The sequence below is a fragment of the Bacillus sp. FJAT-26390 genome (assembly GCF_001682865.1).
In the GTDB taxonomy this organism is placed as follows: Bacteria; Bacillota; Bacilli; order Paenibacillales; family Paenibacillaceae; genus Pristimantibacillus.
Map to the genome: position 1 here is coordinate 461,372 of NZ_MAQX01000033.1, position 57,671 is coordinate 519,042.

A 57,671-nucleotide genomic window follows, 5' to 3' on the forward strand; every position below is an offset into this window, starting at 1 on the left:
GGGGTAATCCCCTCATATTTTTTAAACACACGGATGAAGGTGGCGACCTCATTGTAGCCTACCTGCCTTGCGATGTCGGAGACGGAGTCCTGCTTCGATTTCATCATTTGCTTGGCCTGCTCAATGCGGTACTTATTGATGCAATCCAGCAGCCCTTCTCCCGTTTGGTTCTTGAACAGCTTCGATAAATAACTGCCCTTCAGGTCAAAATGCTCCCCGATCGTATTCACGTTCAGATTCGAATCCCGGTACTGCTCCTCGATATGTCTAGTGACCTTCAATACGAGGTCGCGAAGCGACTCGGCGCGCTCTTGCGAGACGTTGTTCTCCAGCTTCGCCGCGGCGAAGGCGCAAACCTCCTTCAGCAGCATTTGCAGCTCCTGCTTCATCTCCAGTATCGTATCGCATGCGATAATTTTGTCCATCCATAGAGGGTTGTCCCCCAAAATGCTGCTTTCGCCGTCGCCAAGCTCATTAATCGCCTTGACCATCGTTCCAACCAAATTAAAGATCAGGCATCTAGCAAGCGTCAGCGACATAATCGGCTTATTAAAGTTGCGGTCGGTTACATCGTCCATAAACTTGGACGCCTGCCCATAGTCGCCTATCTTGATGAAATTGATAATCTGCTGCTCGACCTGCAGCGGATAATAGTAGCCAAACGCAAGATTGTCCGCCGAATCTCTGCGAATCTCGTCATACGTAATAATTTCCTGCTTGCCGAGCACCATCTTGTACGCCATCGCGTCAACCGCCTCGCGATAAGCCTCCGCAATGCCCGGCAGCGAAGCGTGAATGCCTCCGATGGAGACGGTTAGGTCCATCTGGTAGCGGAGCAGAAACCGCTGCGCTTCCGTCGCTATCGCATGCAGCTCCTCCTTCAAATGAGCGGAGCCTGCCCCGCCAAAATTGACCAAACATACCATCATATCATCGACCTCGGCGACATAGCCGGCATGGTGGTAATGGCTCACCAGCTCCTCAACCACATTCGTAATAATAAATTGCAGAAGCTTGCGCCTCTCGTTATTGTCGATGCCCGGCAGCTTGGAGGAAAGGCTCTCATCGTTTTCCACCACAAATAAAATAACGGCAAAATCATCCGACAGCAGCTGCATATTGAATGATTTAAACGCCTCTTCATAAGGGATGACGGTTTCCAGCTTCCCTTTTAACAATCGATTGAGCATATTTGAGCGCAGCACATTCTGATGAATCTGGAATTGCAGCACGATTTTTTCCTTTTCGCTTCTCGTATTTAGTATCGCTCTTTGGATAAAGCTCAGCTCATTCCAATCGGTCTGCTCCTCGTAGCTGTTCTTGTCGGTGAGCGACTGCACTAGCTGCTGAATGGGCGAATAGTTGCGGCGCATGAAAAACCAAGTCAGCACGCCCGCTCCCACCAGGCTGATTAAGATGCTGATATAGGTGAATCTCCGCACATACTCCGCCTTCTCCCAATAAATGCTGCTTGGAATAACGAGCACGTACTTTAACTCGGATACGGAGGATTGGACGTAGAACAGCTCCGAATCGCCATCCCGCGTCGGCGTGTACATGACCTGATTGCCCTCTCTCAGCCGTTTCAATAAGAGATCCTGATTGATCGACACCGGCAAATTGGACAGCAGCACCTGATTGTCCTCATTGAGGATAAGCACCTGCCCGCCGCTAAATCCGGATATGCTCTCAATCGCCTTTTGGAACCTAACCATGTCAGCCATGACCACGACCGTGCCTGTTTCCTTGCCGTTTAAATCCTTGGGCAAATGCGTCAGATAAGCGATTCCCGTCTGCGGCTTGGCCGAATCCACATGCGGAAGCAGCAAAAACCGGTTATGCGGCGTATGGTGAATCGTGTCCGTCCACTGCTCATAATTCATCGTTCCCGTATCATGCATCGTCTTGAAAGCGGTTTCCACATCTCGCACGTTGCCTGAACGAAGCACCGCCTCCTCTTGATCCCATGTTACGTAAAACTCATCAATGGAAGCATAGGAGGTCTGATACATGCGGAATTCCTTTACTAATTGATAGGCGGTGAACTGGGCATCGCCTGGCGTTTTGCTTGAATACATCAAATCCTGCAGCTTCGCATTCCACGTAATTTCCATCGTTAGACGCTTCATTAAATCGATTTGCGTATCAATCGTATATCGAACCTGCCGGAGCATGGAGTCGTTGGCACGATGAATTTCGCTCTTCAGCGCTTCGCCGGATTGCGAGTAGACAATCAAACTGATGATCATAGGAACAAATAAGACGGCGCTGTAGGAGAGAAGCCATGTGAAAATAATGCTTTTTCGTTTTTGCCACAAAGAGTTGAACTTCAAACGGATCCCCTCATATCTGATTATGTTTTGAACGAATAGGGAATTGTCTTCACCGTATCCTTATTATAACCATCATGGCAAGGGGAGGAATGTTCAAAAAGTTCAAAACGATTGACAAAAAAGCGATTTTGCACCGTATTTGCGTGTTGGGGCAACGAAAATAGCCCGAATGGACGGTGCCCATTCGGGTGGGGATAGTGTGGTTAGAAAATGCGATGCTTCCAGCCTGCCAGCTTCGCAATCGCTTCAACGAAGAAATAATCGCCATAAATCAGAGACACATCTACATTTTGCCCAGCGGGTTTATGGCCTGTGCCATGAAGAAGAATCGCCTCATGCTCCTCGTTCTCCCACGTTCCGTAATTCTCGTATAGGGATAACAGAATGCGTTCAGCCGCTTCCCGGTAAATTCGACCCTCGGCATCCGGCAGGCTGTCGGCAAGCTCAAGAAGACCCGATGCCGCGCATGCGCCTGCGGAAGTATCCCTCGGCTCGTCAACGAGGCTCGCTCCGGCCCGGAAATCCCAATGCGGCACATGGTCCTCCGGCAAATGAGCGATGAAGAAATGCGCGACGCGCCGAGCGGCATGCAGGTATGCAAGGTCGCCCGTATGCCGGTACGTATTCGCCATGCCGTACAAAGCCCAAGCAGCCCCTCTGCTCCAGCCGGAATTCGGCGCGTAGCCTTGACCGCCCAACACCTCGATATTCTCGCCCGTGCTTGGATCGAAGCTCACGATATGATTGACGGACCCATCCTCGCGGATAAAATGCTTGAGCACCGTATCCGCATGCGCCCTCGCTACCTGTTCAAAGCGCGGATCGCCTGACTGCTCGGTCGCCCAGAACAATAACGATAAATTCATCGACGTATCGATGATCGACCACCCGTGTTTATCGCTGTTCCACGCCCGGATGAACCTGCCTGCCAAGTTAAATCGACCCGCTAGAAAGTTAGCCGCGAACAACCCACGGCGAGCCGCGTCCTCATCCTGCGTCAGCATATGCTTCATAACGGCAGTCGGCAGAAACTGAAAGCCTACGTCATGGTCGAAATAGTTCGGCTCCAGCATTCGCTGCTCCATCCGCTCATCCCAGCTCCATGCGGCGTCCTTGTAATGCGCCTTGCCCGTCATATCATTCAGCAGCCACAGCATGCCCGGCCAAAAGCCGGAGGTCCACCAGTCGATGCGCTGATCGTCGTAAATGCCGTCTTCTTTAGCCACATGCGGCGATTTGTCGCCTATGAGAACAATCATCCGGTCTACCTTGCGCTGGATTTGCTCCCAGATCAAAGGAACATCCAGCTTTTTTTGCAATACGTTCATCATCGTACTCCTCTCCGTTATCGAATTACCCTTTCAAAGAACCTACCATTACGCCCTTCACGAAGAAGCGCTGTACGAATGGATAGACGCATAGGATCGGCACGGTCGCGACCATAATCGTCGCATACTTGATCGTCTCGCCGATTTGATGGCGATCTCCGGCGCTCGCTCCCGCAGACATGCTTTCGGTCGAATTGGCGATTAGAATCTCTCTGAGCACCAACTGCAGCGGGTAAAGATCCCTGCTCTTAATAAACACCGACGCATAGAACCAGCCATTCCATTTATCAACCGCGTAATAAAGGATCATAACGGCGATAACCGGCATGGAGAGCGGAATGATAATGCGGAACAAGATCGTAAAATGATTCGCGCCGTCGATCTTCGCCGACTCCTCCAAGCTCTCCGGTATGCCCATAAAGGCGGTACGCATTATGATTAGGTTGAATGTGCTGATCGAGAAAGGAATGATCGTCGACCATAACGAATCGAGCAGCCCTACTCCTTTTACAACGAGGTACAAAGGAATAAGTCCCCCGTGGAAAAACATCGTGAAAATGATAAACACCATAAAACCGTTGTTAAGCAGCACGTTTCTGCGGGACAGCACATAGGCGCCCAGCGCAGTCATGACCAAGTTGACGGACAAGCCGGCAATTACGATAAACAGCGTGTTGCGGTAGCCGATCATAATGCCCGGGTTCGCGATAACGCTCTTGTACGCCTCGAGGCTAAAGCCCAGCGGCTTCCATAGAACTCCTTTATGGACAATGAGCTGGCCCGCGTCGCTAAAGGATGCGAAGAGCACGTAGAGCAACGGATACAACGTGACGACAACGAGAAAGATGAGAACCGCATAAATGCCGCCGTCAAAGATTTTATCGAATACACTCGATTTCTGTTTCATATGCTTCACCTCACCATAAGCTGCTTTTGTTAACCTTGCGGCTGATATAATTCGCGGTAATCAGCAGTACCAGATTGATCACGGAATTAAACAAGCCTACTGCCGAGCTGTAGCTCCAGCCAAATTCGAGGAGCCCCTTGCGGTATACGAAGGACGAAATGACGTCAGCCGTCTCGTATGTGATCGGATTGTACAGCAATATGATTTTCTCAAAGCCGACATTGAGCAGATTGCCCATACGAAGAATAAGCATGATGGCAATCGTGGGCATAATGCCCGGCAGCGTAATATAGAACATCTGCTTGATTCGACTGGCCCCATCCATTCGCGCAGCCTCATACTGCTCCACATCGATGCTCATTAACGCCGCGATATAGATGATGGATTCCCAGCCGATACGCTGCCAAATCTCAGATAAAATGTAGATCGGACGGAATAGCTCCGGCTTCTGAAGCATCGCTTGGCCATCGTAGCCAAAGAGCATAAGCAATCTATTGATAACGCCGTCAGCATTCGTAAAGTCGGTAATAATTCCGCAAATGACAACGAGCGAAATAAAATACGGCATATACGTAATCGTCTGCGCTACGCGCTTGAACGATTTGCTGCGAACCTCATTTATTAGCAGAGCCAATATAATCGGTGCGGGAAATTCAAAGATCAAGGAATAGAGGCTGATGACGATCGTGTTTTTTAGAATCCGCCAAAAATAATAGCTTTGAAAAAAATCGGAGAAATGTTTGAGCCCTACCCAATCGCTCCCCAAAATGCCTTTCATCGGGGAGTATTCCTTAAAGGCAATCAATGCCCCGTACATAGGCGCATAGTGGAAAATAAGATAATACGCGATAACGGGAAGCATCATAAGATAGAGATACTTATTCAACATGAAATCGCGCACGTATCGGTTTGCTGTTTTTTGCGTATTTGCCATATGGTTCTCACCTCAATCCAAATTGAGAGAGAGGGCTTGATAGGCAGGCCCTCTCTCCAGAGCTCTTATCCCTTACCGTTTGTTGTAGCGATCCAAAGCGGCTTGTTGGATTTCAATCGCGCGGTCCAGCTTGAGCGATTTCATTTTTTCAACGTAACTTGCGTACTGGCCAACCGGCTCCGAGCCTAAAATGATTTTCAACGTCATTTCATCAACGAGCGTGTTGATATCATTCATGATCGTTGCGTATTCCGAGCTCTCTTCCGGCGTTGGCGTAATCGGCGGCAAGCTGTATTTGTCCGCATCCGTCTTCTGCCAAATGCCCACCGCGTCACGCTGCGTTTGCAGGGCAAAGAATTGCTCGGCGTACCGCTTGTCCTGAATGAACGGCCCGTTGTAGCTGCCGCGGGCGTATAGCGAAATCGCTTGTGCCGGTGCCAGCTTGTCCGGGTTCTTCATAAGCAGGTCCGTATACTTCGGATATCCGTCCTCTAGGTTGTAGCTGACGCCCTCCGTACCGAAGTTGAAGAACATTCTGCCTTCCTCGCTGTAGCCGTAATCCAGCATTTTCACGGCGAGAACCGGATCTTTTGCCGTTGCAGAAATAGCAACCGTACCCTCTGATGCATAAGCCTTATGCTTTTGCCCGAACTTTGGCGTTTCCCCTTTGTTCAAGACCGGGTATGGCGCTGCGACCAATACGGCTTTCGGATCGCTGCCCTCTACGAGCGGCTGCCACTTGCCGATACCGCCGCCGGCATTGCCGACCGATGCGCCTGTTGCTCCTGAAGCCATATTGCCATCCAATGATTTGGTGTCCGCCGTAGCGATGTTCTTGTCCAGCAAGCCGTCACCGTACCACTGGCGGAACAAGCTCAAATACTCTTTAAAGCCGTTTTCGGCAGGGCCGAATTTGACCGTTCCGTCCTCCAAATAGAAGCCGCGCGTTACGCCGAATGCGCCAATAAAGGCACCGTTGCCGGATTCGTTAAAGAAACGCGGCTTGCTCACGACTGCGAAAGGCGCCGCTGCCCCCTTCTTCTCCTTAAACGCCGTCAGCGTTTTCGTCCAGTCCTCAATCGTTTCCGGCACTGGCAGGCCTAGCTCATCAAGCCAATCCTTACGAATGATCGGACCTTGGAATACGCGCAAATACTCGTCGCCTCTAATGAACGGGAACGCGTAGTAGCTGCCGCTGTCGGTTTTGACCATCTTATCGATGTCGGGATTGTCCTGTAAAAACTTCTTGAGGTTAGGCGCATGCTTGTCTATCAGATCATTCAGCTTCAAAATATAGCCGTCTTTGATGGCTTTCTCAGGCCCCCCTGGAAAGTCGCCCAAATAGTTGTACTCAATCATGTCCGGCAAATCGCCGGAGGCCAGCATAACGTTAAGCGCTTCTTTCGTTTGACCGGTAGGCGGCGCCGTAAACTCGAGCGATACGCCGGTTTTCTTTTGCCAATCCTGGAAAAAAGGGATTTCATCATGCGTCGGCTTTACCCCAATCAGGTTCCCGTTAATTTCTCCCCAGTAGGAAAGCTTCTTATCGGTCTTAATCGGATATACGGTTGCTTCCGTGCTTGTCTCTGTATTATTAGTAGTGCCCTCATTCGTGCTGCCGCCTGCCTTATCCCCTTGCGAAGAACAAGCGATGAGCGACGTGCCAATCATCGTAAAGATTAAAGCAGAAGTTAACAGTCTCTTCATTTCGTAACCTCCGTAAATAATATGGTGAGATGCATCTCTTCCACAGATTAACGAAAACGGCATGCCGCCGATATGAGCAAAACAAGAGATTTCGTTGCGATTTCATGCCTGAGACGTAACGATTTATCCAAAGCAATAGACAAAATCGGAAATTCCAGTCATTTTCACGTCAAAAAAAGGCCCCCAGATCACGGAATGATCAAGGAGCCTTAGCTGCAATATACCAATTATGCTATTTCGAAATATCGATAAAGCCTTCGCCAAATACGTCCCGCACGTCGTGAATCGTAATAAAAGCATTTTTATCGACGGCTTTGACGATTTTTTTCAGCTGGCTCAGCTCTTGCTTGCCAATGACAATGTAGAGAATTTCCTTCGGTTTTTGCGTATAATGCCCGCGCCCATAAATGACCGTAACCCCTCGATCCATCACCACCGTTACTTGCTCGGCAATTTTGGCCTGCTCCTCGGAAATGATCGTGACCGCTTTTTTCGGATTAACGCCTTCAATGATGAAATCCATCGTCTTCGTTCCGATATAAAGCATGACGATCGTGAGCATAAGCGCCTCCGCCCCTATAATGAAATAGGAAGAGAATGCGACGATCAAATCAAAAAACAGCAGCGCATAGCTAATGTTCCAGTCCAAAAACTTGTTCGCGATTCTTGCCAAAATCGTTGTGCCTGCGGTCGTCCCGCCAACTCTTATAATAAGGCCGATCCCAATTCCGCCAAATAATCCGCCAAAAATAGCGTTAACCATTCTTTCATCCGATGCGACGTTCCAATCCGCCGTTAAATGAAGAAACAGGGAATGGAACGCGACTGCCGCAATCGTATAGATGACGGCTCTCTTATCCAAGAAGCGATAGCCCACGATGAGCAGGAACGAGTTGAAGATCAAGCTCATTAGCCACGGCGCCCACCCGAACACATAATATAAAATAATCGTTATCCCGGTAACGCCGCCTTCGCCAAGCTCGTTCGGAATAACAAATAAATTGATTGATAATGCAAAAACAAATGCCCCTAACATAATCATAAGCATATCCAGCGAAATCTTCTTCATCTTCAAACACCCTTCTTAACAATAAATGTAACTTTCAGCAAATCCATCTTATCAGATAATGTATGGAAGCAGAAGGCTATCACGTTAACGCAAAAAAGGGGCTGTTCAAAAGGACTAAACTCGCTAGGGCATGAGGTCGGTGGAGTAAAGGAGATTTTCAGCGGACAGAGGATCCTTTATTTTTCTAATTCAGCGATATTTGTGGCATTAGCGGACTCAGGTTCCGCTAATCACTCAGAAAACCCAATATTGACCTCGTTTAAATGGAAATAACGGATCTACTGTCCGCCTATTACGACAAAATGGTCAAAACGCAAATATAACGGAACTACAGTCCTCTCATTATCTGACACAAAACAGTAATTCTGAATAAGAAGGTCTCAATCAATTAAAAAAGCCTCCAACCACACCTTGAAAGTGGAGTTGGAGGCTTAGCTTTCTTATGATCCGCACTTCAAAGGCGGACAAAAGAAACCATGATATGGCTTTGGAACAGACTCTTTGTAGACTAAAGCTTACCGAGTTTAGCCGATTTGAAGCTCCTTGGATTTTTTGATCTGCTTGCTTCTCAGCTGTCCGCAAGCCGCATCAATATCCGTACCGTGCTCTAGACGCACGCTGCAGCTGACGCCTTGCTTCTTCAGCGTATCATAGAAAGCCCGTACCGTTTCGCGGTCGGTTCTTTGATATTGGCTATGCTCATCCACCGGATTGTACGGAATAAGGTTCACGTTAGCCAGACTGCGCCGATCGCCAATCAGCTCTGCAAGCTCCAAAGCATGCTCCCGCTGATCGTTAACATCCTTGAGCAAAATATATTCGAGCGTAATTCTCCGATTGGTCTTCTCCAAATAATAATCGATCGATTCCATTAATTTCTCGATGGGGATCGCCCGGTTGATTTTCATAATTCGCGTTCTCAGCTCATTGTTCGGCGCATGAAGGGAAACCGCAAGGTTAACCTGCAAGTCGGAGTCCGCGAACTCTTCGATTTTTTTGGCAAGGCCGCTGGTCGATACCGTAATGTGTCTAGCTGCGATAGCAAGACCCTTCTGGCTCTTGATAATGCTGATAAAGTCGGACAGGTTCTCGAAATTATCGAACGGCTCGCCGATGCCCATGACGACAACGTGGCTGACCTGCTCACCCTGCTGCGCTTGGTCCAGGTGAATCTGCACCTTCATAATCTGCTCGACAATTTCGCCGCCGCTTAAGTCGCGGCTCTTGGCAAGCAAGCCGCTCGCGCAGAAGCTGCAGCCAATGTTGCAGCCAACCTGGGTGGTAACGCAAACCGACAAACCAAATTTATGTCTCATCAATACCGTCTCAATCAAATTGCCATCACTCAGCTTGAACAAAAACTTATTGGTTCCGTCCGCTGATTGCTGCCTAGTATGCTCGCTAAGCGTCTGAATGACAAAATGCTCGGACAGCAATTGAATGCACTCTTCCTTCACATCGATCATATCCGCAAAGGCCGTTACCCGCTTCCGGTACAGCCAATCCCATACCTGAGATGCCCTGAATTTCGTATATCCATGCATGATCAACCATTCCGTCAGTTGATCAAACGTTAATCCATAAATGGATGCTTTATTCATGTCTTACCCTCTTTTCAAAACTTCAATATGCAATGCTGCTCTGCCTAACCAGCCGAAACAAACAATCTGCTTATTATTGTCCCAAAATTGCATCATTAAAACAAGGGGAGATAGGCAGTTATTTAGCCAATACGCCAAAAAGACGGCTGATAACGGTAGATCAGCCGCCTTCTATCGGATATCGTTTATTGCTTCGTCAAATTCAGCTCTAGCCGCACCGTCAGATCGTTCTCGGTTTCCAGTACGACGGTATGCGGATTTTCCATGCCAAAACCAGAAAATTGCATGGTGGATGTCCCAGATCGGCTAAGACTGAACGACGGAGAAAGAAAGCGTGAACGAAGCGGTGCTGCTGCCCTTTAGCCCTCCCGCTTAATTAGAAGCGTCAAGGACCGGATGCGCGTCCTTTGCGCTATTTGTATTTGCCGATGTGTATATTTTCAACATGATAAAGTTGATTTTCTGACGTTTACGAAAGCGCTTTCGATTGCTATACTTTGGATGAAATTAACAAATATAAGGCGGACGGCGAAGAGGCGCAACGATTTAACGTATACTTGAATGCGCTTACAAAAGAGGGACAAACCCTTCTGTTGTAATACATACTTCAAGCGAAGAGGAGGGGATTTATATTTAAAGCGGCATGATCGAGCGAGGATAATGATAGGCTCCGTATCCGGCTATCTTCTTCACGATTCACAACCATTCATTTAAGGAGTGACTATAAACATGTTAACTTCATTCAAAAAAAGCTATGCGCTCGTTTTATTAGCTTTCATTATGGTTGTACAGATTACTTTGCTTCCGGCCGGCCGTGCGGAGGCTGCAGCGGATTACGCGCTTGCTTCCGACCGGGCATACGCTTGGCTGAAGGCGCAGCAGGATTTAACCGCAGGTTTTAGCGTTGACGGAATGGTAGACAGCTTCGATGATTGGTGGAATGCGAACGACCGCGTTCAAATCGTTTATACTTACGACCAAGCCGTTGCGGCCATTGCATTCATGCTGAAAAATGACCGCGTGCGCGCAGAGAAAGTTTTGAACAAGATGGCTCAGTTCCAAGATCCGGACGGCTCCTGGATTAATTCGTATTGGTGGAACGGCGCAGGCGAGGAAATCCGGAAGCATGTAGGGCCGGTCGCTTGGATGGCAATGGCCTATATGGCGTATGAGAAAAAGTACGGCTCCACCACCTACCAGCCTAATGTGAAGAAGTCGCTCGATTGGATCGTCTCTTTCCAGAAGGCAAACGGCGGCATCTCCGGAGGCACGACGACATGGGATGTGCCAGGTGCGGTGACAAACGAAGTATGGACTTCAACGGAGCATAACCAGGACGTATACAATTTGCTGAAGTATTACGCGAACATTTTCCCGGACCGTACGACTACTTACAATAATGCAGCGACAGGCGTGAAAACGTTCCTAGATAACGTGGTATGGAATGACACGCTCAAGCGCTGGAACGGCGGCTGGAAAAACGATACGAACCTGCTCGATCCGTCTGTTCCAATGGACGTCAACCCTTGGGGCGTGCTCGCACTGGGCTTGTCGGGCACTCGGGATTATAAGCAATCCCTTGCCTACGTAGACAACGCAAACGGAACAGGCACGACTTCAAGTCCAAAATACGTGCAGACGCTGACTTATGACGATGCAGGCAACCTGATGACGGCTTACGATTTCGACTGGCAATATGACTGCGCGGCGGCAACAACCCAGACGGGAGCGCCAAACGGACAGAAATGCGCAGATATTTGGCTCGAAGGGTCCGCCTTCATGTCAACGGCACATTTTATGAACGGCAATACGGCCAAAGCGGATTCCATTCTAGACGAGATGATCAAGAAGCAAGGAACAAGCGGCACGCTTCTTGGCGGCTTGCCATACTCGCTTAAAGGCTCCAACAACAGCTACTGGAAAATGAGCCAGCAAAACTGCGTTTCCAGCACCGGCTGGCTTATCATTGCGATTGCCCGCTTCAATCCGTTTACGGGCAATGCATTAACAGGCGGCGGTGGCGGAGTCGTATCGCCTAGCATTGGCAGCCTTAGCCCAGCGGCAGGAGCGGCTGGCTCGAGCGTGACGATCACAGGCACTAACTTTGGCGCAACAAAAGGAGCTTCTACTGTAAAATTCGGCTCAGCAACAGCGGCGACAACGGCTTGGTCCGCGACTTCCATTACCGCGACTGTTCCTGCTGGACTTGCCTCAGGCGCAGCTAACGTCACGGTTACCGTTAACGGCACGGCCAGCAATGCTGCTGCTTTCACCGTCACGACCGGCTCTGGAGGCATTTCATCCAACGTGCTATATGTCCGCTCGGGCGCTGCTCTAAGCTTTACCGCTGGCACAGGTACGTCAAGTGACGCCATTACGGGCGCAGGCGGCACGAATCATGATGGCACGCCGGCTAATGAGCGGACTTACACGATCAGCGGCATCAACGGAACCTACGACTCTTCCAAGTCGACCGCATTCGATTTGTTTGTAGATGCTGGCACTGCAGTAGGCAGCGGCGTGCAAGTGCAGGTCATTTATGACTTCAACGGCAACGGAACCTCGCTGCGCACCGAGACTTATAACTATTTTGCGACCAATCCCGTGACCGACTGGGAGATTTATACGCAAACGAATGGAATCAAGACGGCATCCGGCTCATTCGCCAACATGGCAAACGGCAAAATTACGATTAAAGTATGGAACGCCATTGGCAATGGCGGCTCGACCCTTCGAGTAGATGCATCAACAGCGAATGGACAGCAGTCCAAGATCAGCATTCCGTTTCATTAATCCAAATCAAAAGCAGCCTTCGTCCCTGCGGATGTTGGCTGCTTTTGATTTGCCTGCTCTTCGGCTCTCCGCCTCGGGCTATCAAGGCTGCTGCGTTCTCTGATACACCCGCTCCGGCCTTCCTACCGTTCCATAGGAAATATCGGCGACCATTTCCCCCTTGCCGACAAAATACTCCAAGTAACGCCTCGCGGTCGTACGGCTAAAACCGGCTCTCTTGCCAAGCTCCTCCGCCGTCAGCACCTCCGGGCAATTTTGAATAATAGCAAGAATCTTCTCGCTCGTTATTTTATCAATCCCTTTAGGAAGATACGTCTCCTTGTCGCCTCTGTCATTCGAGCCCCACAGCAGCTGATCAATCCCTTCTTGATCCACCTGTTTGTTTGCCCCTCCGAGCAGTTGCATCTGCTGATGGTATCTCTGGTAGGTCTTCAGCTTCTCTTGGAACCTCTCAAAGACGACCGGCTTAATCATGAAATCGTACACGCCCCCGCGAATGGCTTCACGCACCGTATCAAATTCCTTCGCTGCCGTAATGATAATGACGTCGGTTAACGGATTTTTCCGTTGGATATGCTGCAGCAGCTCAAGCCCGTTCATATCAGGAAAATAGAGATCCAGCAGCACGAGATCCGGCTCCAAAATGTCTAGATGGTCATTCGCCTGCTGTTTGTCCGTAGCAATGCCAACCACCTCGAAACCCTCGATCTTTTCTACGAAACGGCAGTTAATTTGCGCAATGCGAAGATCATCCTCAATGATGAGCACTCGTATCATAGCTATCTCCCCTTATCTTTGGAATCACAACAGCAAACGTGACGCCTCCCTCTGGGCGGTTGCGGAAGCTGATCGAGCCTCCTAGCTGCTGCACCGATTGCTGCACGTTCGATAAGCCAAATCCACGATTCGCCTGCTTCTTTGTAGAGAATCCCATCTCGAAGAGGCGGCCTGCGTTCTCTTCCGATATGCCGAGTCCGTTGTCCGAAATCTCGATGGCTAGATCAAGGCCGGTATCACTTAGTAACACCGTAATCTGTTTAACTGGAGCGCTGGACTCAAGCACGGAATCAAACGCGTTATCAATGAGATTGCCGATAACTGTAACCAGCTGATTGCGGCTAATGGCACTAGGAATCGCTTTGAACGTACTTCTCCGATCAATTTCAAGATTGACCTTCAGCTCGTTCGCGCGATTGAATTTGCCGATAAGAATTCCGCCTATGATCGGATCTGGAATTTCGTGAAGCAGGAAGTGAATCAAGTTCTGATGCACATCCGTTTCATGCGTAATAAGGTCCATAGCCTCCTGATACGATTCCAGCTGGATGAGCCCATAGATCGTATAGAGCTTATTGGAGTACTCATGCGACTGTGCACGAAGCGCCTCGGTATATCGCTTCACTTGCGTCAGCTCCTCCGTTAAGCGAAGCAGCTCGGATTTATTGCGGAAGCTGGACACCGCCCCAACGACCTGCTGTTGATGATTGTAAATCGGCAGACGATTCACTACGACAAGGCTTTCATTGATGACCATTTCCTGGTCTCGCTCCGCCTCGCCGGATTTGATGACCTCCAGCAGCCGAGATCCCGGAATGACTTCCTGGACATGGCGCCCGGTCATTTCCATCGTTTCATTTGGATCGATGAGCATTAGTGCCGTGTGATTGACAAGCGTAACGGTGCCTTCCGTATTTACGGCAATAATGCCCTCGTGAATGGTCTCCAGAATAGCACGCTTCTCCTGATACAGCATGCCGATCTCCTTTGGCTCCAGCCCATGAATGGACCGTTTCACGCTATTGGCTATCGCAATCGCCCCGCCGCAGCCTACCATTAGCGCAATGGCGGCAAATAAGATCATTTCATTCCGGTACGCTTGTGCCGAAGCTTCTATATCCTTGACTAGAATTCCCACCGATACGATTCCTATGATCTGGTTGTGATCGTCATAGATCGGCGTCTTCCCCCGCAATGAGGGTCCCATTGATCCGACCGCCTTGGAAATAATCGATTCGCCTTGCAGCACTGGGCCGTTGTCCCCTCCGACCATTTCCTTTCCGATTCGATCCGGTATAGGATGCGCATAACGGATGCCTTCCCGGTTCCCAATGACGATGTATTCAGCATCCGTCTCCATCCGTATTTTCTCCACGATCGGTTGAATGGTCGCTGACGGGTTCGCATCATCAAACGCATCCCCTATGACATCCATTAACGCTACCGTCTTTGCTATTTTCAAGGCCGAGGAGCCTACGCTCTTCTCCAAGTTATTGACGAGCATCCTCTCGAAGCTGAAGGTCAATGCGATAATAATGATGAATAATAAGCTGCCAATCAGCAAAATCAGCCTCGTTTGTAATCGCATACATTTTCCTCCTTGCAAAGACATTTCTCTAAGCGATGCGGCACTGTCTTTATTGTAAGCTACAAGCCTGATGGAATATAGACCTTAGTGTCCCATCTGCCCGTAATTTATATGAACAAAATTAACAAAATAATTGTTTTAGAGCTTATATCGTTATTCTGTTCAAGCGAAATACGCGATGCTAATATGAATGCATAGCTCAGGTAAGCGCTTTCATGATCCATCGGGCGTACCTGTTTGACTCCAAAGGAGGAATAGGAATGAACTTGAAATCTACGCATTTGAAAACGATACTCGCTGCCGCGCTCGTTGCGGTCAGCCTTACAGCCTGCTCATCAACTGGCGGGGGCGCAAGCTCCGCTGATTACCCGAAAAAACCTTTTATAATAACCGCCCCTTCCGGAGCCGGCGGCGGTTGGGACAAGACAGCAAGGTCTTTAGCCAAGGTGCTTGGCGAGACCAAGCTGATCGAACAGACGATGACCGTAGAGAACAAGCCCGGCGGAGGCGGCACCGTATTTCTCGGAGAATACGTAGCTAAGGACAGCGATGACCCTTACAAGCTGTTCGTTAGCTCGCCTCCCCTTCTCATCAACAATCTCAAAAAAGAAGGAAACAGCCCTTATGGATACAAGGATGTTACCCCTTTAGCGCAAATCACCAAAGATTTTGGCGCCATCGCGGTTAACGCCAGCTCCAAATACAAGGATCTCGGGGCGCTAATTGCCGATATCAAGGCAGATCCAACAAAGGTTACGCTTGCGGGCGGCTCTGCCCCGGGCTCCATGGACCATTTGATCAGCGTGCTGCCAGCCTTTAAATCAGGCGTTGATCCTAAAACGGTAAAATACCTGTCCTATGACGGCGGCGGCGAGGCCATTGCCGCATTGCTCGGCAACAACGCCGATGCGATCGGCACCGATATTTCCTCGCTCGGCAGCTATTTGAAAGCCGGTAAAATCAAAATCCTTGCGGTTACTTCCAGTGAGCGGTTGGGCGGCGACTTTAAAGATATTCCTACACTAAAGGAGCTGGGGCTCGACGCGGAATTCACAATCTGGCGCGGCGTATTTGGGCCAAAAGATATGACGAAGGAGCAGGCTGCATTTTGGGATGAAAAGCTAAAAGCGCTTTCCGAGAATGAAACATGGCAGAAGGAACTGACGGCGAATGATTGGGCGAGCGAATACAAAAATGCCGCCGATTTCAAAACGTTCCTGGATGAGCAAGAAGGGGATGTTCAAGAGCTGCTGACTGCTCTCGGCATGCAAAAGTAATCGACTAAATAAGGGAGGAAGGAAATTCTTCCTCTCTTTCCTTTACTTCATCCTAGGAGGTGCACGACATTGAACAAAGTTTTCGATCGTTATGTAAGCATAATCTTTCTGCTCCTTGGAATCGGTTTTATGTGGAAAAGCACAGAAATTAGCGCAGCCGCCTACGGAAGCACGGTAGGCCCCAATATATTTCCCTTTGCGCTTGGGGGGCTGCTGGTCATTCTAAGCCTGCGGTTATTCTACGAAGTATTGAAGGCCAAAGGCCCTGGCAAAAGAGAAGCGAAGCTCGACTACAAACGATTTTTAATTATTTTTGCTGCTGCATTCCTATATGCCTTTTTCTTAGAATCCATCGGCTATATTATTGGGACGTTCCTCTTCCTGTTAATTAGCTTTCAAGTGCTTGAACGAGGGAAATGGCTCAAATCGATCTTGATCTCCGGATTATTTTCCGTAGGCATCTATGTCATCTTTGTCGTCGTCTTGGAGGGCTCCATGCCGGGCTTTCCATCATGGCTATCGTGAATTCGGAGGTGGATGAATGGAAACATTACAATTACTAGGGAATGGCTTTGCTACCGCCTTTCAGTGGCATAACCTGTTGTTCGCGCTCGTAGGCGTCTTAATTGGAACGGCCGTCGGCGTCCTTCCCGGAATTGGTCCGATGAGCGGCGTTGCCCTGCTTATTCCGGTTACCGCGTCACTCACCGGCGGACTGGCGCCCGAAGCGGCGGCGACCAGCTCGATTATCCTTCTCGCAGGCGTTTACTACGGTGCGATGTATGGCGGGTCTACGACCTCAATCCTGCTCAATACGCCAGGCGAATCATCGTCCGTCGTCACCACTTTGGACGGCTATCAGATGGCGAAGCAGGGCAGAGCCGGCTCTGCCTTATCGATTGCCGCTATCGGTTCCTTTGTGGCGGGTGTATTTGCCGTCATCGCACTGATCGTGCTGGCTGAGCCGCTATCTAACGTTGCAATTAAGTTCGGCCCTGCCGACTATTTCTCCTTAATGCTGCTTGGCCTATGCGCGGTCAGCGGCCTCGCCGGCAAATCGATTACGAAAGCGTTGATTATGACAGTGCTTGGCTTGCTGCTCGCAACGATTGGCATGGACACCGTATCTGGAGTCGCACGGTTTACGTTTGGCATGCCGCTGCTTTACTCGGGGCTTGAATTTCTCACGATTGCGGTAGGCTTGTTTGCTCTCGGCGAGGTGTTCAAGACCATTCTGGAAAATGATTACGCCTCAGGCACGATCGCTAAGATTGGGCGGGTGCTTCCAACCAAACAAGATTTAAAGGAAAGCGCCGGACCAATCGCCCGCGGCTCAGCATTAGGCTTCTTCATTGGCATTCTGCCTGGTGCAGGCGCCACCTTGGCTTCATTCTTCAGCTACATTATGGAGAAGAAGCTAAGCAAAAACCCAGAGTCCTTCGGCAAAGGCAATATCGCTGGCGTCGCTGCTCCAGAATCGGCGAACAACGCAGCTTCGGGCGGAGCCATGATCCCTTTGCTTACGCTAGGTATCCCGGGCTCAGGCACAACTGCGATCCTTATGGGTGCTTTAATTATGTACAACATTCAGCCGGGCCCTTTGTTATTCGAAGAGCATCCTCAAGTCGTATGGGGACTGATTGCCAGCATGCTGGTCGGAAACCTGCTTCTGCTGATTCTGAACATGCCGCTTGTGAAGGTGTTTGCCAAAATCATTCAAACGCCCGCAAAATATTTGATTCCGATCATTATCGCGATTTCAATCTTTGGCGTATATGCCGTTCAGGCTCAGATCTTCGATCTGATGCTGCTCCTTGGCTGCGGCGTCGCAGGCTTCCTACTTGCTCGGAATGATTACCCGCTTGCTCCGCTTGTCCTTGGCCTCGTGCTAGGACCGATGATTGAGAACAATATGCGCAGAGCGCTGACGACTTCAAATGGCGATTTTATGATTTTTGTGCAGAAGCCGCTTTCGCTCGTCTTTCTAATCATTGCGGCGCTTTGGATTCTGATTCCTATCTTCCTCAAGAAAAAAGGGAAAGAAGTTGTGCTCAACGAAGAGGGCTAGCAGCCCTCTTCAATAAATAATCGCTCAGATGGAGGCTGCCATGGATCACAACAGGCACGGAGGGAAAAGCATTATCGTAAGACTCGAAATGAACACGAGTGAGGTGCATTTCGGTCAAGTCGCATCGTCCATATTCGAAGCCGGCGGAGATATCGTGGCCATCGACGTCATTCAGACCAGCCAAACGGTCTCCGTCCGTGATATTACGATAGCCGTAACCGACACGGTCGACATCGATATTATTACAGACCGTATTAAAGATATGAGCGGAGTGCGGCTGGTCAATCTCTCCGATCGAACATTTCTGCTCCATCTTGGCGGCAAGATCGAAACCAAGCTGAAGACGCCGATTCAGAACCGTGACGATTTATCTCGGGTGTACACGCCAGATGTAGCGCGCGTGTGCATGGCCATTCATGACGAGCCTAGAAAAGCGTTTACGCTGACGATCAAAAGAAACACCGTTGCCGTCATATCGGATGGCAGCGCCGTCTTGGGGCTTGGCAATATAGGTCCCTATGCCGCTATGCCGGTAATGGAGGGCAAATCGATGCTGTTCAAGCAGCTGGCAGACGTCGATTCCTTCCCTATCTGCTTAGATACACAGAATACCGAGCAAATTATCGCGATTATTAAAGCTATCGCTCCAGGCTTCGGCGGCATTAACCTCGAAGACATCTCATCGCCTAGATGCTTTGAGATCGAGCATAGGCTGCGCGAAGAATTGGACATCCCTGTCTTCCACGATGATCAGCATGGCACGGCAGTCGTGCTCTACGCCGCTCTTATCAACGCCTTAAAAATCGTGAATAAATCCATCCATGAGATTAAGGTCGTCGTATGCGGAATCGGCGCAGCAGGAATTGCCTGCAGCAAAATTTTATTATCGGCAGGTGTCAAAGACATTATTGGGGTTGATCGTCAGGGTGCTATCGTGTCGGGAACCGACTACGACAACAAAATGTGGCAATGGTACGCAGAGCATACAAACCCTAATCGGGTGCAAGGCTCTTTGCAAGATGTGATTTACGGAGCTGACGTCTTCATAGGCCTTTCCTCGGGCGGACTGCTTAGCCGGGAGGACGTAATGTCGATGGCGGACAATCCTATCGTATTTGCAATGGCAAATCCAACGCCGGAGATTAGGCCTGACCAGGTCGAGGATATCGTCGCAGTCATTGCCACCGGCCGCTCCGATTACCCGAACCAGATTAATAATGTGCTTTGTTTCCCCGGCATCTTCCGCGGCGCTTTGGATTGCAGAGCGACTACGATCAACGAGGAGATGAAGCTTGCTGCCGCTGAGGCGATTGCCTCCGCGATAACGGATGAAGAAAGAAGCCGCCACTATATTATACCGAGCGTCTTTAACCAAAATGTCGTAAAGGCGATCCGCGACCTCGTCATTCAAGCTGCCATTAAGACCGGCGTTGCGCGAAGAATACCGCGTGAGTATAGATGATCCGCAGATTATAAAGTATGAACGGAGGTTATCCTATGAGCTCTGGCATTCGTGCAATCGTCTATATTAATCAAATTGCGGCCGGCTATAAATCCAGCATCGTGCTCTGCGTCAGCGAAAAGAAATTCATTGATGTCAAAAGCATTCTAGGCCTAAGCTTCACCTTGTATCTCAATCAAAAATACAAGCTGGAAATTCATGGCCCAGACGAGGAAGAGGCCAAGCTTGCCATGGTTGAAGCCTTCAAGAAACATCATCTTGATGTCGAGGTTAACGAATAAGAGGTTGGTCAAACAAAACAGCGGCGCTTCTACCCATCAGGAGAGAAGCGCCGCTATTTTGTTTGACCCGTTCGGTTAAGACAGCTCTCGAATGCCCGTATTCGCTTTCACTAAAATCTCATCATACTTAGCATCCTCCCGCTTGGCGGACACTAACGTTCCAATGATCGCGCCCAGAAAACCGAGCGGAATCGAGATAATGCCTGGATTCGTCAGATCGATTAGCGGATCGCCGACTAAAATCGCTTTACCAGCTACAGGATTCCATACATTCGGGCTGATCGCCACCAAAATAATGGCGCTAAACAATCCGGTCAACATGCCCGTAATCGCACCAGCCGTATTAAATCTTCTCCAGAAGACGGTGAATATCAGTACCGGCAGGTTCGCGCTCGCAGCTACTGCAAACGCCAATGCCACAAGGAACGCCACATTCATCTTCTGTGCAGTCAAAGCTAAAAGGATAGAAAGGATCGCAACGCCGATGGAAGCTAATCTTGCCATGCGGACTTGATCCTTCTCCTTCACATTTCCTTTTTTAATAATATGGCTGTAGAAGTCATGTGCAAACGCGGATGCCGCCGAGAGAACGAGGCCGGCAACGACAGCCAGAATGGTGGCGAAAGCAACCGCTGAAATAAACGCAAACAGGAACTCGCCGCCTAATGCTTTGGCTAGCAGCGGAGCAGCCATGTTGCCCGCGGCATTCACCTCCACAATAGCAGCCTCGCCTACGAATGCCGCCGCGCCAAACCCGAGAAACAGCGTCATCACGTAGAACAAGCCGATAATCCAAGTCGCAACGACAACGGATTTCCTTGCCGTTGGCGCGTCTTTTACCGTGAAAAAACGAATTAAAATATGGGGCAATCCCGCAGTTCCCAGAACAAGCGCGATATTGAGCGAAATCGTATCCAAGCTATTTTTGAGTTTATTGCCCGGGTTCAAGAAAGCTTCCTTGAGCGGCGTCGAGGTGCGCATCTCATTGAACATATGGCCGATATTAAAATCGAATTTGGCAAAAACGATCATGGAAATAATAAACGTACCGCCTACGAGAAGCACGCATTTAATAATCTGCACCCAGCTGGTTGCCGTCATGCCGCCAAAGACGACATAGATCGTCATGAGCACGCCAACGATAAGCACGGCCGCGGTATAGCTAAGACCCGGAATCAAAAGCTTAATAAGCGCGCCTGCGCCAACCAACTGAGCAATCATATAGAAGATGGAAATGACAATCGAATTTAATGCCGCCACCCCGCGAATCTTCTTGTTATTGAACCGCTCCGCAATCATGTCTGCCATCGTATATTTGCCCAAATTCCGCAGCGGCTCGGCTACGAGATACAGAACGACCAAATAAGCAACGAGAAACCCGATGCTATAGAAAAAACCGTCAAATCCGAACAGCGCGACCATCCCGGCAATGCCTAGAAAGGATGCGGCGGACATGTAGTCTCCGGCAATCGCCAGTCCATTTTGCCAGCCGGTCAAACCGCCTCCAGCCGTATAAAACTCGCTTGCTGTTTTTGTTTTTTTGGATGCGAAATAGGTGATAACGAGCGTACCAAGCACGATGACTAGAAACAACAGGAATGCCGTATTCATAGGTCAGCCGCCTTTCCGTCTTGGTGGACTTCACTCTTGATTTGGTCGCATATTTTGTCAAACTCAACTGACTTCCTGCTATAGAGAGAGCATAAGACCCAAGTCATAATAAACTGGGCAAACGCAAACACCCATGCCCAAGAAATCGAGCCAATTGCAGGCTTATTCAGCACTTCAAAATAAGACGTTAAGATGGGAAGGGTAAAATAAAATGCGAGAAAAAAGACGGTGATTGGCAAAATAAATCTTTTTTTCTTAGCCATCAGCTTGACGAATAGTTCAGATCGGGCGATGTCGCTGTAATTTTGTTTGCCCTTGTCCAATGTATTCCCTCCCTATTTTAGGTAAATCTGTTTTTGTAAGCACTTAAATTATAGCGCGACTCTTTTATTTGCATGAAAAATTGGCGTGAAATGTCGAAATCCACGCCCTAAATACAAAAAAACAGTCCTGAACGGACTGTTTCTCCTTGATGATGTCAATGACCTTGCAATAACTGAAGCATATCTTTAATTTCATTTCGGGATACAGGAATTTTGATCTGCTCATGAAACTTGAGCACCGCGTTGTAGGCACCATTAAACCAAGGCTCGATCTCCATAATGAAATTCAGGTTCACCAAATAGCTGCGATGCGGCCTGAAAAAAGCGGGACCAAGACGATAGGCCAGTTCATGCAGCGTTTGCTTGGAGGTATAGGACTTGCCGCCCGTCGTATAGATGCGGGTAAATTTTTCCTCTTTCACCGCATAGACGATGGTCTCGACATCAAGCACGGTGATTCGGTCATGGGCATCAACGAGGAGCCGGCTATGGATAAAACGCTCTCTCCCTTTCGCTTGAACGGATGCATCTATCACACAATCGTTCTCCGCTTGTACGTTCGTACCCGGCTTTCTCTCGCGGATTCTGGATATTGTCTGCCGCAATCGATCTTCCCCGTAAGGCTTAAGCAGATAATCAACCGCTCCGACCTCGAAAGCCTCTAGCGCATGTTGATCACATGCTGACGTAAACACGAGGAACGGATAGAAATCCAAATCATGAAGCAGGCGTGCCGTTTGAAAGCCGTTTATCCCGGACATTTCGACGTCGAGAAACAGGGCATCCGGCTTAAAATCCCGCACGAGCTTAACCGTCTCCATACCGGTTGATGCAGGTGGAAGCAGCTCGATATCCAGCTCCTTGGACAGCAGGTCTATGAGCTTTTCCCTAGCCAAATGCTCATCTGCCGCTATCAGGACCCGAAGTTTCATGCCGCACCTCCCCTGTTCTCCTTGTGATCTAATGATACATTCGAAAAAACGTGCAGCAGATAACTATTATAGTTTGCGCTCGAACGTAAATTTAGCCCGATCTCCTCTAAAAATTTCATGGGAATATTCGACTGGTATATTGCCCGTTGAATAAGTAACCGTATTTAGCAGAAGGCTTGGCGCTCCAATGGGAGCGCTTAAATGTTTACCGATCGCTTCGTCGATTAAGATGGGCTCAATCGACTCCACGCAATGGGATAATTGAATAGAAAACTTTTCTCTCATCAGGGCGTATAGCGAGCCTGAACACTCTTCTTTAGTGAGCCCCGGTGTGACCTTCCAAGGAATATAGGTAATGGAAAATAATAAGGGCAGCCCGTCTGCATAACGGATTCTCTCTAGCCTGAACACCGGATCATTCTCCGCGATATCCAACTTTTTTATTAACCGCTTGTCCGCAGAAACTACGGTGAGGTCAACTACTTTGGTATCTATCTGTTGGCCGCGTCCCTTTAAATGCTCATTAAAGCTGCGGTAAGGGGCGACGGATTGTTCTATTTTAGGCAAAGAAACAAAGGTTCCCTTCCCTTGAATTTGATAAATATGGCCTTCCAGCTTAAGCTGGCTTAGCGCTTGTCTGATCGTCGTGCGGCTTACGCCAAACTTCTCGCATAAATCCGATTCTGTCGGAAACTGCTCCCCCGGCGTGTACTTTCCCTCATCGATCATATCAAGCAGCTTTTCTTTAACTGTATAATAAAGTGCAATGCCATCCTTTTTCATGTTTTACATTAACCTCCGAATATGAAATTACATCTATCATCATAACACGTAATTTGTTATAACAACAATATAAGCCTTATAGAATGCGCCTTTTCCATGGAAATGAGCACCGTTTTTTTGTGCAACTTTAAAAAATTCAGTTATTCATGTTAAGTAATATGACAATTCACAATAAATTAAAAAAGACACCGTTTTCATTATCTACTAAAATTTATAAATGTTATGATAGTTGACACATTTTTTGAATCATACTATACTCGGTTTATGAAAGCGGCAAACATTCGTAAAGTTGTATCTGAATTTGTTACTATAACAATATGAATTACAGAAATTCATATTGGAACAACCGATCAGAGAGAAACAAATTCCATGGAGAATAAAGGAAATGGAATGGATGCACTTCAAATTTGTTATAACAACAAAATGAATTAATGAAATTCGTATTACATTGAGAGGGGGGATACGCGCAGTTGTAGCCTAATTTTGATCTTTTCTTCATTTTTTATCTATCTAGGGGAATCCTAACTTTCGGAGGTGTACGTATGAAGAAGAAATGGAAAGCGTTGATGGTTGCTACACTATGTTTGGTACTGCTTGCTGGTTGCAGCGGCGCACCCGGAGCGCCCGCTCAAAACAATAACAAAAATAATGGCGGTGAAGCGCAAGCTTCGGACAAGTTGGATTGGAGCAAAACTAGCGACCCTTCTTTGAAGGGCCAAGAAATTAACGTGCTATGGGCTGTATCTAAAGGCGCAGAAAGCCCGCGCGTCGATATGGTGAAGAAATTTACAGAGAAGACGGGCATCAAAGTAAACATTATGGGTGTTGATTACAACTCCTTATATTCCAAAATTACCGTATCCGCATTGTCGAACTCCGCCGATCTCGATGTCGTGGAGATGGACACCATCTGGGCCGGCCAATTTCTTGAAGGCAACTTGGCAGAGGACTTAACAGATATCATTCCTCAAGATGTCAAAAGCCAATTTACGCCATCATCCTTAAGCTCAGTAACCTATAACGGCCGTCTTGCTGCGATTCCTTGGTATTCCGGAACGAAGCATTTCTACTGGAACAAAGAGCTTTTGGCTAAAGCCGGCATTACGCAAGCTCCAAAAACTTGGGATGAATTCCGTGAAGCTTCGAAAAAACTTACCGGTAACGGCATTTATGCATCCGGCTGGTCTTGGAAGCAATCCGAAGCGCTAATTACGGATTACGTCAGCTTGACCTATGCTTTTGGCGGCAAATTTTTCGACGAAAACGGCAAGCCTTCCTTTAACAAGGGCGGTGCTCTAGATGCCCTTAAATACATGGTCGAAATTCTTAATACCGACAAAACCGTTGACCCTGCAAGCTTGCAATGGTCAGAGGAAGATGTAACGCGCGCATTCTCTGCCGGCAAGCTGGCTATGATCAGCTCGTGGGAAGGCCGCTACCCGGATTTGAACGATCCAGCCAAATCCAATGTAGTCGACAAAACGGATGTTGGTCTAATGCCTGGCCAAGGGGATGTCGTTTCCTCCGCGGTTACGGGTTCGGAAGGTCTAGCGTTGATGAAGAGCAGCAAGCACAAACAAGCGGCTCTTGCTTTCTTGAAGTGGATTGGAGAAAGAGAATATCAACTGGACGAGTATGTCATCGAAGGCCAATATCCGGTTCTTCAAAGCCTGTACACCGATCCAGAGCTTCTAGCAGCGGATAAAACAAACACCATCAAGAAGATTTCCGAGCAGTACAACTACGGACATGACCGTCCGAATGCGCCAGGATATGTTCACTGGTCCGATATTTTATCTGCCGATCTGCATCAAGCGCTGCTCGGTCAAAAAACACCGGAAGAAGCTTTAAACGACGCTTCGGAGAAAATTGAGAAAGCCATTGCAGAATCTACAAAATGATAAACGGAATTCGACGGTTAGCTCTCGGAGCGAGAGCTAACCGCAGTGTTCTTTAGAGGGAGGACCTATGAATAAATCCATCGGCAGCAAAAGACGACTATTAAACCATGACCGCAAAAATATGCTATTGGCGCTTTTATTCATTTTGCCCACTGCTTATTTACTAATAAAAACATTCGTTGTACCGGTGTACGACACGATCATTTGGAGCTTCTATCATTACAATCTGATGGATGGCTCTACTTCGTATTATGTTGGATTTAAAAACTATTTGGACGTTCTCAAAAGCGCAGACTTCCAAATTTCGATGAACCGCACGCTAGTTTTCACCGTATTATCCGTTTCATTAGAGCTGTTTTTCGGCTTCGTCAGCGCGCTGCTGCTGAACCAAACTTTTAAGGGAAGATCGTTTTTTAGAGCAATCATCATTATTCCTTGGGCACTGCTTACGCTCGTTAACGGTCTAACTTGGCAGTGGATCTTGAACCCTGGGTATGGCGCTTTAACGGTCCTATTGCACAAATTGCATTTGCTTGCCCCTGATGTAAATCCGGTATGGCTCGCAGATCCAAGTCATTTGGTTTATTTCGTTGTCCTTGCGGATGCTTGGAAGATGACACCTTTCATAACCATTATCCTGCTTGCAGGTTTACAGGCGATCTCTTCCGATCTCTATGAAGCTTCCATGCTCGATGGCGCTAACTTTTGGAAAAAAATATTTCATATCACCCTCCCGCAGCTCGCTCCTTCTATTATGATGGCACTTGTCCTGCGGACGATGGGCGCTTTCAAAGTGTACGATGTGCTGACCGTCTTCACCGGAGACGCGACAACATCCGTCTCTTATTTAACCTTTAACAATGCGTTTCGCTATTTCTTTCTCGGGAAGGCATCTGCCATGGCGTGGATGACAGCAATCGTCATACTGTTACTGGCTATCCTCTATATGCGTCTGCTTAACAAAAAAGAATAACAACTTCGCGGAGGTGAAAACATGCACTCGAAAAAAAATAAATGGAATCAGATGTTCAAAGCGGCCAGCACCGATTTATTTCCGCCCTTTTATTTGTGGGTAGGCGTCATTTTGCTCGCTATATTTACCTTAGTTCCTTTTCTTTACCTGTTCTTATCATCGTTATCTCTGGAAGTCGAACTGATTAACGGTCATCTTATTCCACACTCGCCAACACTCAAAAACTATATCGGCCTGCTTACAGGCAGCAATGCTGTCATGTTCCTCAGCGCGTTAAAGAACAGCATCGTCGTGTCGGTACTGGTCACTTTAATCTCGATATTTGTAGGTGTCTTTGCGGCGTACGCATTTTCCCGTATTAAATTCCCTTTTCGCAAAACGGGATTGTTTGTTGTACTCGCCGTGCAAATCATGCCTTCGATTAGCATTATTACACCTTTATACATCCTGATTAGAGACGGGATCACGCTCGATATTCCGTTTACAGGAATCGTCTTGTTCCAGACGCCGCCACTGCTCGATTCGGTATGGGCTTTGATTTTCTCGTATACATCATTCAGCTTGCCATATGTCGTATGGCTTCTTGCCGGGTATTTCCAAACGATACCGAAGGAGCTGGAAGAAGCTTCGTACGTGGACGGATGCAACCGTTTTAGAACGATGTTCCGCATTATTTTGCCATTATCCATGCCCGGCATAGCAGCTACCGCTATTTTTGCCTTCTTGAATGCATGGGATGAATTTCTGTTTGCGAATGCGTTCACCCAAACGTACACTTCCAAAACGCTGCCTATCATGGTAGCCGAGTTTGTAGGCAAGCACAGCATCGACTGGGGCTCCATGACTGCCGGCGGTTTCCTTGCTTCGCTGCCACCGGTTATTATCTCACTCTTCCTGTATAAATACATTATTGGCGGAGTCATGGCTGGCGGGGTAAAAGAATGACGATCAACAGCTACATTATTGGCATCGATGGCGGAGGCTCTAAAACCTATGCCGTTATCGTTGATGCAAATGGCGATAAAATCAGCAGCGGAGTAGCCGGACCAAGCAACCATCAAACCATAGGCATAGACAAAGCTTTAGCAAATATTAACGATTCGATCGATCAGGCGCTGCAAGCAGCCGGGTTATCGCATGCCGATATTGCTTTTGCGCAGTACGGACTGGCTGGACTCGACCGAGAGCAAGATTACCAGATTGTCCGGCCTGCTTTATCCCATATTCCATTCGCACGCTGGAACATCGTATCCGACACGTTTGAAGGACTTCGGACGGGGAGCCCCAGCAATATCGGCGTTGTGCTCATTTGCGGCACCGGCTCTAATGCCGCCGGAAGAAATGAAGCCGGTGAAACGGTGCAAGTAGGCGGGATCGGTTATTTGTATGGGGATAATCTCGGAGCAAATTATATGGCAACGACGATGTTCCGCGCGGCAGTCAGGTCCTGGGAGGGCCGTGAAATCCCTTCGGTTCTGCCAGAGAAGCTGCTGCAATATTTCGGCTTCCCTACAATGGGAGCGCTCATTAATGACTTTCTCGATCGGGAAATCCAATATATTCGCGAAGGCAAATTGACCATCTCATTGCATGAAGCCGCCCGCGAAGGAGATGCGCTCGCTATCCGCCTGCTGAAGGAAGCAGGAAATGAGCTAGGTATAACGGCAAATACGGTTATTCGCAGGCTCGGCGGGTTTAAAGGAATAACGGTTCCTATCGTGCTCGTCGGAAGCGTCCTACAGAAGGGACGCAGCCCTTATCTTCTAAATGAATTACGTAGAGTGCTAGAGCTTGAGAATCCAAACGTAGAATTAATCATTCCTGAGCTCGCACCGGTATATGGCGCGATATTGCTGGCAATGGATCATTTAGAGATTCCAGCCACAAAAGAAACGATACAGAAATTCAACGCAAACGGAGGATATGAATGATGAGAGAACCACATTTGAAAATAGCGGTAATTGGCGGAGGATCTTCGTATACGCCGGAGCTGATCGAGGGCTTTATCAAACGTTATCATGAATTGCCGGTTAAGGATTTGTATTTGGTCGATATTGAAGCAGGACGGGAGAAGCTCGAAATCGTAGGCAGTCTAGCAAAACGCATGCTGGAGAAAGCGAACGTCCCTATTAACCTTCATCTCACGTTTGATAGACGCGAGGCCATCCGTGATGCCGACTTCGTAACGACTCAAATGCGGGTAGGGCTGCTGGAGGCACGCGGCCGTGATGAGCGGATTCCGCTTAAATACAATTGCATCGGCCAGGAAACGACCGGCGCTGGCGGCTTCGCCAAAGGGCTGCGGACCATTCCTGTTATTCTGGACATCTGCAAAGACATCGAGGAGCTTGCGCCTAACGCGCTACTGGTCAACTTCACCAATCCAGCCGGCATGGTAACAGAGGCGGTGTTGAAGTACTCCAAGGTCCGTACAATGGGACTTTGCAATCTTCCAATTGAAACGAAAATGCAAATCGCTAATCTAATGGGTGTAGATGTATCCAGCATCGATATTGAAATGGTCGGCATTAACCATCTGAACTGGACGACCAAAATTTTAGTAGACGGCGTGGACAGAACGGCTGAAATTTTGTTCCAAGCTTCCGGCGATTCCAAGTTTACGATGCAAAATATTCCCGGCTTCTCGTGGAGCCCTGAGTTTATCCAATCGCTGGGCGCGCTGCCTTGCGGCTATCACCGCTACTTCTATATGAAAGAACAAATGCTGAAGAAGCAGCTTGAGGAAGTCCAAACCAAAGGAACTCGCGCGGAGATTGTGAAGCAGGTAGAAACCGAGCTGTTCGAGCTGTACAAAGATCCGAACCTTGCCGTTAAGCCCAAACAATTGGAGCTGCGCGGCGGCGCATATTATTCGGAAGCCGCTCTTAATTTGATATCTTCTATCTACAACAATAAGAAAGATTGCCAGATTGTAAATGTAAGAAACAACGGTACGATTCCAAGCCTCCCAGATGATGCATCCATTGAGGTAAACTGCGTCATTGGCTCCGAAGGCGCAAAACCGATTCAGCTTACCACACCAATGAACCCAAAAATACGCGGCCTTCTGCAAATTGTAAAAGCGTATGAGGAGCTTGCCATCGAGGCAGCTGTTAAAGGCGACTATAATGCTGCTCTGCAAGCACTGACTATCCATCCGCTCGTTGGGTCAGTCGATCTTGCAAAGCCTATGCTTGATGATATCCTAGAACAAAACCGTGCGTTTTTGCCCCAATTCAACAGATCATAATAAGAAAGGGCGCAGGCTCCTGTCGAATCACATGACAAGAGCGTGCGCCCTTTACTTAAGTGATCTTTTCCTCCAAGCAGAGGACATGATGTTCATTTGCTCTCTATATTTGGTTACCGTTCGACGCGAGATCAGCAGCCCCTCGCCTGCAAGAAGCGCAACGATCCGTTGATCCGATAAGGGCGACTCCCGCTTCTCCGCAGCGATAAGCGCACGGATTCGCTCCTTCATATAAATAGCTGAGACCATCGATCCATCCGCATGATGAATAGAAGAGGCAAAAAAATATTTAAGCTCGTACAATCCCCACGGCGTTCGAATATACTTATGGCTTATGGCACGGCTGACCGTCGATTCATGGATGCGCAGCGCTTCGGCAACTTGCTTCATCGTCATAGGCCGAATATGAAGGATGCCATTCCTGCAGAACTCCGCCTGCATTTCAAACATAACGCCGGCGGTTCTTAGCAGCGTCGCCTTTCTTCGTTCGATGCTGTCGGTAAGCCCTTTCGCTGCCTGCCAGTGCCCGGTCAAATAGCGGTGAACGTCCTTTGAAGGATTTTGCTCCAGCATGCTAAGGTAAGAATGATTTAAAGTGATGGTCGGAAGAGAGGATCGTTCAAGAATCACCTCGTATTTCCCTTCCAGCTGCCTAAGCGCAAGATCAGGCATGATATACTGGGGCTTTTCTCTGCTGTACAAGGCTCCCGGCTTCGGATTAAGCGTGCTTATGACCGTTATGGCTGCTTTAATGTCCGCTAGTTCTGTTTCGTATTTATCCGCTAGCTGCTTCAGCTTTCCTTGCCCGATGCTGACGAGGTCATGCTGGACAAGGCTGTATACCAAAAGGCTGCTCTCCTGCTGCTGCCGCAATTGGAGGACCAGGCACTCTGCTAATGTTGATGCCCCCACGCCATATGGCTCTAGGCTCTGAATTAGGCTCACAGCGTCACATACCTGTGCTAAAGGAATGCCTTTCATTGCCGAAAGCTCTTCTTTGCTGTGCAGAAGATAACCCTTGTCATCCAAATTTCCGATGATCCAGCTGCATAAAGAAAGAGCCGTCCGGTCAAGCTTCATGCAAGCTAGCTGTTCAAGCAATACCGATTCTAAGGTCGCATCGCCAGAAAGGTCGACATTTTGCCACCAGTCTGGTTGAGCGCCTCCTGCATAATGACTTAAGGGTGTTTCCTTCGCCGGCTGCAGCTCGATAAAAGGATTATCAACCGCTTGCTGCTTGATGTACTCGTTTAATTCCAAGGCGGACATATGCAGAATTTCCATAGACTGCCGCATTTGCGGAGTAAGCTGCAGCTTCTGCTGCTGTTGAGCAGCCAATGAGATTTCCATATACGTCCCCCCTCATTTTTGCAAACGCTTACTAAATAGTATATTCGCTAATTCACTTCCGTAGCCACAGCAAAATAAACCCTGCTCTCTTCGATGAGGAAGAAAGCAGGGCTTGCATGAGCGGAATAAGCGCTTATAGACCCAGCGCAGCCCGCTCCTCCTCGGTGAACAGCCTTGAGCGGGTCAGAAAACGCCGCCCCTCCGGCCCCTCCAGCGAGAACATCCCGCCTCTTCCGGGCACCACGTCGATGATGAGCTGCGTGTTTTTCCAATAATCGTATTGCGCTTTGCTCATATAGAAAGGGGCATCGCCTATATCCCCCAGCCGGACATCGCTGTCACCGATCAGAAACTCCCCCTGCGCGTAACACATTGGAGAGCTGCCATCGCAGCAGCCGCCTGATTGATGGAACATGACGGGGCCATGCTTGCCCTTCAACCGTTCAATGAGCTCAAGCGCGACATCGGTAGCGATAACCTTGCTTACTTCCGCCGTCATCGAATGAGCCGCTTAGAAGAAGCCAAGTGCGTCGGGGCTGTAGCTGACAAGCAGGTTTTTGGTTTGCTGATAATGCGAAAGCATCATTTTGTGATTCTCGCGCCCAATACCCGATGTTTTGTAGCCCCCGAACGCCGCATGCGCAGGATAAGCATGGTAGCAGTTCGTCCATACACGGCCGGCTTGAATGCCGCGGCCCATTCGGTAAGCCGTATTCATGTCGCGCGTCCATACGCCGGAGCCAAGCCCATAAAGCGTATCGTTGGCGATCGCCAGCGCTTCCTCCTGATCCTTAAAGGTCGTAACGGAGAGAACAGGGCCAAAGATCTCCTCTTGGAAAATCCTCATATTATTATGGCCTTTCAGCACGGTTGGCTGAATATAGTAGCCATCTGCAATATCGCCCTCCATCGCCGCGCGATTGCCGCCAATGAGGCACTCGGCGCCTTCCTGCGCGCCGATGTCGATATAGCTCATTATTTTCTCCACCTGCTCGGTGGAGGCCTGCGCTCCAATCATCGTATCCGTGTCCAGCGGATTCCCCTGCTTAATTGATGCGACCCGCTTCAAAGCTCTTTCCATAAACGAATCATAAATCGATTCCTGAATAAGTGCGCGCGACGGGCTGGTACATACTTCCCCTTGATTGAGCGCAAACATCGCAAACCCTTCGAGCGCTTTATTAAAGAAGGCGTCATCGCGCGCGGTTACGTCCTCAAAGAAAATATTCGGCGACTTGCCGCCCAGCTCCAAGGTAACGGGGATGAGATTTTGCGAAGCATACTGCATAATTAAGCGGCCCGTCGTCGTCTCCCCGGTAAAGGCGATTTTGGCAATCCGGCTGCTTGAAGCAAGCGGCTTGCCCGCTTCGAGCCCGAAGCCGTTAACGATATTCAGAACGCCCGGCGGCAGCAGGTCTTGGATAAGCTCCATTAGCACCATGATGGATGCCGGCGTCTGCTCCGCGGGCTTCAGAACGATTGCGTTGCCGGCAGCAAGCGCCGGAGCAAGCTTCCATGTCGCCATAAGCAGCGGAAAGTTCCAAGGTATAATCTGACCGACGACGCCCAGCGGCTCATTAAAATGATAAGCGACCATATTGTCATCCAATTGGCTGAGCGAGCCCTCTTGCGCGCGGATGCTTCCTGCAAAATAGCGGAAGTGATCGATCGCGAGCGGCAGATCGGCTGCAAGCGTCTCCCGTACCGGCTTGCCGTTATCCCATGTCTCGGCAACCGCCAGCATCTCTAAATTCGCTTCCATGCGATCGGCAATTTTATTTAAAATAACGGCGCGCTCCGCAACCGACGTGCGGCCCCATGCCTCCTTCGCAGCATGCGCTGCGTCCAATGCCAGCTCGATATCCTCTGAGGTCGAACGCGGCACCTCGCAAAAAACGCGGTTATTTACAGGCGACGGATTGTCGAAGTATTGGCCCTGAACGGGCGCAGTCCACTGTCCGCCGATAAAGTTTTCATACCGTTTTTTAAATGTAACCTTTGATCCGTTTTGTCCAGGTTGTGCATAAATCATCTAGCTCAGCCTCCTTAAAATGGATTACATGAAATAGATAAGCAAGAATCGTGCCAACTTACAAAACAGCGCCATCACAGCTTTTTCTGTAAGCGCTTTATATTCATTGTTTCGAATTGGCACAACGGAAGTGTTCCATTTCGGAACATTCTGTCCGCATGCTCTCCATTAATAAAAGCAACTATGGTATGATCGGGTTAGGATACCGATTGCGCCTGGAGGTGTTTAGTTTGCTATCAGTGGAAAACAACTTTTTATCCGAAGCGGCGGCGTTGTCTTGGAAGCGCTGTCACGAATTTGGTTTAAAGCCAACCGACCCCATTGACGATGACATCTTAACCGGAAGCCACATTCAGCCTATACTCCGGCAAAACGAGCAAACGATTCATTACGCGGAGCAAATTTTCGAGCAGATGCACGCCGGCATCAAGCAATCCGGCCAAATGGCGCTGCTCATCGATCCGCAGGGAACGATTATTCACACGGTCGGAGATGCCGACTTCTCCCGTCGCGCGGTAGCGGTTCAGCTCCAGGTAGGCGCGAATTGGACGGAGAGCAGAAAGGGCACAAATGCAATCGGAGTCGCCCTCGCGGAGAAAAAGCCGGTGCGCGTACACGCCCATGAGCATTATTTTAGCTCCAATCACTTCTTGACCTGTGCCTCCGCCCCCATCTTCAATGCAATCGGTGAGCTGATCGGTGTCATCAATATTAGCGGCAAGCAGGAGCATTACCACGCCTATACGTTTTCGCTTGCCTGCATGGCGGCCTTTTCCCTGCAAAACAAGATTTTGCTGGAGGAGTCGAAGAAAGAACATCTCGTCACGTTAAGAGAACTCGACTATACCGCGCAAAATCATCCTCTGCCGCTGCTCTCGCTTAGCCGGGATAACCAAATCCTTCGGGCTAACCAAGCAGCGCTCCGCCTTGTCGGCAGCGATGCAATCGGCCAGACGTTTACGAAGCTGGACGGCTTCTCCGTTGAAACGATCCATAATGAGCATCAGAAGCTGTGGCAATCCGTCTCCATTCGGAAGCAGGAGGCAAACGGTCCGCGTTTGTATACATTTAAAGATATCGTTGGCGAATGTCCGGCGATCATACAGAAGAAAGAGCTTGCCCAGAAAGCGGCAGCGACCGACTTCCCTGTTCTATTGCTCGGCGAGAGCGGCGTTGGGAAGGAATTGTTCGCGCAATCCATCCATACCGCAAGCTATCGGTCGGCGCAGCCATTCATTGCCCTTAATTGCAGCGCCATTCCTGATAGCCTTATTGAAAGCGAATTATTCGGCTATGCCCGCGGCGCCTTCACGGGCGCGAACAAGGATGGCAATGCCGGAAAATTCGAGGCCGCGCATAAGGGCACCATTTTTCTGGATGAGATCGGAGATATGCCTCTTCGCGCACAGGCTGCTTTATTGAGGGTGCTCCAAGAGGGCATGATTACGCCTGTAGGCAGCGTGAAGAGCAAGCGGATTGACATTAGAGTCATAGCGGCAACAAATAAAAACTTGGCTGCAGAGGTAAAAGACGGCCGTTTTCGAGCTGACCTCTATTACCGGTTGAAGGGGATCCACCTTACACTGCCGGCTTTGCGGGAAAGAAGCGATATTTTGGCATTAGCCGCTCATTTGCTCCAGAAGCACACTTCGCCTTGCCCAAGCTTAACGGAGGCAGCACAGCATAAGCTGTTAGGCTACAGCTGGCCCGGCAACATTAGGGAACTCAGCGGCATCCTTATGCAAGCGGTCTTCCTGGCGGGCGGACAGGCGATTGACGCGGAGCATCTCTCTTTTGAAGAAGAGACTCCGGCTGAGCTTCCTGCATCCGGCATGGCGGAGCCGCTTACGCTGCGGGATGCGGAAGTAACGGCGATCAAGCAGGCGCTGAAAGCTTCAGAATGGAATCTCAGCAAGGCGGCCGTTCGCCTGAAGATCGGAAGAACGACGTTATACCGTAAAATAGAGGAGTACGGCATAACGATGTTTTAGCATGCCGCGCAATAAAATAGGGTTGAGCCGCAGCCTATCGCTGTTTCTCAACCCTTTGTCTCCCTTCTATTCTTTATCAATAGGCTTATCGATCTCATCCTCGTAAAAATCAAAGATCAGCTGCCGCTGCGTTCCTCTTACCGCGTAGAACACGTCGGATATTTGTTTCCCCTTGCGCTTTAGCTCCGCCTCCAGCCACTCCTTGGTCAGCCCATTTTCCTCCAATTGTTTTTCCATAAGGGTGCCATCCATGATCAATTCAACGGGAAATGCTTGCGCTCGAGCGTTCAGATTAAGCTTCAAATCTTTTTTGGTTACATATTGATACTCGTCTTTTTTCAAAACGGCTACGATCCCATTGTCTTCAAGTACGGCGTATTCCACTTCATCCAAATTAAATATGCCTCTTTCCCTCAGCGCCTGATTCAAGGAATCCAGCGTGAATTTTTCTTTTTTCATATTTTCCTCAAGTATTTTGCCGCCCTCAATAAGTACGGTTGGCGAACCCGAGATCCATTTCCTCATCTTGTGGTTCTTCAAGGCAATAATAGATAACAAAGTTGAAATAACCGTAATGACAAGGAGCGACAGCAACACATGCGTCCATTTCAGCGAATCGTTAAACGCCAGGTTCGCGGTTAGTGCCCCAATGGTAATGCCCGTTACAAAGTCGTGAAACGTCATGTTGGAAATCGTCTGTTTGCCCAGCAGCTTAGATACCAGCAGGAGCAGGATTATAGCAGAGCTTGAGCGCAAAAGAATATCGAAATAGGCATTCATGTTATGTTCCACCTCTGCCTCCATTATCTCCATAACCGTATAACTAAAAACACCTCCCTCAATCGTCTTTTACGATTAAAGGAGATGCTTGAGGTTAATCCCATTTCGGTTTTGTCTTAATCCTTGTACGGAATAGCCGCGATACCTTCCCGGACTTTTTTTTATTTCCTAAAATCCGTTGGACGCCATAGATCAACAGCTTATATCTCATCTCATCATTATGGCTTAGTTTTCTAAGCTCTCTAAAAAAAATCCCATCTAGTATGATAACCGTCTCCCTGAGCGAATACGAACGATCCTTCATTTGAAACCTTCATTCGCAAGTATTTAATACATGATTGAAGAGCAGAGAAAGCAATTTCCGAATCGACCGAATGCCCATCTTGCCCATAATATTGGAAATATGATTTTTGACCGTTTTTTCGCTTATGTTGCAATAATCGGATATTTCTTGATTGGAAAATCCATGAATCGCAATTAATAGTATTATTTCCGATTCCCGCTGCGTCAACTGATAGCCCTTTGAAAACCCCTGTATGGCATCTCCCGTTCTCCGAACTACAATGTCATTCAAGCCTTCAATATCCGGACGATAGGGAAATATAAACTCAAAATGAGAAGAATACAGCCTAATACATTCCATAAAATCAGAAACATGTACACGTCTCCTTTTATATTTCATGATCAATAATGGTTCTTTTTACCCAAAAAACTACCTGCCATTTCGATTAACACTTAAACTATCCTTATTATAAATGATTCTAAAGTCCTGCACTAGATGAACTTATTCACTAGAAACAAAGATTTATGGTCATTTTGTGACATTATTTTCAAGTTTATATGACTTAAGTCATGTTTATGATAAAATAGAGAGCAAATATATGTTCCAAAATGAGGGCTTACTATTGGATGCTCAATTTTACAAGAAAATAAATTTGATCTTAAATATGATCGTAGTTGTAGCAACAATCACCTTATTGCTTCATACCACCGCATTCTCACTTGGACTTTGCTTGCTCGCATGCGCCTATATCGCCGTCGTTCTGATTCGTGACTACGTTTTCAGGATCGATCTGCGCTATTGGGCAGGCACGCTGTTTTTGTTTTTCCAGCTAGCGCTGGCTTTTGTCATATCCATTCTATCGGCAGACTTTTTTGCGCAGGTCTATCTATTAATTCTCATTGGAGAATTTACCTTCCATCACTCCAGAAACCATTCTATCTTCTTCACAATGCTGTGCTATGCTTGCTTCGTACTAAGCCTTTGGGTTTCCCGCCAGATTCCGCCTTATGACAATATTTACGATTTCATGCCTCGCGTAATAGAATATTTCGCTATTTTCGGGATCAGCCTTCTTGCCAAGATTGCTTTTCAGCAAAAAGACCAACTCGCTAGAGACAATGAACAGCTGCGAATCGCCTCGCTTGAATTGGAACGGAAGGCGAAGCTGCAAGAGCGAACTAGAATCGCTCGCGAGATTCATGACTCGGTTGGACATACGCTGACCTCCGCATTAGCAGGACTACAAACAGCAGCGCATGCTATCAGAAGAAACCATTATCCCCTTGCGCAGGAGATGATCGACCGGACCAAGGCTAGCATTCTCAGCGGTTTGGATGATGTGCGAAGCTCCGTCCACTTGCTGCGCGAAAACATCCCAGGCCATCTGTTCATTCCTGACCTTACAGCGTTGATCGACGAGACACAGAAGAAAACGGGCGTCGAAATTACGTACGCGATCGATGCCTCTATGCCGGAGCTGCCGCCTATGATCGAGTTAACCATATATCGCGCCTTGCAAGAGGGGCTAACCAACGGGCTTCGGCATGGCGCTAGCAGCAAATTCCACTTCACACTGTCCCTTCGGGGCTCGCGTATCCAATTCAGCTTGTCCGATAACGGCAAGGCGCCTCTTCAAATCGTTTATGGCTTCGGTCTGAACGCCATGGAGGAGAGAGTGACGGATGTAAACGGAGAGCTTTCGATTTCAAAAAATCGTCCGGCAAGCGGCGTAACGCTCGAGATCACTATTCCCCTGCAAACGATAACGACCGGAAGGCGTGAGTGAATTGTCGAAAATCACCATTCTTATCGCAGATGATCAACCTTTAATTCGGGATGGCTTAGCCGCCATTTTGAGCATGGAGGACAAATATACGGTAGCAGCGAAAACAAGCGATGGCCTCGAAACGATCGCACAGGTACGTTTGCATCAACCCCAGCTTGTATTAATGGACATTCATATGCCGAAGCAGGATGGCCTTGAAACAACCAAACAAATTCGGGAGGAATTTCCGGATACGAAGGTGCTTATATTGACAACCTTCGAGCAGGAAGAGTACATATGGGAAGCGATACGCCATGGGGCCAGCGGTTTTTTGGTGAAGGGGATTGAGACCGAGAAGCTGCTTTCTACGATTCAAGACTGCCTAGACGGGAGAATTAATTATCCGCTCAGCATTCAGATGCGGCTTGCCCAGGCGATCCAAACGTCGGAGCAGCATGAAAAATCATCAAAGGAAGACATTGAACCGGCCTCTGCCCCACCCGATCAATCGGAGGATGGAAAGCTGAGCAGTCTGACTATACAAGAACGAAACATTGTAAGGATGCTGAAGCAGGGAAAGTCTAACCAAACGATTGCCACTGAGCTATTTCTGACCAAAGGGACCGTAAAAAACTATCTTAGTGCCATTTACAAAAAACTGAACGTCTCCAGCAGGGCCAAAACCATCGCTTACCTCCATGAGAATGACCGTTAATATTCAAGCAAACAAAGGGGCTGTTCCGTGAATCCAAAGGTGGATTCGGGAACAGCCCCAACGTTTATCCTATTCAACCATCTTTTTGGATGCGAATGTAAAATAAATAAAAAACAAACCGCAAACGACTCCAATAAAACCGTATCCGCCAAAAATATCGAATTGCGATGAGAAATAACCGAAGCCCATTCCGGTAAGGATGAGTACTGCATTTTCACCCAAGGACTGAAAGGAGCCCATCGTTGCCCTCATGGAGGAATCGATGCGATGGTGCAAATAACCGGCTGCGAGCGGCTCGATCATCCCAGCGAACAGACAGATGATGAACATGGCTGCCAAACCGCTAAAGCCTTTCACCGCTGAAAGATAGATAAAGCCCAGAGCCAAAACCGCTGTCACTCCTGCTATCAAAAAACGGTAGTTGAACCGGCTTTTCAGCTTATAAGCCAGCATATTGCCCGGAAGTCTGACCAGGAATAGCGCAGCCGAGAACAAACCGAAATAGATGACCGGGATGCCTATTCTGTCCAAATACGTCTGCCAAAACTCATCAATGAAGTTGACGGCCGCGCCTGTAACCATGCCAGATAACACAACGAGCAGAACCCCTTTATTATCTCTAAAAAGGCGCAGCGAGGCTGTCAAATACAATTTAAGCGGGATCTGCTCATCCCCGTCCTGCTGCTTGCTTCCGGCTGGTTCAACCAGCATGAGGGCGAAGCCCAGTGCAGCAACAGAGCTTACGAAGGAGAGCCAATAATTAAGCGAGAACCCGAAGCGGCCTGCCAATAAACTACCGCATAAAGCTGCAATCATGATGGAGACAATGTCGATCGCGTTCATGCGGCCTACATATTTCTCGAAGGACTGCTCCTTCCCCGCGGACGCTAAAGAATCGTAGAGCAACGCATGGTCCGAGCCGCTGCCTGCCGATCTGCCGATAGCCGCCAGAAAAACAACGAGCGCAAAATGCCAAAACTCCGTCGCAAACAACAAAATTAAAAATTCAAAGCAGCCCAATATGGCGGACAATACAATCATATGCTTCCGGCCCCACTTATCCGATATAATGCCAGTGGGCACCTCCAGCAAAACAACGGTTACCGCAAAAATAATTTCCGTGTAGACGACCATCTGGATGGTCATCCCTCTCTCCTCCCAAAACAATCTCTCGATCACATAAGCAGGGATTAGGCTGGAAAAGAAACGAAACACGTACAGCTTCCAAATATTGGGCATATAACTCATGGCATTGCTGCCCCTCTCATTTAGGTTTGAAGGTTGCTCAACCCATAAACGGAGGTGCACGCGTCCGTGCTCGATTTGATGTTAAGGCTTAGCTGGGAGCTCTTGCATGGGCTTGCGTCATGTCGTATTCTCCTTCCACGATCTCGTTTTCTTTCTCGCCTTCTATTCTAATAAGCTGATTATATATCACAAATTTAAAATGGCCTATCGAACGATCAACAGGTACGCTCCAGCTTTCTCAAGAAAGCTAACACGGCTGTTTTCAACTGCTCCAAACCAGGCTGCTCAATCGGAAAATGGCCCGCTCCTTCTAGGATCACGCATTGTTTGTCGCCGGTTAATTTCTCATAAAAGGGTTCGCTGAACTGAATCGGCGTCATCGGATCGATCTCGGGATGAACAAGCAGCACCGGACAACGGTCAAATTGTTCCGGCTTTATCAGCGGTTCCGTATTCAGGAACGTACGCAGCAGCCGCAGAGGGATTTTTGCGCCACCCGCCCGCGTGTCATTCATAATGAGCTTCGTCAGTTCAGGGTGGTTTGATATCAAGTGCATGCGCGATACATGCTTGATAGAAATGCGGAATGGATCAGCTAAGAAAGGGAAAGCATCCATGGAAAGCTTGCCAACCCGGCTAACGAATCGATTAGGAGCCAATTGATCACGAACCTCTGCGCGGCTTGTATCAATAAAGGTCGTCGCAATCAGACCCTTTACATGCTTGCTCATAGCTGCCGTGTTGTAAGCCAGCATCCCTCCAATACTGCTGCCGAGCAAAACGATAGGCTTGCCATCGCGAGCTGTCTCGTGTTCAACCAGCGCTGTAAGGATATCGATCCATAAACGGTAATCGATATGTTTAACCGTTGCCGCTTCGCTTAACCCATACGGAGGCAGATCGGGCGACACGACCTCGTATCCGTGATTTTGCAGCAATCTTGCATAAGGCGCAAGCAATCTGCCATTGCCGCCGGCACCGTGAATCGAAATGATTTTCAGCTTCGCATCCGCAGCAGGCATCCGGTCCAAATGGATAGAGATGTCTCTCCATCCCCACCATTCCTCGGTTGGCAGATGATCTTCGTCCACCTGTATCTCCGCCGGAAAAAACCTCTGATACTGTTTCCAGTAGCTTTCCGATTTGTTATACGTTAAAGACATCTATTAAAACGCCTCACTATCTTTTATGAAAAATGGCCTGTTGGCATCCATTTGGGATGAAGTCTCTTTTGTATTATACTTTGTTATATGACTAATTGTACTGGAGCTGAAGATAATTATGAAAACGGAGATTATATCCCGATTTATCACTTATGCGCAAGTTGAAACACAGTCTGACGAGAGCGTCGATACCTGCCCCTCCACACCGGGACAGCTGACGCTGGGCCGCATGCTCGTGGAAGAATTGAAAGCCATCGGCATGCAGGATGCTGCGATGGATTCGAACGGCTACGTTATGGCTACTCTTCCTGCGAATACCGATAAGGAAATCCCGACAATCGGTTTCCTTGCCCATATCGATACGGCTACCGATTTTACCGGAGCAGGCGTCAAGCCTCAAGTGATTGAGCAATATGACGGGCAGGACATTATTTTGAACGAAGCACAGCATATCGTGCTGTCGCCGAGCGATTTTCCCGAGCTGACCGGCTATAAAGGCCATACGTTGATCACAACGGACGGCACTACCTTGCTTGGCGCGGACGATAAAGCCGGCATTGCCGAGATCATGACAGCGATGGCTTATCTCATTAGCCATCCAGAGCTGAAGCACGGCAGAATAAGAGTGGCTTTCACCCCGGATGAGGAAATCGGCCGTGGTCCGCATAAGTTTGACGTGGCTGCCTTTGACGCTGTTTACGCCTATACAATGGATGGCGGGCCGCTAGGCGAGCTGCAATATGAGAGCTTTAACGCGGCGGGCGCTGTCATTACATGCAAGGGCAAAAACGTTCACCCCGGCACAGCCAAAGGCAAAATGGTCAACTCCGCCAAAATCGCTATGGAGCTTCACGCGCAGCTGCCTGCGAATGAGACGCCAGAGCTGACTGAAGGTTACGAAGGCTTCTTCCACCTGAACTCCATTCAAGGCGACGTCGAGCAAACACAGCTGCGTTATTTGATTCGTGACCATGACCGCAAGAAGTTTGAAGAGAGAAAGCAAGAGCTGACTCGAATCGTCGAGGAGCAAAAGGCGAAATACGGAGAAGAGCGTATTGTGCTCGAGATCAAAGACCAATACTTCAATATGGGGGAGAAAATCGAGCCCGTAAAAGAAGTCGTAGACATCGCCGAGCAAGCGATGAAAAATCTCGGCATCAGCCCGATCATCCAGCCGATTCGCGGCGGCACTGACGGCTCCCAGCTCTCCTACATGGGACTTCCGACGCCGAATATTTTTACTGGCGGAGAAAATTACCACGGCCGCTTCGAATACGTCTCCGCAGACAATATGGAGCTTGCCGTTAAGACGATTATCGAGATCGTTAAGCTTTATGAGCAAAAGGCTTAGAGGCTTGTAACGAATAAGTACAGGCTGTCGCAATGACTGACTTGCGGCAGCCTGTTTGCCGTTGCGCAAGAAGCACCATCCGATCTTGTAAAAATGCCTATGTCACAAAATAACCGCCATCCTCGTTATATGGGCAAATCGCAACGAGGAGCTGGTTATGATGAAACCATTGACATGTATGATTGTTGGAGGCGGCTATGCGGGCATCAACGCCGTCAAAGCCATTCGAGAATCACTGGGTGAAGGCGCGCATGCGCAAAATCTCCGAATCGTCCTTATCGATAAGCAGCCTTACCATCTTCGCAAGGTACTGCTATTTAAGCCTGCCTCAGGGGAAGCCGACATCACCCTGCCGCTAAAAAGCCTTTTCCAGAAGGCGTTCAATTTGTCCAAGGTACAGTAACGGAGATTAAAGGGAAAGACCAACTGCTGTTGTACCGGGATGAATCAAATAGCGAGGTAGCGGTTCATTATGACATACTCGTCATGGCGGCGGGCAGCGTCGTTAGGCAGACTGCTCCCGAGCAAGGCGGCATCGCGCTGACCGGCCTCGAAGCAGCAGCACGGATTCGTGAGGCTTGGCTCAACAACCTGCATCAGGTAGCAAACGAGACAAATGCAGAAGAGCGGCAGCGCTTGCTCACCCTTGCAGTGGCAGGGGCAGGCATTAGCGGCATCGAAACCTCCGCAGAGCTGGCTCATGCCGTACGCGGGGAGGCGGCAAGGCTCGGCATCCATGCGAATGACGTGAAGATTTATCTGCTGAATGCACAGGATCGGCTCTTTCAAGAGGGCTCGCCCAAGATGGGACGCAAGCTGGAGCGCGCTTTGGCGGAGCGAGGTGTTACCGTTGTTCATGGTCAGAAAGTTCTGCATGAGCATGAGGGGCAACTGGCTCTGTCAGGCGGCGGCGTAATTCCAGTCGGGCTTTGTGTATGGTCACTTGGACTGATGCCCAATCCGATGCTGCGCAGCATGGGCCTGCCGCTCACCCCGAACGGCCAGATCATCGTGGATGCTTCCTACCGCGTTACGGGAGCACCAGGCGTCTACAGCATTGGGGACTGCGCTTGCATCGTAGATCCAACCAGCGGGCAAGCCGATCGCCTAACCTGCAAGGAAGCGACCGGCCAAGCGGCACGGCTTGGCAAAATTATATCAGCGGATCTGCAAGGAGCCCCCGCTCCTACCCATAAAAGCTATATGGATTTTTATTGCATCGGCCTCGGGCCTGAGCAAGGAATGGCATGGACCCAGAAATGGGGACTGGAAATGATGATGACCGGAAAGCTTGGCTGGAAAATCCGAAAATGGACGTGGGACTTGGCGAGTTTGATAAAATAGTAGGATCAGCGAGCTTAGGGGGGAATGGGTTCCGTGATGGAAGACCTGTATGCGAAGTATAAGGGGTTATTATTCAAGCTTGCCTACCAATTGACCGGAACAGCCACCGACGCGGAGGATATCGTGCAGGACGTGTTTATGAAAGCTCACGGCATCGCTCTTGATCAAATGGCAAATCCGAAAGCGTACTTGTGCAAAATGACGACCAACCGCTGCTTAGATGTGCTCAAATCCGCTCGCAAACGGCGAGAGCTTTATATCGGACCTTGGCTTCCAGAGCCAATTCCGACCCCAGACGCGGATGCGCTCGGCGCGGTCATCCAAAAGGATCTGCTGTCTTACGCGATGCTCGTCCTGCTGGAGCGATTGACTCCGGCTGAACGTGCCGTATTTGTCCTGCGCGAGGCGCTCTGCTTTGAATATGCCGATATTGCTGAGCTTATTGGCAAGGGCGAGACGAATTGCCGCAAGCTTATGAGCAGAGCCAGAGGAAAAATGGGAATGGCTGAGGAAGCTTCGGTATCGATTGAAGAAGCTGGCGAGGAATGGATCGGCCGCTTCCTCATCGCGCTTGAGCAAGGCAACGTCAGCACCGTGCTGTCATTGCTCTCCGAGGATGTTGTCCTTCTATCCGACGGAGGCGGCAAAGCACTCGCCGCCATTCAGCCCGTCGCAACGCGCGAGCGCGTAGCTCAGTTCCTATTCGGCTTGATTCGCAAGGCCGCCCAAGATGGAATGAGCCTTCAAGTGGAGATTACAGGCTTGAATGGCCAGACCGGACTTGTGATCCGTACGGGAGGACAACTGGAAACGATCGCGCTCTTGCATGTTGAGCAGGAAACCATTCGCCATATTTATTTCATTAGAAATCCGGATAAGCTGCAGTTTGTTGTGTCTAGTATAGACGGTTCAACTTCATCGGGCTAGGTGAGCGGACCCCGAAACGGAGTAGAGGAATGGAAACTGCGCGTCAGAGCAGCACTCTGTTTTCCAATATATTTTTCATACAAATATGCGACTTTGACGCACCGATCTGGGCAAGGGAATCTTGAAATACGGCGATCTCCTCCACCGTTGACGTTTGTATTTTGATGAGATAATTAAATTCACCGCTTATGCGAAATAGGTCGGTTACTTCTCGGGCTGCCTCGCAAAAATCAACTAACGCTTGGCAATGCTCGGTTTTGATTAAAATAAACGTGGTTGTGCCGCGATTTAAATTTCGCAAATTAAATTGTGCCGCGTACCCGGAGATAATATTTTTGTCCTCCAGCTTTAACATTCTTTCTTTCACAGAGGGCTGGGACATCGAAATTTCTTTGCTGATTTGAGCAATCGATATGCGCGCATGATGCTGAAGCAATAACATGATCTTTTTATCAATATCATCGATTTGATGATCCATGGCGGAAGCCTCCTGAACGAGTAACATAAAGTAAGTTTTTTAGCTCGAATTAACTTATATTCAGCAACTACTCTACCACTAATTCCTCATTTATACTATGTAATCAGCCCATAATTATCTCTATAATAAAGGCAGCTTATATAGGAGGAGTGAATCGAAGATGAGCGTAAAAGGACTTGCGCATGTGGCGATCCAAGCGAAGGATTATGAAGCAACCGTGGCGTTTTATACGGAAGCGTTAGGTTTTAAAAAAGGCCATCATTGGAGCCTTCCAGCCTTTCAAATCAAAGAAGCCTCGATGCTTATTTCGCCTGACCAAAAAACCTGTATCGAAATATTTGACCAAGATGCCGTCATTCCTGCCCAAGGGAGAAGAGCTGCGTCAGAACAAGATATCGCTCACGGGGCGCTTCTGCATTTCGCCTTTTACGTCGATCATGTAGATGAGATGTATCAGAAAGCCATTGCCTATGGGGCGAAGCCCTTTATAGAGCCGGGCGAGCTCTCGCTTGGCGAGCCTCCGCTGCTGGTAAAAAACGCTGTCATTTATAGTCCAAACGGTGAGGTCATCGAATTTTTGCAAGAGGTTGATTTTGATAGATCCTTATAAGGAGAAGCAAGAAGAAGACGAAATCACCTGTCCGTGATTGGGTCTTCTTCTTTTTTGTTCGGTGAAGAAAATCTAACATAGCCCAAGCTCAGCGTAATTGGCCGACAACTTTTCACCTAATCTTTAAAATAAATAGCTTGATTATACGCCCGGAAAACTAAATAATATGAAACAGGTCTTATTGACCGGTGTAGCATCATAACATACGATTGGTGCTTGTTCCTATACAGCAGAAAGGTTGACACTTACATCATGGAGTTATCTCAAAGCGTTACCAGAAAGCAAGCCGTTAAAGAACCGTTCCCCATTTCCATCCTATCTCTAACCGTTGGCGCCTTCGCGATTGGAATGACTGAATTTGTCATTATGGGCCTTCTGCCCAATGTCGCCGAGGATTTGCACGTCAGCATTTCATCCGCAGGACAGCTTATAACGATGTATGCCCTCGGAGTCGCTATTGGCGCTCCAATCCTAACGGTCCTCACCCACCGAATTCCGCAGAAAAAGCTGTTATTGCTGCTTATGGTATTGTTTATTATCGGCAACGGAATCTCCGTTATCGCTCCAAACTACGCCGTTCTAATGGGCGCTCGCATTATTACCGCATTAACTCACGGAACCTTCTTCGGCGTTGGGGCCGTTATCGCCTCTAGCCTCGTGCGGCCGGATAAGAGGGCCGGCGCCGTATCCATCATGATGGCGGGGTTAACCATCGCGAATATTATCGGTGTTCCTCTCGGAACCTTCATCGGCCAAAATATGGGATGGCGCTCCTCGTTTGGCGCGATCGCCATTATGGGCGTTATCGCACTCGTCGGCATCGTAATCTTCATTCCTAAGCTCCGGCAAGAAAAACCTGCGAGCATCGTCCAGCAGATTTCCGCGCTCATCAAGCCAAAGCTTCTGCTATACCTGCTAATCGGAGCATTAGGCAATGCCGGCCTTTTCGCCGTATTCACTTACATCACACCGCTGCTTGTACAAGTTGCAGGCTTTGCCGAGCATAACGTAACTTGGATTCTCGTTCTCTTCGGCATTGGCGTGACCATCGGTAATATTGTCGGAGGAAAGCTTGCGGACTGGAAGCTAATGCCTTCCGTGCTGGGACTTTATTTCACGATTTGTGTTCTCCTGACACTCTTCACCTTCACCATCCATAACCCAATTACGGCTGTCATTACCGTTTTCCTATGGGGAGCTGCTGCTTTTGCTGTATTCCCGGGACTTCAGGTACGAGTGATGAGCCTAGCACAAGCAGCGCCAGCGCTCGCCTCTACCTCCAGCCATTCAGCCGGTAATCTCGGAAATGCCGCAGGTGCTTTTATAGGAGGCTGGGTTATTACGCATTTGTCGATAAACGCTCTTCCATGGGTTGGAGCCTTGCTCGTCGGAGCCGCTCTCCTGCTAGGCCTAGCTTGTTACATGACTGAACGCAAGCAACCGGCAGCGTAATCCTTTTCCCATACAAATAAAAACGGCCCCAGCTTCGTCGAGAAGCTAGGGCTGTTTTTGCATGATGCCTTTACCATGTATACATGCTGCGTATCCCCATTAACGATCTTGGTCCCCATAATAATAATTCATTTGATGATGCTGCGGGAAACGGGGCATAGCATTGGGGTGATAGCCCATATTGGATTGCGGTGCCATATTGGACTGCGGCGCCATGTTGGACTGTGGTGCCAAATTCGATTTTTGCTGCTTTTGAACGCCGCCAACAGCTCCCGCCACGCATTCATCCGTAGGGCCAATGATAATCGTTTGGTTGTTTAAAGGCTTCAACGTCTCTCTCAACAGCTCCGGATTCAAGCAATACGTATGGGCAAGCACTTCTATAGGCGTTTTTGTAAGGATATCCGATCCGAAAATGTACTCTGGATAAGGAGCGTCGAAGATAGCGAGCAAATGAGTGTTATCTATTAACGCAATTTCCCAGTGCCACCAGCCCTGCGGAATATTTGCTACCTGTCCGGGGGTAATCGTAATGTTTGAAAGTTGATTATTAAAAGGATTGATTAAGGAAACCGTAGCTTTGCCCGCAATACAATAAACAAGCTCTGAAGCATTTTGATGATAATGCGGCTCAACGACACGCCCTCTGCTCAAATAAATATCAAGCAAGGAAACGTTGCCCAGCGTGTTTAAGTTATCTCGTCCAAGGCGATTAATAAAATTTTCAGCGTTTCTTGTGTTTAAACGGTTTTTATTAACGTCAAAAAAATATTGAACGCCCGGTTTTGTATACTCCACATAAGGATCTGTCATTGTAACAACTCCAATTCAATTGTAATCAATATCCCTATATGGTATGCCGAGGTCATCCATGCGTGACAATCGCCTATTTTTAGCACTCACTAGTCACAGGCTTCAGCTTTTCCCACACACGCCGTAAAAGAACATATGAACCATTCCTTCAAGAAATTTATCCATATCGCCGCTTTTTTGGGCCATATCCAGCAACGTTTCATACTGGTTCATGTACAGCTGAATGAAGACTAGGACATTTTCAATGGAAATATGATCCGAGATTTCGCCGCTTTCCTTTCCTTCCTGTATCATCTGAATCGTCAAAGGGATCGCTTTCTGATTGTATTGCTCTTCGATATAAGCGGTTAGCTCCTGATCCTCGCTTATTAGCTCTTTGAGAACACCAAGCGGCAGCTCCTTATAGATTTCTTTCTCCAGAAAGATAATATATTCAATCTTCTCCCTCAAGGAAAGGCCCTTTTTCATAACTTCCTCAAAATCAGCGGTGCCCTTGTCCAAATAATCTTTAATCACTTCGCGAAGCAAAGCTTCCTTGCTGCCAAAATAATTATAGATCGTGACCTGCGAAACGTTAGCCTGCTTGGAAATATCGGCAACCCGAATCCGCTTCGGGTCTGAGGTCCGCAGCAGGCCTAACGTCGTTTTTTTTATCTTCTCTTTGATTAGGTTAGCCCTTTTCTCAAATCCATTCATCACCGTTCACCCGAGTCCCATCGATTATTATGTATTTTATGAAATAATACCACAAACATATTTCATAAAACAATTGACGGAGCCAAAGGCCGGGTATATGATAAATATGAAATATGTTGATATTAATATTTCATTTCTTTATTTCCTGGAGGTGCCGGCATGTTAACCGTTCAACATTTGACGAAGACATTTTCAAACGGGAGAGGAATTTTCGATGTTTCATTTTTGGTGAAAAAAGGTGAGGTTTTCGGCTTTCTGGGTCCAAACGGTGCGGGCAAATCAACGACAATCAGGCATATTATGGGCTTCATGAAGCCCGATAAAGGAAATGTGCAGGTGAACGGGCTGGACACTTGGAGGGAACAGGGGAAATTTCAATCCTGCGTCGGATATCTGCCGGGAGAAATCTCTTTTTTTGAAGGGATGACCGGCAAGACGTTTCTGGACTTTATGGCTAACATGCAGGGAATAAAAGATCACGCCAAACGCTCACGCTTAATCGACCGGCTTCAGTTCGACGTCCAAACGCCCATTCGGAAAATGTCCAAGGGGATGAAGCAAAAGGTCGGGATCGTTGCAGCTTTCATGCATGATCCTGAAGTGATCATTTTGGATGAGCCGACCTCTGGCCTTGACCCTCTGATGCAAAAGGTTTTTATTGAGCTTGTGCTGGAGGAGAAGGCTCAGGGGAAAACCTTCCTGATGTCGTCGCACAGCTTTCCCGAAATAGAGAGAACCTGCGACCGGGCAGCCATTATTAAGGACGGCGTCATCGTTGCCGTTAATGATATCCATGAGCTGCAGTCCTTGCAGCGGAAGCTGTTCGAGGTCACCTTCGAGAGCGATGAAGAGGCAAAGTCCTTCATCCATTCAGGCTTGCTTATCGAATCACATGAGGGTAATCGGGTGAAAGTTGCCATCCAAGGCAATTACGATAGATTTGTGGAAGAGACAGCAAAGTACAAGGTTCGCAATATCGATATGTTCACTCAAAACCTAGAGGATATATTCATGAATTACTATGATCGCAAGGAGACGATGAAATGAATGTCACCTTATATAAACAGATGATGAAAGTAAATAGGAAGAGCTTTTTGAACTACTCATTTGGCTCTGCCTTTTATATCCTTCTTATGTTTTGGTTATATCCCGGCCTTGCCAAAAACACGAAAGCGATCGACGAATTGGTCAATTCCATGCCGGAGGGAGTCGGGCGCGCGTTCGGGCTTAACGGCTTTGGCAGCGCGGAAGCCTTCATCTCGGGAGAATACTACGGATTAATTCTGGTGCTTATTCTCGCTATCGTATGCGTTCAATTATCGACGCAGCTGATGGCGAAATTGGTGGATCAAGGCTCCATGGCTTATATTTTGTCTACCCCGACAACAAGAGGAAAGGTCGCTTTTACGCAGGCAGCTGTGCTGACGAGCGGACTGTTTGTCATTATGGCCATTACGACCCTTGCCGGGTTTATCGGAAGCTTATGGTTTCTCGGGGATGCTTATGCATTTGATACGCTCACTTTTATTCAGATGAATATCGCGGCATTTCTGCTGCTCTTTGCCGTCGGCGGCATCTCCTTCCTCGTATCCACTCTCTCCAATGACGAGAAGAAGGCGCTATCCATTTCCGGATTCATTACGTTTGGTTTTTTTAGCTTGGATCTGATCGGCAAATTTAGCGAAAAGATCGAATGGCTGCGAAATATCTCGATCTTCTCCCTTTACCAGCCCGGCGAAATTATTAACGGAAATGCAAACTTAGCTGTATCCTTTATCCTTCTCTCCTTCATCGGGTTGGTATCGTTTGGTCTAGCCATCGTGCTGTTCCGCAAACGCGACCTGCTATTGTAGAACTGCTCTACAACTAAACAAACGCCAAGTCCACGAGGGGCTTGGCGTTTGTTTTTCTAGTTCGCTTCAGACTTCTCAACTTTGGCATACGCCTCAAGATCAACAATCAGATGCGAGTTCGGATGCAGCTGAAGCACGCTTGCCGGCATCGTATTGACCACGGGACCTTTGACCGCTTCAAAGACGGCATCCGCCTTTTTGGGCCCATTCGCAATCAATATCGCGCTTTTGGCATTTAGAATATGCTTAATGCCAAGCGTAATGCCTTGTGATAACACCCGATGTTCCTTAAAATATTTTTGTCCGACTGTGCTCGTCACCGCATCCAAATCAGATACATGGGAGTACGACTCGAAGGAGGCGCCCGGCTCATTAAAGCCGAGATGCCCGTTGACTCCTATGCCCAGCAATATTAAGTCGAGGCTGCCATGCCGCTTAATGACCGCATCGATTTTCTCGCACTCGGCTTGGAGATCTTTTTCTTTGGCGTTAAACGCATGCACTTGCGAGTCTTGAATGCCTGCCGGATTATAAAATTGCTCGTAGAGGAAATGGATACAGCTGCCTTCATCCTCACGGCCAAGCCCTGCCCACTCATCGAGCCCAACGAAGGTCGATTTGCTAAAATCTACTCGGTTATCCTTCACAGCCTGTACGAGCAACCGAAAAATTTCTCTTGGCGTGTCGCCGCCGGGAAAACAAAGAAGAGCATCCGGCTTCGCTTGCACCGTTTGAATGATCTGCTCGGCTGCCTTTTGGGACATTTCCTCGTAATGATTCAAAACAACAATATTCATAATTAATCCGCTCCTTATTCATGATGAACTGAGTAAAAATGTGATTAATTCACTTCTTGCAGCTTTTGAAAGGCATATGCGACAGCGCCAAGCCCGCCGGCATCCGGTCCAAGAACGGCCAACTCGATAGAAGCATGGTTAGGCGTAAAGTTTTGTACGTTCTTTTTGATTTCATCCAGCACGACAGGCATCGATTCCGAGACACCCCCGCCGATAATGATCTTCTCAGGATTGATTAGGCTGCATACGTTGGCGAGGGCAACCGATACCTCCCGTATAAACCTTTCAATAATAGCTGCCGCCTTAGCGTCTTTGCCCGCATACTGCTTAAAGAGCTCCTCCGGGGCGATGCCATGCCTAGAGAGACCCGTACCCGAGTTTTTGTTCTCAAACGTCCCGAACTGTCCAGGCTGATTGGTCAGTCCGTTCTCCACATCATCCGTGTCGATAAAATATCCGATCTCCCCCGAGGAGAAGTTATGCCCTTCGATCAGCTGTCCATTATAAATAATGGCCGAGCCAACCCCGGTTCCAAATGCGATGAAGAACATATTTTGCGACATGACCCCTGAGCCTAGCCACCGCTCCCCTAACGCCGCACACCTGACGTCATTATTGATAAAAACGGGGAAGTTGAAATGCTTCTGCATCCTATCCTTCAGCGGCACGTTCTGCCATCCTAAAGCAGGGGCGTCAATCACTTCTCCCGTTGCCGTGTTCGTCATCCCGGGGACGCCGACACCCATGGCAATAATTAATTGCTGATCCACTCCAGATTTCAAAATCGCTTGATTAATGGCAGCCATAATCTCATCGATATCCGCCATGGTCTTGATCTTTTCTTTAAATACGACTTCTCCGTCCAAATCCGTAATGACGATAAAAATTTTGGTTCCCCCAATGTCCACCCCGACACCGTAAGCCGATTTTGGGTTAAAGCCCAATTGAATGCCTCGCCGTCCCCCCTCTTTCGTGGAGCTGCCGAAGCCTTGTTCTATCACTACTTCTTTATTTAATAAATCATCGATGATCGCAGATACGGTAGATCGGGCGATCCCTAGTTTTTTTGCGATATCCGCTCTGCTTATGGGCTGCTCGGAACGGATTAACTGCACGACCTGCAAAACGTTTGAACTCGCAGTTGGCTGAGGAATAACATTTTTCTCCATGTGACATTCCTTTCTACATCCGGTTTGTTTGTTCGGTGATAAAACAAACTATATGACCATAATAATGCAAACGATTACATTTTTCAACCTTATTTATATGGAACAGATGGCGGCGGAACGTAAAAAAGCCCGTAATGGCCTATGTGCTAAGCGCCATTCGAGCTTTAGTAACGAGGTTACATCTTTCCTTACACCGACAGTATTTATATTTTCTTCACGAACTCGGATTTTAATTTCATCGCTCCGAATGTATCGATTTTGCAATCAATATCGTGATCGCCGTCGATCAAACGAATATTTTTTACTTTTGTGCCTATCTTGATAACCAAGGAGCTTCCTTTTACTTTAAGATCTTTAATGACAGATACCGTGTCTCCATCGTTCAAAATATTTCCATTAGCATCCTTGACGATCTTTTTGTCTTCCGTATTGTCGCCTTCCCCTTGTAAACTCCATTCATGGCTGCATTCCGGGCATATAAAAAGACTTCCGTCCTCATACGTATATTCCGAGTTGCATTCCGGGCAATTTGGCAAGCTAGACATGATTTCATGTCCTCCATTCATCAATGTTCTTTATATGGGATAAAGCAAGTATATCACTTCAAGGGCAGCCTCGTCCTACTCCTACCCACGCTTCTGCCTAGGCTCCGATTTATCCGACCCCTCGGAACATATAGGCGACCTTGCTATCTTAGCTTCTTTACGAACCTAGAGCCGGTTACCTCATAACCAAGCTCCTTATAAAATTTATGCGCTTCATCTACCCTCGTAAGTCCGGATACTAACCAGGTTCCTTTGCATTCATGCTCTTTAGCTAATTTATCCGCATAATCCATTAATACTTTGCCGATTCCTTTTCTTTTGGCCTGCCTGTCTACAACGATGACCGATATTTCCCCAAATCTCGAAACTTCCTCGATATTCTCCCTAATTCTAAAGCCTAAAGTACCCAGAACAAGCCCGTCCTCTTCATAAACGTATAAGGAATCATAAGGACTTTGAGCGACAAATGCCAAACGATTTGTCATTTGGTCCACTGTTATTTCCTTGCTCATTAATTGCGTCATTAATCTGCTCAATGCCCCGCAATCCTTAGGACCCGCTTCTCTAATCAAAACAATTATCTCAAACTTTATCCAGACCGTATCGATTACGATATGATGGTAGCGATGGGAATTAAGTACTCAAAGACGGGACTCATTTTTTTGTTTATACAATGAAATTCAACAAACTCCAAAGTACCCAGTCTACCTGCCTTCGTCCAGTACCAGGTTCATACCTTATCCTGATGCCACTGTACTAATATCCAGTCTCCTCCGGTGACGATGGTCTTGTCTAAGCCGTTTTATATTAAACTTTATTAAGAAAGTAACCACGAATGTAGCTGCCTCTTTTCTTTTAATTGAACTTCTAAAGTCAAAGAATTTTCGAAATAAAAAGTCTAGAATTTCTTGACTTATAGAATTTTTAGACTTATATTTAAATTAACAATTATTCGGGAGTGATTATAGTGACAATTTCAATTTCTCAATCCACTGCAAATGATTTCTTTATTGAATTTTTCAAGCAACGTAATGCACCAGCTAAGTTTGCAGAATTAGCGGAGGCATTAACAAAAAAATTCCAAGCTAACTCCAACCAAATTAGCGGCCTTATCCACCGGGCTCACGCAAAGGATAGCATCCTAATTAAAAATGGAAAAGAGTACAGCTTGAATACGAACGTTAATAATAATTCTTCGATCATACACCAAGTTAAGACTCAGATAGCCACCTTCAAGAAAGAACTCGATAAAGGTATATCACTAAATGATGTAAGTTCCTCCGAAGAATTCAAGGAACTAAAAGATCTTTTAAAGAAGTTAGAAGAATTAAGCCGGTAACCAAAAAAACCACCAAAGACGGTTATGCGAGAGGAAGAGAGCTATTAACTGATCGTTAACTCAACTCTTAGCAGAGCATCTGTACAAAATCGATTATTTTGTGAATTAGTCCGACCTCTCGAAAAATGAAAATCAGAGCAACTCTAAGCTATCCTAAGAAAACATAAAAACGGCCCAATCGCAAACGATGCGAACAGCGGCCGTTTTTGTGAATTGTTCCACGGAATTAATATAGGCGATTATAGCCAATTACGACGCAAAATGAAGATGGACTATGAATGATCATAAGAAAACTATATTCAAAATTATGAATTCATAATTTCATCCCTTTAATATTCTTTTTCTTAAGGGGAATTCCAAGTTTCTTTTGCCCTAGCAATTGCTTCTTCTGCAAACTTTTTTTTCTTCATATTCCATTGATAAAAGGGCTGTTCAAATATCATGAGGTGTCAACTTTTGTTCATGATGCTACTATTCTAATCAAATATGTATTCTCATATTCATAGAGTTTCGCTACCAAATGTAAGTGACACACTGCTAACAGAGCTCAATTTGGGGTAACGCCAACAATTTGACGTTTTAATACGCTAAGCATTAGTGGACATAAAAATTTGATTTTGCAGAACTTGAAGCGCTTATGGAAATTAAGGACGTCTGCTTAGAGTAGCGAGGTTTCTCAACAGGTTCAACGGGCTGACAATATGGTCAGCCCGTTTTTCTAAAAATTTCTTTAATTGAACTAAATATTTTTTTTATTATTTTAGAAAAACCTTGAAAGAGGTCACTTAGATATTTTTTGACTAGGAACCCAACCAAAGCAAAGAAAAGTGAAATAGCTATTATAAACACAAATAGTTTTAGTCCTGTTTCTATAAATTCCATTTAGATACAGCACCTCCTTTTCAATTATCATTATATACTTAACCTCCACGTTTAAGCCAATACCTGGGAAATGACGAATAACAGAAAATAACAAATTCAAAAAAAGGAATCTCTTCATAATAAAAACAACTTAATATAAATGTTGGAAAAAATGTTTTATGTGTGGTAGTATAGTAAAAAAAAGGAGGTAATACTATGTTTAAAAGAGTTACTAGTTTATTTGCTGCTCTATGTCTATCAATCGCCCTAATTTTACCAGTTAGTGCAAAAGGAGAAACCGAGGTTTTATCACCGGACACAATTGTAAGTAATGAGAATGTAAACCAAGTTCTTGAATCTCTAGGGATTGATCCTAGAGAGCTTAGAAAAGCAGAAGCTTCTTCAAATAATTCGGTTATTGTTACTGTGGGGGAATTGGAACAAGCCCTTACTCAATTAAAACAATTGCCTACTGAAATTAAAATAAAGGAAAACTCTAATAATCTTAAAACAAATAATCTAGCTTCGTCTGCATTTTGTACTGGATTAAAGATGCTATATTACACAACTAATATAGGTGGATCGTTTGAATTATCTTATGAAGTAGCTACAAATTACTCATGGTCGAAATTTACTTCAGTAAATAATGCGACCGTTTCAGTAATAGATAACGATGATAATCTTTTTACAACTTTCACAATAAATAAAAGAGAAGTTAGTGCTGATCCTTCTTTTAACGGCGATAAAGTTAAACTGACAGCTAAGGTAGTAGTAGATTCGTGGTTATCAGTTGGAAGCGTGGGACTTATTAAGGTAATGACAACATCAGTTGATACATCAAAGGAATGGAATGCTTCAACAGAACTCCCACAATGCGTTTAGTAGTATGTCTAGCCGTTCTTTGAATCACGTCTTCATCTTAGGTCTTATAATCTTTGTAACCCTCAGTCGTACAGCCCTAATAACGCTGCACGACTTTTCTTTTGGCGTATTACTAACATTTTAACTATTGTATACGCTAGCATTAGCTCACATTAATTTTCGCCGTCCCGGATGATCTTATCAGACGTAAAAAGCCATTTTCCAAATTCCTGACGACCACTAATAATGTTTAGGTACATCTCACTTAAAATAAATGAAACTAAATCTCTCTCAAAACGAAGGATAAAGGAAGAAAATAGACAGGTCGAGCAGGGGCTGGCATTGCGTAGTTACATTTCTTTTACTTACTATATATAATTTCAGCACTTACGCTCGTCCGCTTATTCCGCTATACTTTCACTTGAATACCTCTACATGAAACGTCGAACCACATCCCTATATGCGCCAATGCCATCAAGTCAGGTTAACCAATCACTAAGGAGGACTTTAATCATGAGAACAATAAAACTAGGTACAAGCAATTTAGAGGTGCCTGTAATTGCTGTCGGCTGTATGCGAATTAATTCGCTGGACAAGACCGAAGCTGAGCATTTCGTCCAAACCTCGCTAGACGAAGGGGCAAACTTTTTCGACCATGCGGATATATACGGCGGTGGAAAATGCGAGGAGATTTTTGCGGATGCCATTCATATGAATGCAAGCGTTCGTGAGAAGATCATCCTGCAATCCAAATGCGGCATTCGTCCGGGCATGTTCGATTTCTCCAAAGAGCATATTCTAGATTCCGTAGACAACATCCTGAAGCGCCTCAGAACCGACTATTTGGACATTCTGCTGCTGCACCGTCCAGATACGCTTGTAGAACCGGAAGAGGTTGCGGAAGCTTTTGACCTTCTTGAGAGCTCAGGCAAAGTGCGCCATTTCGGCGTTTCCAATCAAACTCCGATGCAGATCCAGCTGTTGAAGAAAGCAGTGAAGCAGCCGCTTGTTGCGAACCAGCTGCAGCTAAGCATCACCAATGCCAACATGATTTCTAACGGCTTTAACGTAAATATGGAAAACGATGCTGCCATTAACCGTGACGGCAACATTTTGGACTATTGCAGACTGAACGATATTACGATTCAGCCATGGTCGCCGTTCCAATACGGATTTTTTGAGGGCGTATTCCTCGGAAACGAAAAGTTCCCGGAGCTGAATGAAAAAATCGATGAAGTCGCAAGCAAATATGAAGTTAGCAACACAACGATTGCGATCGCATGGCTTTTGCGCCATCCTGCGAACATGCAGCCTGTCATCGGCACGATGAATATCGACCGATTGAAGGAT

The 57,671-nt window shown here is 47.7% G+C and carries 53 protein-coding genes (2 of these 53 running past the window's edge); 25 read left to right on the top strand and 28 right to left on the bottom strand.

Going from position 1 to position 57,671, the window contains the following annotated elements; genetic code table 11:
- The 7 genes from A7975_RS26335 to rlmN form a co-directional block, all read right to left on the bottom strand.
- Positions 1 to 2,333, bottom strand: partial view of a helix-turn-helix domain-containing protein gene (locus A7975_RS26335; protein WP_065387098.1) — the 5' portion only. 25 nt of this gene lie to the left of the window's left edge; the window shows 2,333 of its 2,358 coding nt (coding positions 1-2,333); its start codon is at positions 2,331 to 2,333; the stop codon falls past the left edge of the window.
- 203 nt (positions 2,334 to 2,536) lie between these two features.
- Entirely contained in the window at positions 2,537 to 3,664 is a 1,128-nt protein-coding gene (locus A7975_RS26340; RefSeq protein ID WP_065387099.1) for a glycoside hydrolase family 88 protein, read from the bottom strand.
- A 22-nt stretch (positions 3,665 to 3,686) separates the two neighbouring features.
- On the bottom strand, positions 3,687 to 4,568 hold the full coding sequence (locus A7975_RS26345; RefSeq protein WP_053373526.1) for a carbohydrate ABC transporter permease: 882 nt from the start codon (positions 4,566 to 4,568) through the stop codon (positions 3,687 to 3,689).
- Positions 4,569 to 4,578: 10 nt separating this feature from the next.
- Positions 4,579 to 5,502, bottom strand: coding sequence for an ABC transporter permease (locus tag A7975_RS26350; protein WP_053373525.1), 924 nt, complete (start codon positions 5,500 to 5,502; stop codon positions 4,579 to 4,581).
- A 72-nt stretch (positions 5,503 to 5,574) separates the two neighbouring features.
- Positions 5,575 to 7,209 carry an extracellular solute-binding protein gene (locus A7975_RS26355; protein WP_065387100.1) on the bottom strand — a complete coding sequence of 545 codons (1,635 nt, stop codon included), beginning with the start codon at positions 7,207 to 7,209 and terminating at the stop codon, positions 5,575 to 5,577.
- A 232-nt stretch (positions 7,210 to 7,441) separates the two neighbouring features.
- Entirely contained in the window at positions 7,442 to 8,278 is an 837-nt protein-coding gene (locus A7975_RS26360; protein ID WP_053373523.1) for a YitT family protein, read from the bottom strand.
- Positions 8,279 to 8,802: 524 nt separating this feature from the next.
- The gene (rlmN, locus tag A7975_RS26365; protein ID WP_053373522.1) at positions 8,803 to 9,879 is read right to left on the bottom strand and encodes a dual-specificity RNA methyltransferase RlmN; all 1,077 of its coding nucleotides are present in this window, start codon (positions 9,877 to 9,879) and stop codon (positions 8,803 to 8,805) included.
- A gap of 729 nt (positions 9,880 to 10,608) precedes the next feature.
- On the opposite strand from rlmN, the gene A7975_RS26370 reads away from it, so the two are divergent.
- Entirely contained in the window at positions 10,609 to 12,672 is a 2,064-nt protein-coding gene (locus A7975_RS26370; RefSeq protein ID WP_065387101.1) for an IPT/TIG domain-containing protein, read from the top strand.
- Positions 12,673 to 12,753: 81 nt separating this feature from the next.
- On the opposite strand, the gene A7975_RS26375 is transcribed toward A7975_RS26370, so the two are convergent.
- Both A7975_RS26375 and A7975_RS26380 read right to left on the bottom strand, forming a co-directional pair.
- A complete protein-coding gene (locus tag A7975_RS26375; RefSeq protein ID WP_065387102.1) occupies positions 12,754 to 13,449 on the bottom strand; it encodes a response regulator in 696 nt (231 codons plus the stop codon).
- A complete protein-coding gene (locus A7975_RS26380; protein WP_065387103.1) occupies positions 13,427 to 15,037 on the bottom strand; it encodes an ATP-binding protein in 1,611 nt (536 codons plus the stop codon). Before A7975_RS26380 ends, A7975_RS26375 begins: the two co-directional genes overlap by 23 nt.
- 260 nt (positions 15,038 to 15,297) lie before the next feature.
- Here A7975_RS26380 and A7975_RS26385 point away from each other — a divergent pair, with 260 nt between their 5' ends.
- The 5 genes from A7975_RS26385 to A7975_RS26405 all read left to right on the top strand — a co-directional run bounded on the left by A7975_RS26385 (position 15,298) and on the right by A7975_RS26405 (position 20,125).
- Positions 15,298 to 16,314 carry a Bug family tripartite tricarboxylate transporter substrate binding protein gene (locus A7975_RS26385; RefSeq protein ID WP_053373518.1) on the top strand — a complete coding sequence of 339 codons (1,017 nt, stop codon included), beginning with the start codon at positions 15,298 to 15,300 and terminating at the stop codon, positions 16,312 to 16,314.
- A gap of 69 nt (positions 16,315 to 16,383) precedes the next feature.
- Positions 16,384 to 16,839: a tripartite tricarboxylate transporter TctB family protein gene (locus A7975_RS26390; protein ID WP_053373517.1), complete on the top strand. Its 456-nt coding sequence runs from the start codon at positions 16,384 to 16,386 to the stop codon at positions 16,837 to 16,839.
- A gap of 16 nt (positions 16,840 to 16,855) precedes the next feature.
- Positions 16,856 to 18,382 carry a tripartite tricarboxylate transporter permease gene (locus A7975_RS26395; protein ID WP_053373516.1) on the top strand — a complete coding sequence of 509 codons (1,527 nt, stop codon included), beginning with the start codon at positions 16,856 to 16,858 and terminating at the stop codon, positions 18,380 to 18,382.
- A 40-nt stretch (positions 18,383 to 18,422) separates the two neighbouring features.
- Positions 18,423 to 19,844 carry an NAD-dependent malic enzyme gene (locus A7975_RS26400; protein ID WP_065387104.1) on the top strand — a complete coding sequence of 474 codons (1,422 nt, stop codon included), beginning with the start codon at positions 18,423 to 18,425 and terminating at the stop codon, positions 19,842 to 19,844.
- Positions 19,845 to 19,879: 35 nt separating this feature from the next.
- Positions 19,880 to 20,125, top strand: coding sequence for an HPr family phosphocarrier protein (locus A7975_RS26405; RefSeq protein WP_053373514.1), 246 nt, complete (start codon positions 19,880 to 19,882; stop codon positions 20,123 to 20,125).
- 75 nt (positions 20,126 to 20,200) lie between these two features.
- Here the strand turns inward: A7975_RS26405 and A7975_RS26410 are convergent, their stop codons facing one another.
- The 4 genes from A7975_RS26410 to A7975_RS26425 form a co-directional block, all read right to left on the bottom strand.
- The gene (locus A7975_RS26410; RefSeq protein ID WP_065387105.1) at positions 20,201 to 21,736 is read right to left on the bottom strand and encodes a solute symporter family protein; all 1,536 of its coding nucleotides are present in this window, start codon (positions 21,734 to 21,736) and stop codon (positions 20,201 to 20,203) included.
- Complete coding sequence (locus A7975_RS26415) at positions 21,733 to 22,059, bottom strand: DUF485 domain-containing protein (RefSeq protein ID WP_065387106.1); 327 nt, start codon at positions 22,057 to 22,059, stop codon at positions 21,733 to 21,735. The genes A7975_RS26410 and A7975_RS26415 overlap by 4 nt, the downstream gene beginning before the upstream one ends.
- A 155-nt stretch (positions 22,060 to 22,214) precedes the next feature.
- Positions 22,215 to 22,991: a LytR/AlgR family response regulator transcription factor gene (locus tag A7975_RS26420; protein ID WP_053373511.1), complete on the bottom strand. Its 777-nt coding sequence runs from the start codon at positions 22,989 to 22,991 to the stop codon at positions 22,215 to 22,217.
- A 66-nt stretch (positions 22,992 to 23,057) separates the two neighbouring features.
- The gene (locus tag A7975_RS26425) at positions 23,058 to 23,774 is read right to left on the bottom strand and encodes a GntR family transcriptional regulator (RefSeq protein ID WP_053373510.1); all 717 of its coding nucleotides are present in this window, start codon (positions 23,772 to 23,774) and stop codon (positions 23,058 to 23,060) included.
- A 542-nt stretch (positions 23,775 to 24,316) separates the two neighbouring features.
- Between A7975_RS26425 and A7975_RS26430 the strand changes: the two genes are divergently transcribed.
- From A7975_RS26430 to A7975_RS26450, 5 genes are all read left to right on the top strand, one after another.
- Positions 24,317 to 25,675: an ABC transporter substrate-binding protein gene (locus A7975_RS26430; protein WP_053373509.1), complete on the top strand. Its 1,359-nt coding sequence runs from the start codon at positions 24,317 to 24,319 to the stop codon at positions 25,673 to 25,675.
- A 67-nt stretch (positions 25,676 to 25,742) separates the two neighbouring features.
- A complete protein-coding gene (locus A7975_RS26435) occupies positions 25,743 to 26,648 on the top strand; it encodes a carbohydrate ABC transporter permease (RefSeq protein ID WP_053373508.1) in 906 nt (301 codons plus the stop codon).
- Between the two features lie 21 nt (positions 26,649 to 26,669).
- Entirely contained in the window at positions 26,670 to 27,593 is a 924-nt protein-coding gene (locus A7975_RS26440) for a carbohydrate ABC transporter permease (RefSeq protein ID WP_082198470.1), read from the top strand.
- Complete coding sequence (locus A7975_RS26445) at positions 27,590 to 28,579, top strand: N-acetylglucosamine kinase (protein ID WP_065387107.1); 990 nt, start codon at positions 27,590 to 27,592, stop codon at positions 28,577 to 28,579. Before A7975_RS26440 ends, A7975_RS26445 begins: the two co-directional genes overlap by 4 nt.
- Positions 28,579 to 29,898, top strand: a complete 1,320-nt coding sequence (locus tag A7975_RS26450; RefSeq protein ID WP_053373505.1) for a 6-phospho-beta-glucosidase — start codon at positions 28,579 to 28,581, stop codon at positions 29,896 to 29,898. Before A7975_RS26445 ends, A7975_RS26450 begins: the two co-directional genes overlap by 1 nt.
- Before the next feature lie 51 nt (positions 29,899 to 29,949).
- On the opposite strand, the gene rpoN is transcribed toward A7975_RS26450, so the two are convergent.
- The 3 genes from rpoN to adh all read right to left on the bottom strand — a co-directional run bounded on the left by rpoN (position 29,950) and on the right by adh (position 33,280).
- Positions 29,950 to 31,248, bottom strand: a complete 1,299-nt coding sequence (gene rpoN, locus A7975_RS26455) for an RNA polymerase factor sigma-54 (protein ID WP_065387108.1) — start codon at positions 31,246 to 31,248, stop codon at positions 29,950 to 29,952.
- 133 nt (positions 31,249 to 31,381) lie between these two features.
- Positions 31,382 to 31,747 carry a DUF779 domain-containing protein gene (locus A7975_RS26460; protein ID WP_065387109.1) on the bottom strand — a complete coding sequence of 122 codons (366 nt, stop codon included), beginning with the start codon at positions 31,745 to 31,747 and terminating at the stop codon, positions 31,382 to 31,384.
- 12 nt (positions 31,748 to 31,759) lie between these two features.
- Positions 31,760 to 33,280, bottom strand: coding sequence for an aldehyde dehydrogenase (gene adh, locus A7975_RS26465; protein ID WP_053373502.1), 1,521 nt, complete (start codon positions 33,278 to 33,280; stop codon positions 31,760 to 31,762).
- A 239-nt stretch (positions 33,281 to 33,519) separates the two neighbouring features.
- Between adh and A7975_RS26470 the strand changes: the two genes are divergently transcribed.
- Positions 33,520 to 35,271: a sigma-54-dependent Fis family transcriptional regulator gene (locus A7975_RS26470; RefSeq protein WP_255314587.1), complete on the top strand. Its 1,752-nt coding sequence runs from the start codon at positions 33,520 to 33,522 to the stop codon at positions 35,269 to 35,271.
- 66 nt (positions 35,272 to 35,337) lie between these two features.
- On the opposite strand, the gene A7975_RS26475 is transcribed toward A7975_RS26470, so the two are convergent.
- Entirely contained in the window at positions 35,338 to 36,051 is a 714-nt protein-coding gene (locus tag A7975_RS26475) for a DUF421 domain-containing protein (RefSeq protein ID WP_065387192.1), read from the bottom strand.
- Between the two features lie 313 nt (positions 36,052 to 36,364).
- A complete protein-coding gene (locus tag A7975_RS26485) occupies positions 36,365 to 36,625 on the bottom strand; it encodes a helix-turn-helix domain-containing protein (protein WP_255314585.1) in 261 nt (86 codons plus the stop codon).
- Between the two features lie 331 nt (positions 36,626 to 36,956).
- Here A7975_RS26485 and A7975_RS26490 point away from each other — a divergent pair, with 331 nt between their 5' ends.
- Entirely contained in the window at positions 36,957 to 38,120 is a 1,164-nt protein-coding gene (locus tag A7975_RS26490) for a sensor histidine kinase (RefSeq protein ID WP_176707814.1), read from the top strand.
- Between the two features lies 1 nt (position 38,121).
- Complete coding sequence (locus A7975_RS26495; protein WP_053373498.1) at positions 38,122 to 38,814, top strand: response regulator transcription factor; 693 nt, start codon at positions 38,122 to 38,124, stop codon at positions 38,812 to 38,814.
- 69 nt (positions 38,815 to 38,883) lie between these two features.
- Here the strand turns inward: A7975_RS26495 and A7975_RS26500 are convergent, their stop codons facing one another.
- A complete protein-coding gene (locus tag A7975_RS26500) occupies positions 38,884 to 40,062 on the bottom strand; it encodes an MFS transporter (RefSeq protein WP_065387113.1) in 1,179 nt (392 codons plus the stop codon).
- Positions 40,063 to 40,277: 215 nt separating this feature from the next.
- The gene (locus tag A7975_RS26505; protein WP_065387114.1) at positions 40,278 to 41,225 is read right to left on the bottom strand and encodes an alpha/beta hydrolase; all 948 of its coding nucleotides are present in this window, start codon (positions 41,223 to 41,225) and stop codon (positions 40,278 to 40,280) included.
- A gap of 118 nt (positions 41,226 to 41,343) precedes the next feature.
- On the opposite strand from A7975_RS26505, the gene pepT reads away from it, so the two are divergent.
- From pepT to sigJ, 4 genes are all read left to right on the top strand, one after another.
- The gene (gene pepT, locus A7975_RS26510; protein ID WP_065387115.1) at positions 41,344 to 42,576 is read left to right on the top strand and encodes a peptidase T; all 1,233 of its coding nucleotides are present in this window, start codon (positions 41,344 to 41,346) and stop codon (positions 42,574 to 42,576) included.
- 157 nt (positions 42,577 to 42,733) lie between these two features.
- Positions 42,734 to 42,979: a hypothetical protein gene (locus A7975_RS35535; protein ID WP_369688963.1), complete on the top strand. Its 246-nt coding sequence runs from the start codon at positions 42,734 to 42,736 to the stop codon at positions 42,977 to 42,979.
- Positions 42,980 to 42,984: 5 nt separating this feature from the next.
- Positions 42,985 to 43,920 carry an NAD(P)/FAD-dependent oxidoreductase gene (locus A7975_RS26515; protein WP_369688966.1) on the top strand — a complete coding sequence of 312 codons (936 nt, stop codon included), beginning with the start codon at positions 42,985 to 42,987 and terminating at the stop codon, positions 43,918 to 43,920.
- Between the two features lie 36 nt (positions 43,921 to 43,956).
- Entirely contained in the window at positions 43,957 to 44,847 is an 891-nt protein-coding gene (gene sigJ, locus A7975_RS26520; RefSeq protein WP_065387116.1) for an RNA polymerase sigma factor SigJ, read from the top strand.
- 43 nt (positions 44,848 to 44,890) lie between these two features.
- Here the strand turns inward: sigJ and A7975_RS26525 are convergent, their stop codons facing one another.
- The gene (locus A7975_RS26525) at positions 44,891 to 45,325 is read right to left on the bottom strand and encodes an Lrp/AsnC family transcriptional regulator (RefSeq protein ID WP_053373493.1); all 435 of its coding nucleotides are present in this window, start codon (positions 45,323 to 45,325) and stop codon (positions 44,891 to 44,893) included.
- Between the two features lie 160 nt (positions 45,326 to 45,485).
- On the opposite strand from A7975_RS26525, the gene A7975_RS26530 reads away from it, so the two are divergent.
- Both A7975_RS26530 and A7975_RS26535 read left to right on the top strand, forming a co-directional pair.
- Positions 45,486 to 45,935, top strand: coding sequence for a VOC family protein (locus tag A7975_RS26530; RefSeq protein WP_065387117.1), 450 nt, complete (start codon positions 45,486 to 45,488; stop codon positions 45,933 to 45,935).
- Between the two features lie 252 nt (positions 45,936 to 46,187).
- The gene (locus tag A7975_RS26535; RefSeq protein WP_065387118.1) at positions 46,188 to 47,387 is read left to right on the top strand and encodes an MFS transporter; all 1,200 of its coding nucleotides are present in this window, start codon (positions 46,188 to 46,190) and stop codon (positions 47,385 to 47,387) included.
- A 99-nt stretch (positions 47,388 to 47,486) separates the two neighbouring features.
- On the opposite strand, the gene A7975_RS26540 is transcribed toward A7975_RS26535, so the two are convergent.
- Both A7975_RS26540 and A7975_RS26545 read right to left on the bottom strand, forming a co-directional pair.
- Positions 47,487 to 48,200, bottom strand: coding sequence for a cupin domain-containing protein (locus A7975_RS26540; protein WP_082198473.1), 714 nt, complete (start codon positions 48,198 to 48,200; stop codon positions 47,487 to 47,489).
- 102 nt (positions 48,201 to 48,302) lie between these two features.
- On the bottom strand, positions 48,303 to 48,896 hold the full coding sequence (locus A7975_RS26545) for a TetR/AcrR family transcriptional regulator (protein WP_053373490.1): 594 nt from the start codon (positions 48,894 to 48,896) through the stop codon (positions 48,303 to 48,305).
- A gap of 159 nt (positions 48,897 to 49,055) precedes the next feature.
- Between A7975_RS26545 and A7975_RS26550 the strand changes: the two genes are divergently transcribed.
- Together A7975_RS26550 and A7975_RS26555 are read left to right on the top strand one after the other, a co-directional pair.
- The gene (locus A7975_RS26550; RefSeq protein WP_065387119.1) at positions 49,056 to 49,943 is read left to right on the top strand and encodes an ABC transporter ATP-binding protein; all 888 of its coding nucleotides are present in this window, start codon (positions 49,056 to 49,058) and stop codon (positions 49,941 to 49,943) included.
- Positions 49,940 to 50,749 carry an ABC transporter permease subunit gene (locus A7975_RS26555; RefSeq protein WP_065387120.1) on the top strand — a complete coding sequence of 270 codons (810 nt, stop codon included), beginning with the start codon at positions 49,940 to 49,942 and terminating at the stop codon, positions 50,747 to 50,749. Before A7975_RS26550 ends, A7975_RS26555 begins: the two co-directional genes overlap by 4 nt.
- A 56-nt stretch (positions 50,750 to 50,805) precedes the next feature.
- On the opposite strand, the gene A7975_RS26560 is transcribed toward A7975_RS26555, so the two are convergent.
- The 4 genes from A7975_RS26560 to A7975_RS26575 all read right to left on the bottom strand — a co-directional run bounded on the left by A7975_RS26560 (position 50,806) and on the right by A7975_RS26575 (position 53,784).
- Positions 50,806 to 51,546, bottom strand: coding sequence for a glucosamine-6-phosphate deaminase (locus A7975_RS26560; RefSeq protein WP_065387121.1), 741 nt, complete (start codon positions 51,544 to 51,546; stop codon positions 50,806 to 50,808).
- A gap of 44 nt (positions 51,547 to 51,590) precedes the next feature.
- On the bottom strand, positions 51,591 to 52,715 hold the full coding sequence (locus tag A7975_RS26565) for an ROK family transcriptional regulator (RefSeq protein ID WP_065387122.1): 1,125 nt from the start codon (positions 52,713 to 52,715) through the stop codon (positions 51,591 to 51,593).
- 203 nt (positions 52,716 to 52,918) lie between these two features.
- Positions 52,919 to 53,260, bottom strand: a complete 342-nt coding sequence (locus A7975_RS26570) for a zinc ribbon domain-containing protein YjdM (RefSeq protein WP_053373485.1) — start codon at positions 53,258 to 53,260, stop codon at positions 52,919 to 52,921.
- A gap of 143 nt (positions 53,261 to 53,403) precedes the next feature.
- Entirely contained in the window at positions 53,404 to 53,784 is a 381-nt protein-coding gene (locus tag A7975_RS26575; RefSeq protein WP_065387123.1) for a GNAT family N-acetyltransferase, read from the bottom strand.
- Between the two features lie 443 nt (positions 53,785 to 54,227).
- Between A7975_RS26575 and A7975_RS26580 the strand changes: the two genes are divergently transcribed.
- Positions 54,228 to 54,599, top strand: coding sequence for a hypothetical protein (locus tag A7975_RS26580; RefSeq protein ID WP_065387124.1), 372 nt, complete (start codon positions 54,228 to 54,230; stop codon positions 54,597 to 54,599).
- Positions 54,600 to 55,304: 705 nt separating this feature from the next.
- Here A7975_RS26580 and A7975_RS34335 read toward each other — a convergent pair.
- The gene (locus A7975_RS34335) at positions 55,305 to 55,481 is read right to left on the bottom strand and encodes a hypothetical protein (protein WP_176707815.1); all 177 of its coding nucleotides are present in this window, start codon (positions 55,479 to 55,481) and stop codon (positions 55,305 to 55,307) included.
- A gap of 195 nt (positions 55,482 to 55,676) precedes the next feature.
- On the opposite strand from A7975_RS34335, the gene A7975_RS26585 reads away from it, so the two are divergent.
- Together A7975_RS26585 and A7975_RS26590 are read left to right on the top strand one after the other, a co-directional pair.
- Positions 55,677 to 56,342, top strand: coding sequence for a hypothetical protein (locus tag A7975_RS26585; protein ID WP_065387125.1), 666 nt, complete (start codon positions 55,677 to 55,679; stop codon positions 56,340 to 56,342).
- A 492-nt stretch (positions 56,343 to 56,834) separates the two neighbouring features.
- On the top strand, positions 56,835 to 57,671 hold the 5' portion of the coding sequence (locus A7975_RS26590) for an aldo/keto reductase (RefSeq protein ID WP_053373483.1). 81 nt of this gene lie beyond the right edge of the window; only the first 837 of its 918 coding nucleotides appear in the window; it begins with the start codon at positions 56,835 to 56,837; the stop codon falls past the right edge of the window.

Coding starts and splice junctions, on each gene's coding strand:
- A7975_RS26405 (WP_053373514.1), top strand. CDS start 19,880: ATGAGCTCTGGCATTCGTGCAATCGTCTATATTAATCAAATTGCGGCC.
- A7975_RS26570 (WP_053373485.1), bottom strand. CDS start 53,260: ATGTCTAGCTTGCCAAATTGCCCGGAATGCAACTCGGAATATACGTAT.
- A7975_RS26420 (WP_053373511.1), bottom strand. CDS start 22,991: ATGAAACTTCGGGTCCTGATAGCGGCAGATGAGCATTTGGCTAGGGAA.
- A7975_RS26540 (WP_082198473.1), bottom strand. CDS start 48,200: ATGACAGATCCTTATGTGGAGTATACAAAACCGGGCGTTCAATATTTT.
- A7975_RS26340 (WP_065387099.1), bottom strand. CDS start 3,664: ATGATGAACGTATTGCAAAAAAAGCTGGATGTTCCTTTGATCTGGGAG.
- A7975_RS26345 (WP_053373526.1), bottom strand. CDS start 4,568: ATGAAACAGAAATCGAGTGTATTCGATAAAATCTTTGACGGCGGCATT.
- A7975_RS26575 (WP_065387123.1), bottom strand. CDS start 53,784: ATGACGCAATTAATGAGCAAGGAAATAACAGTGGACCAAATGACAAAT.
- A7975_RS26400 (WP_065387104.1), top strand. CDS start 18,423: ATGGATCACAACAGGCACGGAGGGAAAAGCATTATCGTAAGACTCGAA.
- pepT (WP_065387115.1), top strand. CDS start 41,344: ATGAAAACGGAGATTATATCCCGATTTATCACTTATGCGCAAGTTGAA.
- A7975_RS26585 (WP_065387125.1), top strand. CDS start 55,677: ATGTTTAAAAGAGTTACTAGTTTATTTGCTGCTCTATGTCTATCAATC.
- rlmN (WP_053373522.1), bottom strand. CDS start 9,879: ATGAATAAAGCATCCATTTATGGATTAACGTTTGATCAACTGACGGAA.
- A7975_RS34335 (WP_176707815.1), bottom strand. CDS start 55,481: ATGGAATTTATAGAAACAGGACTAAAACTATTTGTGTTTATAATAGCT.
- A7975_RS26425 (WP_053373510.1), bottom strand. CDS start 23,774: ATGAAAAAGGATGGCATTGCACTTTATTATACAGTTAAAGAAAAGCTG.
- A7975_RS26385 (WP_053373518.1), top strand. CDS start 15,298: ATGAACTTGAAATCTACGCATTTGAAAACGATACTCGCTGCCGCGCTC.
- A7975_RS26475 (WP_065387192.1), bottom strand. CDS start 36,051: ATGAATGCCTATTTCGATATTCTTTTGCGCTCAAGCTCTGCTATAATC.
- A7975_RS26460 (WP_065387109.1), bottom strand. CDS start 31,747: ATGACGGCGGAAGTAAGCAAGGTTATCGCTACCGATGTCGCGCTTGAG.
- A7975_RS26350 (WP_053373525.1), bottom strand. CDS start 5,502: ATGGCAAATACGCAAAAAACAGCAAACCGATACGTGCGCGATTTCATG.
- A7975_RS26545 (WP_053373490.1), bottom strand. CDS start 48,896: ATGAATGGATTTGAGAAAAGGGCTAACCTAATCAAAGAGAAGATAAAA.
- A7975_RS26530 (WP_065387117.1), top strand. CDS start 45,486: ATGAGCGTAAAAGGACTTGCGCATGTGGCGATCCAAGCGAAGGATTAT.
- A7975_RS26450 (WP_053373505.1), top strand. CDS start 28,579: ATGAGAGAACCACATTTGAAAATAGCGGTAATTGGCGGAGGATCTTCG.
- sigJ (WP_065387116.1), top strand. CDS start 43,957: ATGGAAGACCTGTATGCGAAGTATAAGGGGTTATTATTCAAGCTTGCC.
- A7975_RS26435 (WP_053373508.1), top strand. CDS start 25,743: ATGAATAAATCCATCGGCAGCAAAAGACGACTATTAAACCATGACCGC.
- A7975_RS26380 (WP_065387103.1), bottom strand. CDS start 15,037: ATGCGATTACAAACGAGGCTGATTTTGCTGATTGGCAGCTTATTATTC.
- A7975_RS26445 (WP_065387107.1), top strand. CDS start 27,590: ATGACGATCAACAGCTACATTATTGGCATCGATGGCGGAGGCTCTAAA.
- A7975_RS26505 (WP_065387114.1), bottom strand. CDS start 41,225: ATGTCTTTAACGTATAACAAATCGGAAAGCTACTGGAAACAGTATCAG.
- adh (WP_053373502.1), bottom strand. CDS start 33,280: ATGATTTATGCACAACCTGGACAAAACGGATCAAAGGTTACATTTAAA.
- rpoN (WP_065387108.1), bottom strand. CDS start 31,248: ATGGAAATCTCATTGGCTGCTCAACAGCAGCAGAAGCTGCAGCTTACT.
- A7975_RS26525 (WP_053373493.1), bottom strand. CDS start 45,325: ATGGATCATCAAATCGATGATATTGATAAAAAGATCATGTTATTGCTT.
- A7975_RS26430 (WP_053373509.1), top strand. CDS start 24,317: ATGAAGAAGAAATGGAAAGCGTTGATGGTTGCTACACTATGTTTGGTA.
- A7975_RS26550 (WP_065387119.1), top strand. CDS start 49,056: ATGTTAACCGTTCAACATTTGACGAAGACATTTTCAAACGGGAGAGGA.
- A7975_RS26500 (WP_065387113.1), bottom strand. CDS start 40,062: ATGAGTTATATGCCCAATATTTGGAAGCTGTACGTGTTTCGTTTCTTT.
- A7975_RS26565 (WP_065387122.1), bottom strand. CDS start 52,715: ATGGAGAAAAATGTTATTCCTCAGCCAACTGCGAGTTCAAACGTTTTG.
- A7975_RS26375 (WP_065387102.1), bottom strand. CDS start 13,449: ATGATACGAGTGCTCATCATTGAGGATGATCTTCGCATTGCGCAAATT.
- A7975_RS26360 (WP_053373523.1), bottom strand. CDS start 8,278: ATGAAGAAGATTTCGCTGGATATGCTTATGATTATGTTAGGGGCATTT.
- A7975_RS26395 (WP_053373516.1), top strand. CDS start 16,856: ATGGAAACATTACAATTACTAGGGAATGGCTTTGCTACCGCCTTTCAG.
- A7975_RS26560 (WP_065387121.1), bottom strand. CDS start 51,546: ATGAATATTGTTGTTTTGAATCATTACGAGGAAATGTCCCAAAAGGCA.
- A7975_RS26440 (WP_082198470.1), top strand. CDS start 26,670: ATGCACTCGAAAAAAAATAAATGGAATCAGATGTTCAAAGCGGCCAGC.
- A7975_RS26555 (WP_065387120.1), top strand. CDS start 49,940: ATGAATGTCACCTTATATAAACAGATGATGAAAGTAAATAGGAAGAGC.
- A7975_RS35535 (WP_369688963.1), top strand. CDS start 42,734: ATGATGAAACCATTGACATGTATGATTGTTGGAGGCGGCTATGCGGGC.
- A7975_RS26370 (WP_065387101.1), top strand. CDS start 10,609: ATGTTAACTTCATTCAAAAAAAGCTATGCGCTCGTTTTATTAGCTTTC.
- A7975_RS26355 (WP_065387100.1), bottom strand. CDS start 7,209: ATGAAGAGACTGTTAACTTCTGCTTTAATCTTTACGATGATTGGCACG.
- A7975_RS26535 (WP_065387118.1), top strand. CDS start 46,188: ATGGAGTTATCTCAAAGCGTTACCAGAAAGCAAGCCGTTAAAGAACCG.
- A7975_RS26410 (WP_065387105.1), bottom strand. CDS start 21,736: ATGAATACGGCATTCCTGTTGTTTCTAGTCATCGTGCTTGGTACGCTC.